Consider the following 57671-nt stretch of genomic DNA (forward strand, 5'->3'; position numbering starts at 1 on the left):
AATTATTAACCAGCTGCCGACACTCGATTTGCCACAGTTTCTGGCGCAGGGCGCGATTCTGAGCATCTTTATTGGCGCACTGATGTGGCTGGTGGGCGCGCGTATCAGTGGCCGTGAAAAAGTTGAGGATCGTTATTACTGGCTGCGTCACTATGACAAGCGCTGCCGCCGGTCACACAACTCTCACCACTAACTGAAAGCTGCCGGGACCGGATGCTGCGCAGTGCAGTTCCGGCCACTGGCTTTCGCGTGATAGAGCGCCGCATCTGCCATCGCCAGTAAACTCACAAAATCCTGCTGGCTGTGCGTGACCGTGGCAAAGCCAATACTGACCGAATAAGCTATTTCATTGGGTTGCGATGCACAGACCGCCAGCCGGATCGCCTCACACCACGCCTCTGCATCCCGTGCTCCTGCCGGAATGATGGCCGCAAACTCTTCTCCGCCCAGTCGTGCAAAACGCCCCTCAGCCGGTATCAATCCTCTGACTATTTCGCAAAAGTGAATCAAAATCTGGTCGCCCTGATGATGACCATATCGATCGTTGATGCTTTTAAAATGATCGAGGTCGAACAGTATTGCGCTGAACGGCCGGTTCTGACGGCGGCAGCGCGCCACAATTTTCTCTGCTTCAGCAAATAGGGCGCGGCGATTCCAGACGCTGGTCAGCGGATCGTGCAGGGAAGAGTATTTTAACGCTATCTGCATCCGCTCATTTACCATGGCCAGAATGGTAAACGTCAGGCCGATGACAAACAGAATGGATTCCAGAATCACGTAAACCGAGAAGTCCGATCCGCCAATGGCGCCAGGCAGCGTGCTGGGAATAGCGCTGTCCAGAAACAGGCGCACCAGATGAAACAGCAGGTGGATCCACAACAGCAGCTGGGCAGGCCAGAAAGTGGCTTTCAGCGTGTCACGCGCCTGCCAGACCAGCTGGATCAGTGCGGCGGTATAGGCGACGCAGGCGATGCACAATACCAGTATCCGTTTGGGTAAGCTGTAATAAAACGCCGGAAAGCAGCAGAGGAGTGCCCAGAGCAGGGCACCCAGTAACCAGTGTGTGCCGATGGGTTTACCGCAGAAGCGCCGGAACGCATTTAATAATCCGCCATAAGCGAGCATCACTAACACATTGCCCACCGCAACCGGCAGGAAATGCAGGCCGCTGCTGCGCAGGCTGCTTAAGAATACGGCAATCAGGGTGAAAACCAGTGACAGACAGGTGAAGCCAAGAACGCGGTCATAGTGCGACCCCACCCAGGCAAACACCATAATGATGCTCAGAAACCCCAGCACGTAGAGCTCGCAGACAAATAATGTGTAGATATCAAGGCTCATGATGGCTGAATTCAGATGAGAAATGCGCAGCAAATTACCATTTAATACTGGAGGGCAGAAGCGGGGGAACACCGCGTTTTAGTAAAAAAGTGGGTGGCGTTGAAAACAGGAGATTAAAAGGAAATTTATCGGGGAAAAGGCAGAAAAAGAAGCGGGTTAATCGGGAAGGCAGAGATAAAAAAACCGGGCACAGCGCCCGGTTCCGCGAAGATTAATGCTCGAACATCGCCGAGATAGATTCTTCGTTACTGATGCGGCGAATCGCTTCGGCCAGCATGCCAGATAAGGTCAGCGTGCGCACATTCGGCAGTGACTTAATCTCGTCTGAAAGCGGGATGGTATCGCAGACGATGACCTGGTCGAGTACAGATTTACGCAGGTTTTCAACCGCATTGCCGGAGAAGATCGGGTGCGTCGCGTAAGCAAACACGCGTTTGGCACCACGCTCTTTCAGCGCTTCAGCCGCTTTGCACAGCGTGCCGCCGGTGTCGATCATATCGTCGACCAGCACGCAGTCGCGGCCAGCAACGTCACCAATGATGTGCATCACCTGAGAAACGTTCGCGCGAGGGCGGCGTTTATCGATGATAGCCATATCGGTGTCGTTCAGCAGTTTAGCGATAGCACGGGCACGTACTACGCCACCAATATCGGGAGAAACCACAATTGGGTTTTCCAGACCGATCTGCATCATATCTTCCAGCAGGATCGGGCTGCCAAATACGTTATCAACCGGGACGTCGAAGAAGCCCTGGATCTGCTCGGCGTGCAGGTCAACCGTAAGAACACGGTCAACACCGACGCTGGAAAGGAAGTCTGCCACTACTTTAGCAGTAATAGGTACACGCGCGGAACGCACGCGGCGGTCCTGACGGGCATAACCAAAGTAGGGGATGACTGCGGTAATACGACCAGCAGAAGCACGACGCAGCGCGTCGACCATCACAACCAGTTCCATCAGATTATCGTTGGTGGGAGCACAGGTGGACTGGATGATGAAAATATCACCACCGCGTACATTTTCATTAATCTGTACGCTCACTTCACCATCACTGAAACGGCCTACAGCGGCGTCTCCCAGGCTGGTGTAAAGGCGATTGGCAATACGTTGTGCTAGTTCCGGGGTGGCGTTACCAGCAAATAGCTTCATATCAGGCACGAGAAGAACCTCAGGCTTTGCGTCCAGAGAATGAACGGCATGACTGTAACCGGCGCGTACGGTCATAGACGTTCACACGGGTGTGTTAATGCGAAACGCGCAGTGTCCGGAACGGGGTGACACTGTCACGCATTCGCTAATCGCCTCGCAGGGTACGCTGTAGCGGTGAGACGTTAACGCCCCGGGCTACAAATCCGCGTACCCCATTCGGGGCAAGCTCCAGCACCTGGCGGGCGGCGGACTCGGTGTCAAATTCAGCAAACACACAAGCGCCTGTGCCAGTCAGGCGTGACGGCGCGTATTCTAGCAGCCAGGAAACAAGCGCATCAACCTCACGAAAACGTTTTCTTACCACTGCTTCACAATCATTGGTGAAGGGTAAGGCTAAAAGCGTCGATAAACTGCGCGATGGCGTATCCCGCGTCAGCCCGGGGTCGTTGAATACCACGGGCGTGCTGATATTCACTCCGGGATGAGCGACAAGATACCACTTTTCTTCCGGCGCTGCGGGCTGAAGTTGTTCACCCACGCCCTCTGCAAAGGCCGCAAAGCCGTGCACAAAGACCGGTACATCCGCGCCCAGCTTCACGCCGATTGTCGCCAGCTCATCCGGTGTGAAGCCGGTTTGCCACAGATGATTCAGCGCCACCAGCACGGTCGCCGCATCAGAAGAGCCGCCACCGATGCCGCCGCCCATGGGCAGCCTTTTCTCGATAGCAATCTGCGCACCCGCGCGTGCGGGCAGGCGATGGTTATCCTGTGCCGCCTGTTTCAGCATGTTCGCGGCCCGCACAATCAGGTTGTCCGCATCCGCGACGCCCGGCACCGGCGTTAACAGCTGAATAGAATCGCTGTGATCGACGCTAATCTGCAATTCATCACCGTAATCGAGAAACTGAAACAGCGTCTGCAGGTTGTGATAGCCGTCGGGACGACGGCCAGTAATGTAGAGAAAAAGATTCAGTTTTGCCGGAGCAGGCCAGTGGGTGATCATTGAACGGTCCAGCCGTCCATACGCAGTTTAATCCGCTGGTCACCCTCTTTCAGCTCCAGGCTGGACGGCAGCGGCGGGGTAACCTTGCTGTCGTAGCCCGCAATCGAAACCTGCCAGTTCTGACCGTCGCGGCTGTAGTTGAGACTGCTCAGCTGATAGCTATCGTTAAGTTTATAATCCGTGGCATCGCCTGGCAGACCCATCATCCACTGACGCAGATTGGCCAGCGGAATGTTCATGCCGGTCAGCTGCGAGATCATTTTCTGCGCATCGTTACTGACGTAGCGCTTGCCTTTGTTATCGACGATCTGCACCACCGAGCCTTGCGCATCAAGCTGCAGTTCAGTGCTGCCGAGCGGATTGGTCAGCAGCAGGCGATAGCGATCGGGTGCGGTCTGCTGCCAGTTGAAGCGGGCGTAGACTTTCTGCTTGTCAGAGAGGTAGGCAAAGGCGCCGCGGGTCTGGTAGTGCGTGACCTTTGAGACCGCCTGCTGATGCTGTTGCCACTGCGGCGCGGTAACGCTGGGGCCGGGACCTTGCGGTTTGTTGACGCTACAGGCCGCCAGCAGCACGCTGGCAAGGGGCAAAAGGCGCAACAGATTGCGTGGTGAATTAAGCATCAAGTGGTCATCTCCTCGGACACATTTATTATTCGTAACGGATAACGCTAACCGTCCCGGTTTTAACCGTCAATGCTGTTATGCAGCAAATTGAGCACGAACAGGTTAATCTTATTACAGTCATAGCCTTTGTATGGCTTTTCTTGATCTGTCGCATCTTGTAGAATGCGCCTCACAAAACCCTGACATTATTGGGACATCCCAACCAAAACCGCCATGACGCTGCTCGCTCTCGGAATCAACCACAAGACTGCCCCCATTGCTCTGCGCGAACGCGTTTCGTTCGGGCCGGAGACGCTTGAGCAGGCGCTGAACAGCCTGTTATCACAGCCAATGGTGCAGAGCGGCGTGGTGTTGTCCACCTGTAACCGGACGGAACTCTACCTCAGTGTAGAGCAGCAGGCCGATTTACAGGCGCGTCTGGTGAGCTGGTTATGCAATTATCATCAGCTGGATGAAGAGGATGTGCGCAACAGCCTCTACTGGCATCAGGATAACGAGGCGGTCAGTCACCTCATGCGCGTCGCCAGCGGACTCGATTCACTGGTGCTGGGCGAACCGCAAATACTCGGTCAGGTAAAAAAAGCGTTTGCCGACTCCTCACGCGGTCATGCGCTGAGCAGTGAACTGGAACGCATGTTCCAGAAAACCTTCTCTGTCGCCAAACGCGTACGCACGGAAACCGATATCGGTGCCAATGCGGTGTCAGTGGCGTTTGCCGCCTGTACGCTGGCCCGTCAAATCTTCGAATCTCTCTCTTCCGTCAATGTGTTGCTGGTTGGCGCGGGTGAAACCATTGAGCTGGTGGCACGTCATCTGCGTGAACATCAGGTCAAAAATCTGATCATCGCGAACCGTACCCGCGAGCGTGCCGAAGCGCTGGCGTCGGAAGTCGGCGCGGAAGTGATCACGCTGGCGGAGATCGATGCCCGTCTGGCCGAAGCCGACATCATAATTTCCTCAACCTCCAGTCCGCTGCCGATTATTGGCAAAGGGATGATGGAGCGCGCCCTGAAAGCGCGCCGCAACAAACCCATGCTTCTGGTGGATATTGCCGTACCGCGTGACGTAGAGCCGGAAGTCGGCGATCTGCCTAACGCCTATCTCTACAGCGTGGATGACCTGCAGGCGATCATCGAGCAGAACCTGGCGCAGCGCAAAGCGGCCGCGGTTCAGGCCGAAAGCATCGTCGTTCAGGAAAGCAGCGAATTCATGGCGTGGCTGCGTTCACAGGGTGCGGTGAATACCATCCGTGAATATCGTTCTCAGGCGGAGGATATCCGTGCTGAGCTGGAAGGCCGTGCGCTGCAGGCGCTGCAGCAGGGTGCCGATCCGCAGAAAGTCATGCAGGAACTGGCGCACAAGCTGACCAACCGTTTAATACATGCGCCAACCAAATCACTTCAGCAGGCCGCCCGCGATGGCGATAATGAACGCCTGCAGATTTTACGCGACAGCCTGGGTCTCGATTAGGCACACCGCTGTCGCCACCTGTTTACGGGAATCCCACATTTAAATGAAAACCTCTATAGTTGCCAAACTGGAAGCCCTGCAGGAGCGCCACGAAGAAGTGGAAGCCATGCTGGGTGATGCTGGCGTGATCGCCGATCAGGAGCGTTTCCGTGCGCTGTCACGTGAATATGCTCAACTGACCGATGTGACCCGTTGCTTCCGCGACTGGCAGCAGGTTCAGGACGATATCGAAACGGCGCAGCAGATGCTCGACGATCCTGAAATGCGCGATATGGCGCAGGAAGAGTTTCAGGAAGCGCGTGAGAAGAGTGACGTGCTGGAGCAGCAGTTGCAGGTGTTGTTACTGCCGAAAGATCCCGACGATGAGCGCGCCTGTTTTATCGAGGTGCGCGCCGGAACGGGCGGCGATGAAGCCGCGATCTTCGCCGGCGATCTCTTCCGCATGTACAGCCGCTATGCCGAAGCGCGTCGCTGGCGTGTGGAAATCATCAGCGCCAACGAAGGCGAGCATGGCGGTTACAAAGAAGTGATTGCCCGCGTCACCGGCGACGGTGCCTATGGCCGCCTGAAATTTGAGTCAGGCGGACATCGTGTGCAGCGTGTGCCGGAGACCGAATCCCAGGGCCGTATTCATACCTCAGCCTGTACCGTAGCCGTGATGCCGGAAATTCCGGAAGCGGAACTGCCGGAAATCAACGCTGGTGACCTGAAGATCGATACCTTCCGCTCATCCGGCGCAGGCGGTCAGCACGTTAACACCACCGACTCCGCGATCCGTATTACCCACCTGCCAACCGGCATCGTAGTGGAGTGTCAGGACGAACGTTCTCAGCATAAAAACAAAGCCAAAGCGCTGGCGGTGCTGGGTTCCCGTATTCACGCGGCAGAGATGGCCCGCCGTCACGCTGCCGAAGCCAGTACCCGCCGCAACCTGCTGGGCAGCGGCGATCGTTCTGACCGTAACCGTACCTATAACTTCCCGCAGGGCCGCGTGACTGACCACCGCATCAACCTGACAATCTACCGTCTGGACGAAGTAATGGAAGGCAAACTCGACAGCCTGATTGAGCCAATTGTGCAGGAGTACCAGGCGGATCAGCTGGCAGCGCTGGCTGGTCAGGATTAATGGATATTCGTCACTGGCTGAAACAGGCTGTCGCCACGCTGTGCGGGGGTGACAGTCCGAAGCGTGACGCAGAGATCCTGTTAGGTTTCGTGACCGGCAAATCGCGCAGCTGGTTAATTGCCTTCGATGAAACGGTGCTCAGCGATGCCCAACTCGCACAGCTGGACAGCCTGCTGGCACGGCGTGCACGGGGTGAACCGGTGGCGCATCTGGTGGGCGAACGCGAGTTCTGGTCGCTGCCGTTACGTGTCAGTGACGCCACGCTGATCCCGCGCCCGGATACCGAACTGCTGGTTGAGCAGGCGCTGGCGCATCTGCCCGCGACGCCCTCGACCATTCTGGATATGGGCACCGGCACCGGGGCGATTGCGCTGGCGCTGGCCAGCGAGCGGCCCGACTGTCAGGTGACCGGCGTGGATCGCATTGAAGCCGCTGTTGAGCTGGCGAGCAGCAATGCAGCACAGCTCAACCTCCCTAATACCACCTTTCTGCTCAGTCACTGGTTCCAGGCGCTGACGCCGCAGCGCTTTACGCTCATCGTCAGCAATCCACCCTATATTGATGCCAGCGACAGTCACCTGGAGCAGGGCGACGTGCGTTTTGAACCGCGCAGCGCGCTGGTGGCGGATGAAGCGGGACTGGCCGATCTGCGCACGCTCATCGGGCAGGCGCCCGCGTGGCTGCTGCCGGGTGGCTGGCTGCTGCTGGAACATGGCTGGCAGCAGGGTGAGGCGGTGGCCACGCTGATGCGGAATAATGGCTATCACGCCGTTGAAACCGTCGCCGATTACGGCGGTAATCCGCGTGTGACGCTGGGTCAGTTCCCTTCATAAAAGCGCTTTGAAAAGGATTCATGATGTTTGCTTTTTATCCCCTGATTAAAAATCTGCATATCTTAACGGTCGTGCTGACCGTGACGCTGTTTCTGCTGCGGTTTTACTGGCTGCGCCGTGGTTCGGCGATGATGACAAAACGCTGGGTCCGCATTCTGCCGCACGTTAACGATACCCTGTTACTGCTGACTGGGGTCTTGCTGGTGGTGATTACCCACTTCTATCCCTTCACGCCACAAGGAAGCTGGCTGACGGAGAAGCTTTTAGCGGTTATCATCTACATCGCCTTAGGATTTGTGGCATTGAGTCGCCGTCCACGCACTGATCGCACCCGCTGGATCGCTTTTCTGGTGGCGTTAATCGCCCTGGTGACCATCATTACGCTGGCGCTGACCAAAATGCCGTTATGGGGATAGCATGACCTCGACCGAACAATTAGATTTCAGCCAGACACCGCTGTGTGAAGCGGTGATTGGTGCCACGCTTGCCATCCGCGCCGATTTCCCGGCGGTGTCGGTGGAAGCGCAGCTTGCGGCGTTAGTCGCCGAAGCGCGCGACTATGTCAGCGACATCGAAGATGCTGACATGCAGCTGGAAAAGCTGCTGGAACTGTTTTATCGCCAGTGGGGATTTGGCGGTGCCAGCGGCGTCTACAATCTTTCTGATGCGCTCTGGATCGACAATGTATTAAAGACCCGTCAGGGCACCGCCGTGTCACTGGGCGTGATTCTGCTGCATATCGCCGCCGAGCTGGAACTGCCGCTGATGCCGGTGATCTTTCCGACGCAGCTGATTCTGCGCGCCGACTGGATTGATGGCGATAAGTGGATGATCAACCCATTCAATGGTGAAACCCTTGACCGGCATACGCTGGAAGTGTGGCTGAAAGGCAATATCAGCCCTACCGCGCGTCTGTATGACGATGATCTTGATGAAGCCAAAACCGTCACCGTGATGCGCAAGATGCTCGACACGCTGAAAGCAGCGTTGATGGAAGAGAAGAAGATGGAGCTGGCGCTGAATGTCAGTCAGGTGCTGTTGCGTATCGATCCGGATGATCCTTATGAAATCCGCGATCGCGGTTTAATCTACGCGCAGCTGGAGTGCGAACATATCGCCCTGAGTGATTTAAACTATTTCGTTGAGCAGTGTCCTGAAGATCCGGTCAGCGAAATGATCAAAGTTCAGATTCACGCAATCGAACAAAAACAGGTCACGCTGCACTAAGCGGACCCACTGAAAAGGAAAGGGCATGACACAGAAAGTCGTGAGTATTGGCGATATCAACGTTGCAAACGATCTGCCATTTGTACTGTTTGGCGGGATGAACGTGCTGGAGTCGCGCGACCTGGCGATGCGCATCTGCGAGCACTATGTCACCGTAACAAATAAACTCGGTATTCCTTACGTGTTTAAGGCGTCGTTTGATAAAGCGAACCGCTCCTCCATTCACTCTTACCGTGGCCCTGGCCTGGAAGAGGGGATGAAGATTTTCCAGGAGCTGAAGCAGACGTTCGGCGTGAAGATTATCACTGATGTCCATGAAGCGGCACAGGCGCAGCCGGTCTCCGAAGTGGTGGATGTGATTCAGCTGCCGGCCTTCCTGGCGCGTCAGACTGACCTGGTGGAAGCGATGGCGAAAACCGGTGCGGTTATCAACGTCAAGAAGCCGCAGTTCGTCAGCCCAGGTCAGATGGGCAACATCGTGGATAAGTTCGCTGAAGGTGGCAACGAGCAGGTTATCCTGTGCGATCGCGGCAGCAACTTTGGCTATGATAATCTGGTTGTCGATATGCTGGGCTTTAACGTGATGAAGAAAGTCACCAAAAACAGCCCGGTGATTTTCGATGTGACCCATGCGCTGCAGACGCGCGATCCGTTTGGCGCAGCATCCGGCGGGCGTCGTGCGCAGGTGGCAGAGCTGGCGCGTGCCGGTATGGCTGTCGGCATTGCCGGTCTGTTCATCGAAGCGCACCCGGATCCGGAACATGCCCTGTGTGATGGCCCATCTGCATTGCCGCTGGATAAGCTGGAGCCGTTCCTGGTGCAGATGAAAGCGATTGACGATCTGGTGAAAAGCTTCCCGGAACTCGATACCAGCAAGTAAGTTTGCTGCAAAAAAAGAGCGATTAATCGCTCTTTTTTTTCGCCTGAACTCCGGTGACGTTACAGCATGATGGTCATCAGATAGCCAATAAACAGCGCCAGATGCGCAGCACCGTTCAGCACATTGGTGCGGCCGGTTGAGAAGGAGATCTGACAGAGGATCAGCGATGCCATCATAATCACCATCTGCGGCGGCTCCAGCCCGAATATCAGCTCCTGTCCGGTCAGCGTGGCGATAATGGTTACCGCCGGTACCGTGAGTGAGATGGTCGCCAGCACCGATCCGAAGAAGAGGTTCATGGCGCGCTGCACCTGATTCATCAGCACCGCCTTAATCGCGCCCAGACCTTCAGGGGAGAGGATCAGCAGAGCCACCAGGAAACCGGTGAACTGTGCCGGTGCATTCATCTCCGTCAGCAGGCTTTCCAGCGTGTTGGCGTTCATTTTGGTTACGGCAATAACGGCAATCAGATGCACGATCAGCCAGATGGTGTGCCAGACGCTGCTGTGAGCCGAGGGTTTACCATGATGCGGATCACCATCATCGCTATCATCTTCATGCTCATAGACAAACAGGCTCTGATGCGTTTTGGTCTGAATCAGCAGGAAAACACCATACATCGCCGCGGAAATTGCCGCAATCAGCAGCGCCTGCGTCACAGAGAAATTGCCGCCCGGCAGCGCGTTGGGAAACACCAGCACCAGAATCGCCAGCGGGAAGATAGCGATGAGATATTGCTTTACGCCCGCCAGATTAACGTACTGCGTCGCAAATTTGTTACCGCCCAGCAGCAGCGCAAAACCCACCAGCCCGCCGGTCACAATCATCACTATCGAATAAAGCGTATCGCGCATCAGCCCGGGTGCGGCATCGCCGGTCGCCATCAGCGCTGAGATCAGGCTCACTTCGAGAATCACCACCGACAGGCTCAGGATCAGCGAGCCATAAGGCTCACCCAGGCGGTGGGCCAGCACGTCAGCGTGACGCACAACGCTGAAGGCGCTGCTCAGAATGGCAACCAGCGCCACTAAGTTAATACCGACAATTATCGGAAACGAGGTGTTTGCACCAAAAAAATAGAGTATACCCAGCGTGATAAGCGGAAGTATCAGTGAGAATTCCTTGTGACGTGTTTTTTCATGTGAAGGCATTCACCATCCTCTCTGGTTAATGATTATCCGGACGCAGCGGATGCTGCTGTTAGAAATATAATCAGTTTTAGGGCAGGGCGCAGTTTATCTTTTCACCGGCCCGGATGGGAAAAATTTACTGCTTTTTACTTAAATGCAATAAATTTCCGAAGGGGTCTTAACCTGAAGTTATCTCAAATATTGCAATAGTAATCAGTCCACAACAATTATGACTTATGCACCTATCCGGTCTCATTCTGCCGCAAATCCGGCTTATGATTGTGATTTGCAGGGCGAGATTCTCCTTTTTAATCTGAAGTGCTAATAAGTCACTGTTTGTATTTTTGCTGTCCTGCGCCAGGCTTAGTGTGAATCCATAAACTGAGGAGCCGTTATGCCTTACGCTAACCGAGCCGACTTACCGGACAATGTAAAACATGTACTTCCTGCACATGCGCAGGAGATCTATCAGCAGGCCTTTAACAGTGCCTGGGATCAGTATAAAGAGGCTGAAGATCGCCGCGGTGATGACTCACGGGAAGAAGTGGCGCATAAAGTCGCCTGGGCCGCCGTGAAGAAAGAGTACGAAAAAGGTGATGATGATAAGTGGCATCCTAAACGTTAACCTGGCGGCTAGCCGGTTTGCGGTAAAGGGCCAGGATTATCTGGTCCTTTTTTTTGTCTGCGCTATCAGGTTTATCTGGTTTTTTTTAACCTGCGACGGGAATCACGCTTGAAACGCCGCGCGTAAATAGATTAATGTCAGTTTGATGATCGAAACGCCGTGCCGTTTTGGCGATCATGTTAAAGGAGCCATTCTGCAGGACGCTGTTGAAGTCGAGGAGGTCGCATTGCTTACCCGGGAATTTCTATTAAGAGCGGATTGTAAAACGTCATTCGGGGATATCGATGAGACGCTGCTCTGGAGTTGCGAGCAGCGCGCGGCTTCGCTGGCAGCCACGCTGGCCTGCCGTCCCGATCACAGCCCGGTCTGGATCTTCGGATACGGCTCGCTAATGTGGAACCCGATTTTTGAGGCGGATGAAGTCGCATCCGGTTCGCTGGAGGGCTGGCATCGTGCTTTCTGCCTGCGGCTGATTGCCGGACGCGGCACCGCCACGCATCCCGGCCGCATGCTGGCACTGAAGCAGGGTGGCCGCACCACGGGACTGGCATTTCGTCTGCCGGAAGCGCGGTTACATGAAGAACTGACGCTGCTGTGGAAGCGTGAGATGATTACTGGCTGTTATTTACCAACATGGTGTGAGTTACAGCTGGAGGATGGCCGCAGCGTCACTGCGCTGACCTTCATTATGGACCCGCGCCATCCGCTTTATGAATCGGACTCCTGCCCGGAGGCAATTGCGCCTTTAATTGCCGCAGCCAGCGGCCCACTGGGATCGAATGCACAGTATCTGTTTGCGCTGGAAGAAGAACTGACCCGGCGCGGTATGGAAGAAGAGAGTCTGAGCCGACTGGCGCATCAGGTGCGGACGCTGCAGCAATCCTGCCTCAGGCAGGCCTGAATCCCGACCGGCATAGCAAAAGGGCGCGTTTTTATGACGCGCCCTTTATTATCTGCGCCGCTGACAGCTGCAACGAACCTGCTAATCCGGTCAGCTAGTTGCCAGGATTAATCAGCCAGGTGCCCGGCTTATCAATCGTCAGAGATTGCGTGTGCAGCTCACTGCCATTTTTAACGTCAATTTTATACTGTCCCGCCGCCAGATTCAGCGCGGCAAATCCGCTGCTGCCAGGTTTGACCTCAACCGGCTGTCCATTCAGCACCACGCTTTCACCGCTCTCCAGCTTAAGATAAACCGTCGCCAGCGCGGCAGGCACGGCGGCGGCTGGCGGGGTTGATGCGGGTGCCTGCGTTGCGGCTGCCGGGTTATTAACGACATCCGGTGTGGCACTGTGGCGATTAGCCAGCCAGACGGTGACGACCACGGCCAGAAGCGCCACGGCAGCCAGCCCCAGCAAGCCTGGCGACAGCCGCCGCACCGTGCGCGGCGTTACCGGCTCCGCTGACGCCGCAGCATGATTCATCGCCATCACCACCGGCGGAGCCGCTTCAACCGGCTCCTCGACGGGCAGCGCGGGCGGCTCGCCCGGCACCGGGAAGCTGTTTACCACGGCTTCCACATCACTGACCGGCAGATCAATCAGTGCCGCAAAGGCGTCAATCGTTTGCGGACGATCGCCGGGTTTCATGGCCAGCGCGCAGTCAATGGCATGCAGCAGCGGCAGCGAGTAGCCTTCTGGCTGACGTTCCACCAGCGGCTGATAATTATCTTCAATACAGCGCACCACACTCACTGGCGGTGGATTGCCGGTAATCAGGCTATGCAGCACCGCGCCCAGCGCGTAAATATCGGTCCACGGTCCCTGTTCGACTTCACCTTCTTCGCTGTACTGCTCAATCGGCGCAAAGCCAGGTTTAAGCATGATTTCGGTTTCATCAGAGAGGTTGCCAATCTCTTTACGCGCCGAGCCGAAATCCAGCAGTACCGGCAGCTGGTTCTCCTGAATCTGGATATTGTCGAGCGAGATGTCACGATGCAGATAGCCGGCCTGATGAATAGTGCTGATGGCCCCAAGGAGCGGCGGCAGCAGGCGACGGATCCAGGCTTCAGAGATCGAGGCCGGGCTGGTCAGCTGCCACTCTTTCAGCGTCATCCCGCTGTAGTAAAGCGTGCCCATATAGGCCGTGCCGTTCTGTTCCCAGAAGCGCAGCACGTGCAGCAGGCCGGGATGATTAAAGCGGGCCAGCAGACGCGCTTCCTGAATAAAACTGGTCAGCCCGGCATTAAATAGCTTCTGGAAACGTTCACCGCGCAGCTCCAGCGTTAAGTCGGCGGCACGGACAGCCAGCGACACAGGCATATACTCTTTAATGGCAATAGTACGTTCAAGCTGGTGATCCCACGCGCGATAGACGATGCCGAAGCCGCCGCCTCCGATCACTTCCTTGATCTCAAATTCATTGAAACGGTATCCGTCAGGCAGGGCATTCGGAACGGTTTTCGGATTATCATTAGCCGACATAGTGAACTCTCTGTACACGGCCTGGTCGTCAGGCTGCGCGGTAATTAATTGATGTTACGCCAGGCACCAATGGCAGGATCAACCAGATCCGCGTGCAGGGTGTCGATGAGTAACACATTCACTTTTTGCTGTGGCATGAAATAGGGCGCCCACTGGCTGCGCAATGTATCGACTCGCGATTTCACAGCGTCAGCATCCTGCTGCGCAGCATTCTTATCCATCTTTATTAACAGCGCACCATTGAAGCGCCAGACATGCTGCCGGGGATCAAAAGGCAGCACCAGCCAGCTATCCGGCGTATCCTGGCGTGTCACAATCATGCGCTGATTATTGGCAGCAATGACTTCCAGCTTGCTGTCCGGAATCGTCAGGTTGGCGATGGGGTAACCCTGATAAAAGGTGACCGCAACCGGCGTCGGATGATCCGCTGTCGCCAGCGTCAGTTCACTTTTGCCTTCTGCCCAGCCGTCCGGCGAGCACTGCTGCTTGCTGACATCCGGAATAAACAGGGTCTGTGCATTGTCATCCCAGGCGGTGCGGAAATGGCAGCCGCTGGGGAGATCAAAATGTTGCAGCGGTGTGCTGTTGGCGGGCCGTGACAGGTCGAGTGGGGCAGCATTGCTGTCACTGGCGCTGGCTGTCGCATCCGCCATCACAATCGGCCGCCAGTTCTGCAACTTGCTGGCGCTGCCGCTGGCCAGTACGCCACCCTCTTTATTGGTCATCTGCCAGGGCAGTTCGTCCAGTAAGCCGCACTGATTCGCGAGCAGGGTGCCCACGCGCGGTAAAAAGGTGGTCAGTACGGCCGAATCCTTACTTTTGCCGGAGACGATACGCAGCGGTAGCGTCTCTTTACACCAGTCGTCAGGCGCTTTACTCACCACATTATCGATATAAACCTCCAGCGCCAGGCTGGGGGAGTAGACCACACGATAATTTTCAGCCTGGGCATTAAAGGCAATCAGCAGAGTGATGATGCCGGGCAACCACAGTTTCATAAGGATCCTTGGAATCAAAAACGAGGCGGCAGAAAGCGCGCCGAATCAGCCAGTGAATAGAGCAGTGTTGCCTCTTCCGGCTCACCAATCCAGACCGCCAGTGCGCTGAGATTATCTTTTTTAACGTTGCGGCTCACCGCCTGTTCCATCAGAGCCAGCCACTCTTCGCAGGCATTTACCATGCGCAGCGCCTGTTCCATTTCACTACTGGTCAGATTCAGCCAGAAGCCATCGGTGCAGACCAGAAAAGCGTCCCCATCCTCCAGCGCAATCTCCTGCGAAAAGCTGACTAAGCGAGGCGGCTCAGCGCCGAGCGCATTATAGAGTAAATTACTGTTAATGCCGGTATTTTCATAGCCCGCTTCTTTCAGCTGCTGGGCCAGACTGTGGTCCCGGGTCACCTCGTGAAGCACGCCCCGTCGGAAGTGGTAAACCCGGCTGTCACCGGCATGCGCCCACCATGCACGCTGTTTCTGACGGTCAATAAACAGGGCTGCCAGCGTGGTGCTCATGCGGGAATATTTCGGATTTTTACCCTGTGCCTCATGCAGCGCTAAGCGGCACTGCTCGATCGCCTGATGGGTGATTTCCGGCGTAAAGTCGGTGTGCGCCTGTATCTGGCTCAGCAGGGTGTCGCGCACCAGCTGTGCCGCCATCTCGCCACCGGGTAGACCGGCCACGCCATCGCAGACCACAAAACAGGCTTTTCGCTCATCCAGCTCGGCACCCGTGCGATCCTGATTCTCATCGCGTAGCCCCTGCTGGCAGCGGCTGGCAAAAACGATTTTCATGCGTCGTCCACCCGCGTCTGAGAATCTTTATACTGATTCACTTCCATGTCATAGGCATGAAGGAAAGCTTCGCCAAACAGCGTATGGAAATCATCTTCGATCTCACCGGCAGTACGCTGGTAATTACGCATGAAGTAGTCCCATAGCGCCGCTTTCTTCGCGGTGGAAAACGGCAGTTTTGACACCAGACCATCGGCGCGCGCCTGCTCCTCCAGCCGCTGCGGATTAAAGGATTGCAGCATCGCCGCGATAATGGCGCGAATGCCGGCAATCATGCCCAGCTGGTGGGCCTGCAGATCGACCAGCGCATCGCGCACTGCCTGTTCCGGCGGCATAAATCCGGGCATCTGACTCTGATACATCTGCATCAGCACGGTTTTGCCGGAGGGCAGGATTTTGAACGGGTTGTTGGCCTCATTCAGAATCATGGTCATGTCCGCTTTCACGCCCCGTTTGAGAATGGAACGTGATGAGAGCAGGGCCACGGTGCCCTGAGAAAAGAGGCTCAGCATCCGGCCGGTAATGCGCATCTGCTCTTCGTCAACCGGTGTGGCGTGGCCGTTGCTCAGCCCCATGCCGTCCAGCAGGGCGGCGATTAGCCGATCCTGATCCACCGGCTGTGCCGCCAGCGCCCGGCGTGGCTCACTGGCCTGCGGCTCGATCGCCAGCCGCGCATCACTGTGACGCTCGTGACGTGAAGGCGGCACGTCGTTGACCAGCAGCCGATCCTCAACCTCATGATGTTCGTGAATGCCCAAAGGATTCGCGGGCTGGGCGCTGTCACCCGCAAACAGCGCCAGCGGATCGCTCTGCGCGTTCTGGCAGGCGGGATCGCGCACTTCGAGCGCATACTCACCGATACGCAATGCGTCGCCGTGCTTAAGCAGCACCTGCATGCCGCGACCCAGCGTAATGCCGTTATGCTCGACCGGCGTTACGCTGCCCTGGTTGGTCAGCCGGCACTCCCCGTCATGCGACAGGTGAACCAGCGCCTGCAGGCGCGAAATAGCCCGCGTCTCATCCGGCAGCACCAGATCGTTGTCCTGACTGCGGCCGATGGTGCCGCCAGGCGGTTGAAACACGACGCTTCTGACCGGAACATCCGTAGTGCATTGCACGATGGTAAATTGCATGAGTTATCCCAGATTGAACGGCAAACGCATCCGGCCTCACTCGAACATCGGAGGATAGAGGCCATTACGTCCCGGCTGTGCACCTGCCGCCGGGTTAAACAGTAACGAAAACAGTTGCGCCGTGAGGTTGCCGCTGTGCTTGTGGGTCGCATGGGCAAAACCATCACTGCGATTACTCCACCAGTAGCTCATATGCTGCTGAGGGTCGAAACGTTCGGCCACTTCACGCCAGCTCAGCGTGCAGGGCAGATCCTGAAAACCGATCACATCCATAATCTCAGAGGGCTTCCTGGCGGGCACCAGCAGCGGCGGCAGCGCCTGGATCTGCTGCTCTAACTGCTCGCCGTCCAGCGGCGTCTGAACCGCCCGTAACAGGGTCACGCCCAGATCCTGAAACCAGTCACCGGAGATGGTCAGCTGAGCCGGATGCCACTGTGCCAGCGGAAAGCTGTGCAGTGCCAGCAGCGGCCAGGCGCGCCCGACGCGGTCACAGGAGGGCAACAGACAGCCCATCTGTACGTGTGGCCGGGTCGCGGTCACCGGCAGGACAAAGTTCCATACCGGCGCGTGAAGAAAGTTCGCGCTGTATGACCAGGCCTGCTGATGCCAGTGCATTAATCCCTGCTGGAACCAGTGATTCCACGGGCTAATCTGTTGCTCACTCAGACGACGGTGCAGAAAGTCACCGGTCGACGGCAGCTTGCCATACCAGCCGGGGGCGGTGTAAGCAGCCATGTTCACCTCACCATTACTCGCTTTGCGAGTGTGATCGCGCGGCCGGGTGCAGCGGTGCTGCCGCCAGCACGCTGCCCGCCTGGCCCGCGATTTTAAGATTGTCTGCCAGCTTGCGCATCATCAGTGCATTGTCACGCGCATAAGGCGATGACTGAATCTGCTGATCCAGCAGCTGGCTCAGGTGCCAGTCGAGCTGCTGCAGATCGCGGGCGCTTACCGTATCGGGCAGCGAGCGCTGTAAGTTTTGCAGCAGCCATGCCCGTAAAAATTCGCCATCGTAATTGCGCGGTTGATAGAGCATCTGATAGGCGCGCAGCGCATTGCGGCTGTAGGCGTTATCATCACCCGGATCGTTGCGCAGAATGTTGGTGATCTGCTGCGCCACGCGCGGCAGCAGCAAAGACTTAAGCGCATTTTGATAAAGCACCCAGGCGGCATCGCTGACCTGACTGCCGCGATATAAGCCAGCCCGCATAGTAAGCGGCGGATTATCGAGAGAAAAACGTTCCGACAGCGGCAGCTTCACCAGGTTGTTAAGAAAGGGTAGCAGATCAAAAATATTATCAGCAGGCTGATGAATCACCTGCTGACTCTGCTCACGAATGGCGGGTACGCGCGCGGCCACCTGCTGCAGATAGTGCTGATTCTGGTAGTAGCTGATGCCCCACAGGCTGGAGGCGATTAACAGCGCGCCTGCCAGCACGCCGTAGCCAATCCAGTGGAACAGCTGATTGCGATACTCCCAGCGGCGATTACTGCCCGCCAGCCCGCTCTCTTTAAAGACCAGATCGCTCAACAGGTCACGAATAAAGAAGCTCTGGCCTTTGTTGCCGGGAATCGGACTGTTGCGATTAACGCTGTCCCAGGCGGCAATCGAGTGTTCGCCCGCCTGACGTAATTGCAGTTTACGGCTCAGTTCACCCATCACCCGATCAAACGGCAGGCCTTCCTGCGTGCCGCTGGTAAAGAAGAGGCCGCGCGGGCTCCAGGCGACGGCATCCTGATGATCAGAAAAGACGATATCGAGATACTCGTTCAGCAGCGGGCGCAGTGAGGCGAACTCCTGCGGGAAGAGGAAGCATTCAGCGCGCTCATTCAGGTCGCGCTCCTGAGTCATCTGCTCCGCCAGCTGCTGCTGTAGCTGCTCTTCCAGCCGCTGGAACTGCTGGCCAAAATGACGATGCCAGTCATCTCTGTGCGGCCTGGTCGTCTCCCGGTTAAACGTAAAGCCCCAGATAGCGTCACGCCGCGCTTTATCAATGTTGCCGAAGTAGCTCATAAAGCCTTTCAGCAAATCAGTTTTGGTGACCATCACATAGACCGGGAAGTGAATGCCTGTCTGCTGATGCAGTTCCGCCATGCGCTCACGCAGCGCACTGGCCTGGGCAAAACGCGCTTCGGCAGAATCGCTCAGCAGATCGGCCACACTGATGGTCATGATGACACCGTTAATCGGCTGGCGGGTACGATAGCGTTTCAGCAGATTGATAAAACTGTGCCACTCCGCGGCATCGCGCACGCGCTGGCTCTCCTGCAGCGCATACCGCCCTGCAGTATCAATCAGCACCGCGCTGTCGGTAAACCACCAGTCGCAGTTGCGGGTGCCGCCGACGCCACGAATCGCCTGCTTACCCAGCGTATCGGTCAGCGGGAAATCGAGGCCCGCATTAAACAGCGCGGTGGTTTTACCGGCACCGGGCGCACCCATCACCAGATACCAGGGCAGCTGATAGAGGTAATTGGCATTAAAGCGCGAGAGCAGATTGCCGTTGTGACGACGGCCAAACTGGGTGCGTTTCAGCTGCATCGCCGCTTCGCTGAAGCGCTGATTAAGCCGCTCCTCCGTCATCTGACGTTCCGCCGGATCGTCGTTGCCCGCCAGTTGAAGCTGGGTCAGTAAGCGGCTGTTAAACCAGGCACGATAAAGCGACGGGATTAGCTGGAACAGGATCCAGAGAAAATAGAGCGCGCTCACGGTGAGCTGGCGAGGGAGCACCGGTTCCAGGGGACGCGACTCGCCCCATGTCCAGAACGGCCCCAGCATCCAGACCAGACAGCTCAGCGCCGTGACGCCAATAAAGCTCCACAGCAGGCGATGCGTTAACAGCAGGCGAAGGGAAGCGCGCATTATTGTGCTCCTTGATGATTACTGAGCGTTTCAGGCGCGGCAAACAGGGTGATCTCAACGCGGCGGTTGCGGGTCCGGTTTTCGCTGCTGTCGTTGGGCAGCAGCGGGTCGCTGTCGCCGCGGCCTTCAGAGCGTACCGTATGACCGTCCTCCAGCTGCAGCTGCAGCAGCTGGGTGATGGCACGGGCGCGGGCGAATGAGAACTCATAGCTGGAGGCAAAACGGCTGTTATCCACCGGATGATCGTCGGTAAACACGGACACCAGAATGGTGCCTTTGACATCTTTCATCGCAGTTGAGACGCGGGCCAGCAGCGCGCGGCCCACCGGGTTAATCACCGTGCCTTGCTCGGCAAACAATTTGTCTGCGGGAATAATCACTTTACTGCCAAAGGCACCATCGCTGACTTCGAGCTGTCCGGCAGCGATCACATCGTTCAGTCGCTGACGCAGATCGAGCAGCGCCTGCGGAGAAGAGGGACGGCGGCCCGCAGTAATCTGCGGCAGCGGGGTCTGATAGATGGTGCGCAGCAGCGGTTCGGCAGCGTTGCCGAGCCGCCAGTTCAGGCCGCTGTAGATCAGGCAGCCGATGAGCGCGACCAGCATGGCGCAGGCCCAGAGCGGCACCATCGGGCGGGCGAGGGTACTGACCAGCGGATGCACCTCGACCAGCGGGGGTTGCGGGGTCTGGCGCTGGGCGCGCGTCTCGTCAATCAGGCTTTTCAGGCGCTTACGGATACCGTCGCACTGGGCGCGGCCATTTTCACTGCCGCGATAGCGGCCTTCATAGCCCAGCAGCAGGCAATATTGCACCACTTCCAGCAGCCAGAGGTGTTGTTGCGGACTTTGTGAAATGCGCGACAGCAGCTGAAAGAATTTCTCGCCGCCCCAGCTTTCATTGTGAAAGGTCACCAGCATGCCGTTGCCCGACCAGACGCCACGCGTGCCCCAGGGGGTTTGCGCCGCGGCTTCGTCCAGCGCGCTGCAGATGCAGTAACGCGCGCCGATAATCATCTCAAACGGCAGCCCTGCCTGTTTACAGCGTTGTTCAAACTGGCGAATTTCATCGATCAGAGACTGGCGCAGACCCGCAGGGTCATCATGGGTGGCTGCCTGACGAATTTGCACCACCGCATTCAGCAGTGGCGCCGCAGCCTGAAGTAATAGATTCTCATTGCCCGAGGGGGTCGCCTCACGCGCAGGGGATTCCACAGTCATTAATTCGTGATCTTCCAGCCAATGGCAAATCCCTTTACCCGCAGCACAGGACGGTGCTGCGGGCAATATGCGCCGGATTTCATATTCAGTCTAAGATCCAGGTCGCGGTATCATTAGTCCGACAGGCTTTACTCGCGCCCCCGACGGCCACGCAGACCTGTTTCGCTTTCCGCGGACGGGGACGATCGCTCTGCAGCGTGGCATCGTAACGACTGCTCTCTACACCCGCTTTTAACGGTACATAACCAATCAATGGGCCATCGGCCTGGTCAGCAATCGCCAGCCAGCTGTGCTCCACATTACCTAATACTTCAAACGGTTTACCCGTTTCGAGATAGCGAACGACTTTGCCGCCGTAATCCGGCGAGGTCATAACCGAGGCACCATAGAGCGCCCGCCAGGTCTGATTGACCGGCTCAAATTCAGTCGGTGCTGCGACAGCGTGTCGATGGACCAGTTTAACGCCGTTAATTTCGCTGGTGACCAGCGTATCGTCAGTGACGGGCGGCGGCGGGGCCTTACAGCCTGCCAGGGTAAGCACCGCCAGCAGCGTTAACGCAAGACTCTTTTTCACCATGTTCCTCGTGATCTCATCAAAGTATCTGCATATTGCCAGGCCCGATGCAGGAGGCGCTGTTTTTCGCGCCGCATCGTGCCGAAAGTCTGTTTTTCAAAAAAAGTTCAGATTACATCAGGATAGTTACGCGTTTAGTCTACCTAAGACTTTTGAGAATTCAAACCATTGCACACGCTGCCGATGCGTGATAGCAGACGCTTTCTGGGCGGGCTGCGATATAAGAAAAGCGCCAGGCAATGCGATAGTTAAAGCGAACTGAATTATCGCGGGGACAAACTGGTTGAGAACAGTGCCGCGCATTCTGGCATGCAATGGATTCGATTGGAAACTATTAAGTCTTTCTAATATTTTGCTGCCGAAAAAATTTATCTCTTCAGCTAAACAATCTTATCAAAATCAGAATTTACGCGCCGGATACGCCTGCCTGTTTTCCGGAAAGCGGCACGCCTTTTGCTTCAGAAAGGTTTTAACGGCGGAGAGGTGAAACATGGATGCCCTGACCTGGCTGCAGGCCTCGCGTGACAGCGATATTGCCAGCCTGCAACGGCTGCTTGAAACCGGCGAGCTGATGGCCGCCGTCAGTGAGCTGGTTCATCGGCTGCAGCGGGAACGCGGCGCAAACAATCTCTGGATCTGCTCCGGTGGCACGCTCTTCAGCGCCGAGCGCCACGCCCGTCAGCAGGAGGTCAGCGCCGGCCTGCACCATTTTTACCAGGCGCTGCCGCACGCCATAGCACAGCCCGGTTTCAGTCGTTTCTGCAACCTGATTGCCGCCGCCCTGCAGGCACTGGAGGGACTGCCCGCGCTGCGTCAGCAAATCAGCCAGCATGAGCGGGATCAGGCTGCGGCGATGGCGGCGTTTAATCAGGTGATCCGCACCTTACTCAATCTGGTGTTTGAGGCAGCCGACACCGCCAGCGATCCCGGTATCTCGCGTGCACTTATCGCGCTGTTCAGTTTTATGCAGGGCAAAGAGCTGGCAGGACAGGAGCGGGCCATCGGCTCCGCGGGCTTTGCGGCGGGGCACTTCACGCCTGAGCAGCGCAGCCAGATGGTGGCGCTGATTGCGGCTCAGGAGCAAAGCTTTACCACCTTCCGGGAGTTTGCCGACGGCGTCGCCTGTGCAAGCTGGCAGCCGCTGTCTCAGGCCAGCCGGGATATCGAACGGCTGCGGCGCATCGCCTGCACCGGTAGCCAGTATGATGAAACCGGCGCACTGGAGTGGTTTTCTCTGCTCTCCGATCGGCTGGACCAGATGAAAACCCTGGAGGATGCCCTGACGGCCACGCTGATGCAGCGTTGTCGTGAGGCGATTGAGCAGGCGCAGCAGCAGGCGGCATCGCCGGTCGTTCGGGGCGACAGCAACTTCTCGCTCTACGTCTCGGGAGCTGACTGGCTGCCCGGCGCGGCTGCGCTCAACAGTGACGGTCTGGCCCCGCAACTTGGACGGTCGGTGCTGTCGCTGATTGGTGAGCAGTCACAGCGCCTGCAGCAGCAGGCGGATGAGCTGGCATCAATGCGCGCTTCACTTGACGAGCGACGGGTGATCGATCAGGCCAAGCACTGGCTGATGAAGCAGCAGGGTTTCAGCGAAGAGGCCGCCTGGCAGGCGCTGCGCAAAAGTGCGATGAACCAGAACAAACGGGTACTGGAGATCGCGCAGGCGGTGCTGGCGGTGGCGAAAACCCTGAGCAACTAACCCGGACGAGGTAGCTGCACAGCCTTTGTGCGTGATCTGCGTCAGAAACGTGCAAAAAAGGTTAATTTCTCACCAGGCTGCCCCCCGCAGATTGGCATTAACACGGCTTGAGCGATCTGGCACACCCTTTGCTTTAACCCTACAGAGAGTACGCATTGCTCCCGCCAATGGCGGTGGGGTCGGTGCTTTGGATAAAGGCGTCCATCCGCAGGCTTCGGCTTGTCGGAGGATGCCTTTTTTTATTTCTGTTCAGGGGCAACATGATGAGCAAAACGCCATTTTCACTGACACGACGTCAGGCGCTGATCTCCGGTGCGGCGCTGGGTGCGGCCTGGATCGTGCCGGGATTACGAAATGCAGTCTGGGCAGCCGGCTCCGATGCGCCAGAAAAGGCGCAGGTGCGGGTCGGCTTTATTCCACTCACCGACTGCGCGCCGGTCGTCATGGCGTCAGTAAAAGGCTTCGACAAAAAGTATGGCCTGACATTGCAGGTCAGCAAAGAGGCGAGCTGGGCAGCGGTGCGCGACAAACTGACCTCCGGCGAACTGGATGCGGCGCATGTGCTTTACGGCATGATCTACGCGCTGCAGCTGGGTGTGGCGGGGCCGCAGCACGATATGGCAAACCTGATGACGCTTAACCACAACGGCCAGGCGATCACCCTGTCGAACCAGCTCAAGGCAGGCGGCGTCACCGATGCGGCCAGCCTGAAAAAAGCCGTTGATGGCAGTCCGAAAGGCCGCCTGACCTTCGCCCATACCTTTCCTACCAGTACGCACGCCATGTGGCTCTACTACTGGCTCGCCAATGCCGGCATTCATCCGTTTGACGATGTGCGCACCGTGGTCGTGCCGCCGCCCCAGATGGTGATGAACATGAAGATTGGCAACATGAGCGGTTTCTGCGTCGGTGAGCCGTGGAACCAGCGTGCCATCAGCGACAACATCGGTTTTACCGCTGCGACCAGCCAGCAGATCTGGCCGGAGCATCCGGAAAAAGTGCTAGGCACCCGCGCGCAGTGGGTGAAAGAGAACCCCAATACGGCCCGCGCGCTGACTGCCGCGGTGCTGGAGGCGGCGCGCTGGATCGATGCCTCAGACGATAACCGCCGTGAAACCGCGCAGGTGTTAGCCGGTCGTGCCTGGATCAACACCAAAGTGGAGACGCTGCAGGGGCGGATGCTCGGCCAGTACGAGAACGGGCTGGGACAGTCGTGGCAGGACGCGCATCCGATGCGCTTCTTCGACAACGGCAACGTCAGTTTTCCGTGGCTCTCCGACGGGATGTGGTTCCTGACCCAGATGAAACGCTGGGGACTGCTGGCCAGCGATCCCGATTACCTCGCCGTGGCCCGCCAGATCAACCGCATCGACATCTACAAACAGGCCGCCAGCGCCGTCGGGCAGATGGCACTGCCCGCCAGTGAGATGCGCAGCAGCACCCTGATCGACGGCAAAGTCTGGGATGGCAGCAATCCTGCCGCCTATGCCGCCAGTTTCGCCATCAAACGTTAAGAGAGGTTGTTATGAAAACTGATGCGCGCGCCCTGGCGCAGCCGGAGCAAACCCCCGGCAGTGCCACCGTTATTCCGTTACAGGTCACCCCCAAAGCCGCCGTTCGGCCGGCACGGCTGCGTCCGTTTTTGCAGCACTGCATTCCGGCTGCGGGCGGCCTGCTGCTGATGCTGCTGGTGTGGCAGATCGCCGCCCTGTCCGAACCCTCGTTTCCCTCGCCTTACGCGACCTGGCAGGCCGCGCAGGTACTGTTCGCTGACCCGTTCTACAGCAATGGTCCCAACGATCAGGGCATTGGCTGGAATGTGCTGGCCTCGCTGCAGCGCGTCGCCATCGGATTCGGCCTCGCCGCGCTGGTGGGCATTCCTGCCGGATTTCTGCTGGGGCGCTTCACCTTTATGGCGCGCATGTTCAATCCGATTATTGCCTTACTGCGCCCGGTCAGCCCGCTGGCCTGGCTGCCGATTGGGCTGCTGCTGTTTCAGCGCGCCGAGCCGGCCGCCAGCTGGACCATTTTCATCTGTTCGATCTGGCCGATGATCATCAACACCGCCGAAGGGGTGCAGCGCATTCCGCAGGATTACCTCAACGTGGCGCGGGTGTTACAGCTCTCTGAATGGACGGTGATGCGCCGGATCCTGCTGCCCGCCGTGCTGCCTGCGGTGCTCACCGGGGTGCGTCTCTCTATCGGCATCGCCTGGCTGGTGATTGTGGCCGCCGAAATGCTGACCGGCGGGCTGGGGATCGGTTTCTGGATCTGGAACGAGTGGAACAACCTCAACGTGGCAAACATTCTGATCGCCATTCTGATTATCGGCGTCGTCGGGCTGCTGCTGGAGCAGGGTCTGATGCTGCTGGCGCGTCGTTTCAGCTGGGAAAAATAAGGAGAACATCATGCAGCAACACATTATTCGCGTTCAGCAGGTGAGTCAGCGTTTCAACACCGCCAGCGGCGAGTTTCTGGCGCTGGACAACGTCAGTTTTGATATCCACGAAGGGGAAACCCTGAGCCTGATCGGCCACTCCGGCTGCGGCAAATCGACGCTGCTGAACCTGATTGCCGGATTAACCCGTCCCAGCAGCGGCGTGCTGCTATGTGATAACCGCGAAATCACCGGACCCGGCCCGGCGCGTGCGGTGGTATTTCAGAACCATTCGCTGCTGCCGTGGCTGACGGCGTTTCAGAACGTCGAACTGGCGGTGCAGCAGGTGTTTAAAGGACGCTTCAGCAAAGCGGAGATGCGCGACTGGATCGAACACAACCTCAATCGGGTGCAGATGAGCCACGCCATGCACAAGCGGCCTGGCGAAATCTCCGGCGGCATGAAGCAGCGTGTCGGCATTGCCCGGGCGCTGGCAATGAAGCCGCGCGTGCTGCTGCTCGATGAGCCATTTGGCGCGCTGGATGCCTTAACCCGCGCCCACCTGCAGGACAGCGTGATGCGCATTCAGCAGGAGCTGAACACCACCATTGTCCTGATCACCCATGACGTGGATGAAGCGGTGCTGCTCTCCGATCGGGTGCTGATGATGACCAACGGCCCGGCAGCGCAGGTCGGGGAAATCCTCACCGTCGATCTGCCGCGTCCGCGCTCGCGGGTCGCGCTGGCGGATGAGCCGCGCTACCACCAGCTGCGCCAGAAAGTGCTGCATTTCCTCTATGAAAAACAGACCACGGCCGCATAAGGAGCAGACCATGAGGCAACGGTTGCTGGTGATAGGTAATGGCATGGCGGGGATGCAGATGGTGGAGAGCCTGCTGCAGCGTGCGCCGCTGCGCTACGCCATTACGGTCATTGGCCGCGAGCCGCACGGCAACTACAACCGCGTGCTGCTGTCGCCGGTGCTGGCCGGTGAAAAGTCCTTTGGTGAAACCCTGATCCACGATCGCGACTGGTATCAGCGGCATGGCGTCACGCTGCTGACCGGGGAAACCGTGCAGCAGGTCGATCTGGCCGCGCGTACGGTGCAGACCGATCAGCGCCAGCTCGGCTGGGATCGGCTGGTGTTTGCCACCGGTTCACAGCCTCGTCTGCCCGCGATTCCCGGTATTGATGCCCGCCACGTACTCGGTTTTCGCAGCATCGCCGACGTCCGGCAACTGCTGACGGGCCAGGGGCCGGTGGTGATTCTGGGCGGCGGTTTTCTCGGCATTGAAGCGGCGGCGGCACTCCGCGCCCGTGGCCGTGAGGTCACGCTGGTGCACCACAAACCCTGGCTGCTGGACCGCCAGCTGGATGCCAAAGCGGGCGAGCTGTTGCTGACGGCATTAGCGCAGCGCGGCATTCGCTGCGAACTCAGCAGTGGACTCACGGCGATTGACGAGGCGGGCGTAACGCTGACCTGCGGGCGTCACTGCGCCGCCACGCAGGTCGTGATTGCCATCGGTGTTCAGCCTGCGGTGACGCTGGCGCTGGCGGCGGGTCTGCCGTGTCAGCGCGGGATTATGGTTGATGGTCAGCTGCGCAGCGCCATTCCCGATGTTTACGCCGTGGGCGAGTGCTGTGAAATCGCGGGCGAAACCTTTGGCCTGGTCGCGCCCTGCATGGCGCAGGCAGAGATTCTGGCGGCGCAGCTGGCGGGATCGCCGCTGGCGGATTTCGTCAGTGAGCCGCTGGCGACGCGGCTTAAGGTCAGTGGCATTTCGCTGTTCAGCGCCGGTGATGTCAGTGAGGCGCCATCCATCAGCAGTTTTGATCCGATCTCCGGCGACTATCGCCGCCTTTTTCTCCGTCAGGGCCGCCTCTGTGGCGTGCTGCTCTCTGGCGATACCCGGCAGGGTGCGGCGTGGCTTGAACGTCTGCAGCGTGCCGAACCTGTCACGCTCGATACCCTGTTCGATCACCATCAACCTGAACCGCAGCCGCAGGCTGCTGAGAGTCCTGAGATGAGTAAACCGGTTTTAGCCGTGATTGGTCACGGCATGGTCAGTCACCACTTTCTTGAGCAGCTGGTTGCCCGCGAACTGCATCAGCACTATCACGTCGTGGTTTACGGCGAGGAGCGTCAGCAGGCCTACGATCGCGTGCATCTGTCGGACTATTTCAACGGCAAAACGGCCGGCGATCTGTCGCTGGTCGGCGCGGACTTCTTTGTCCGGCACGGTATCGAACTGCGCAGTGGCTGCACGGTTGTGGCCATCGATCGCCAGCAGCGCAGCCTGCGTGACAGCGCGGGCAGTGAACTGGCGTGGGATAAGCTGGTGCTGGCGACCGGCTCACGCGCATTCGTCCCGCCGGTGCCGGGCCACGATGGCGACCGCTGCTTTGTCTACCGCACGCTGGACGATCTTGATGCCATTGCCGCCTGCGCCCGCCATAGCCAGCGCGGTATCGTCATTGGCGGCGGCCTGCTGGGTCTGGAGGCGGCGAATGCGCTGCGGCAGCTCGGGCTTGAAACGCACGTGGTGGAGTTTGCGCCGCGCCTGATGGCGGTGCAGCTTGATGAGGGCGGGGCGCTGATGCTGCGCCAGAAGATCGACGCGCTGGGCGTCACCGTCCACACCTCAAAACAGACCGAGCTGATCGAGCAGCAGCCCGATGGCAGCGTGGTACTGCGCTTTGCCGACGGCAGCAGTTTACCCGGCGATCTGGTGCTGTTCTCCGCCGGTATCCGTCCGCGCGATGAGCTGGCGCGTGAAGCGGGCCTGACGCTGGGACCGCGCGGCGGCATTGAGATTAACGATCGCTGCCAGACCAGCGATGACGATGTGTTTGCCATTGGGGAATGCGCGATGTGGAACGGCCAGATTTTTGGCCTTGTCGCGCCAGGATATCAGATGGCACGGGTGCTGGCCGGACATCTGGCGGCTGAACCTGCCGCCTTCAGCGGCGCGGACATGAGCACTAAGCTGAAACTGCTGGGCGTGGAGGTGGCGTCGTTCGGTGATGCCCATGGCCGCATCCAGGGCAGTCAGCACTATCACTGGACCGACGGGCCAAAAGGCGTTTACAAAAAAATCGTGGTCAGTGCTGATTGCACACGACTGCTGGGCGGCGTACTGGTCGGCGACAGCAGCGATTACGCCACGCTGCTGCAGATGATGCTCAACGACCTGCCGCTGCCTGCCGCGCCGGAGAGCCTGATCCTGCCTGCGCTGGCCGGTGCGCCAAAAGCGCCGGGCGTCGCGGCATTGCCCGACAGCGCACAGGTCTGCTCCTGTCACAACGTCAGCAAAGGCGACATCTGCGCAGCGGTGAAAGGCGGATGCGGTGAGATGAGTAGCATCAAGAGCTGCACCAAAGCAGCCACTGGTTGCGGCGGTTGTGTGGCACTGGTGAAACAGGTGATGGAGTTTCAGCTGGAAACGCTCGGCGTCGAGGTGAAAAAAGATGTCTGCGACCACTTCAGTTATTCACGGCAGGAGCTTTATCACCTGGTGCGGGCGGGTGAGTTCAGAACATTTGATGCGCTGCTAGCCTCACACGGTAAGGGTCAGGGCTGTGAAGTGTGCAAGCCGCTGGTGGGGTCGATTCTTGCCTCCTGCTGGAATGACTATCTGCTGAAACCGGCGCACCTGCCGTTACAGGATACGAATGACCGCTACTTCGCCAACATCCAGAAAGATGGCACCTATTCGGTAGTGCCGCGTGTCCCGGCGGGTGAAATTACGCCACAGGGGCTGATCGCCATTGGTGAAGTGGCAGCGCGTTATGACCTTTACACCAAAATCACCGGCGGGCAGCGTATCGACCTGTTTGGCGCGCGGCTCGATCAGCTGCCCGCTATCTGGCAGACGCTGCTTGAGGCCGGTTTTGAAACCGGTCACGCCTACGGCAAGTCGCTGCGCACCGTGAAATCCTGTGTCGGATCCACCTGGTGCCGCTACGGCGTGCAGGACTCGACCGCCTTCGCCATCACGCTGGAGAACCGCTACAAGGGACTTCGCGCCCCACATAAAATCAAGATGGCGGTCTCGGGCTGTACTCGCGAGTGTGCGGAAGCGCAGAGTAAAGATATCGGCGTGATCGCCACTGAAAAGGGCTGGAACCTCTATGTCTGCGGCAACGGCGGCATGAAGCCGCGGCACGCCGATCTGTTTGCCAGCGACCTCGACGATGCCACGCTGCTGCGCTATGTCGATCGTCTGCTGATGTTCTATATCCGTACTGCGGATCGTCTGCAACGCACCAGCGTCTGGCTGGACAATCTGGAAGGCGGTCTCGATTACCTGCGTCAGGTGGTGATTGAGGACAGCCTTGGGCTGGGTGCAACGCTGGAGCAGGAGATGCAGCGGGTGGTTGACGCCTGGCAGTGCGAGTGGCAGACCACGCTGGCGGACCCATCGCGACGTGCGTTGTTTACGCCGACGATCAACAGCGAGCAGCCCGATGAAACCCTGCACTACAGCCGGGTACGCGGTCAGCGTCAGCCTGAATCCGTGGCTGCGCGTCCGCTGCTACAGCTGCCCGCCGAGCCGTGGAGCGCAGTCTGCGCACTGGAGGCGATTCCGCCCGAAGCCGGGATCGGGGCGCGACTCGGCAGCGAGCGTGTTGCCCTGTTCCGCTTTGGCGATGCGCTCTATGCGCTGGAAGATCGTGAACCCGGCAGCGACGCCAGCGTGCTGTCGCGCGGGATTCTGGGCGATGTCGGCGGCGAGCCGGTGGTGATCTCTCCGCTCTACAAGCAGCGGGTACGGCTACGTGACGGGCAGAGTCTGGATAATCCGCAGCATCAGCTGCGCTGCTGGCCGGTGAAGCTGGAAGCGGGGCAGATCTGGCTGGCAAACCGTCCGCAAAATCGGCTGGCGCAGGCATCATGAACAGCACCTGTCCCTATTGCGGCGTCGGCTGTGGCGTCTGCGTCACGCCGCAGGGTAATCATCAGGCAACGGTGATCGGCGATGCGCATCATCCCGCTAACGCAGGCCGGTTGTGCGTTAAGGGCGCGGCGCTGGGCGAGACGCTGACGCCACAGGGGCGTCTTCTTACCGCTCAGGTTAACGGCCAGCCGGTCAGCCTTGATGCGGCGCTGGATGCGGCGGCGGCAGGATTGCGCGCGGTAATCGATCAATATGGTCCGCAGGCAGTGGCGTTTTATGGCTCCGGGCAGCTGCTCACCGAGGATTACTACGTCGCCAACAAGCTGATGAAGGGCTATATCGGTGCCGCCAACATCGATACGAATTCCCGGCTCTGCATGGCGTCGGCGGTGGTCGGCTATAAGCGGGCGCTGGGGGCGGATGCGGTGCCCTGCTGTTACGACGATCTGGAACAGGCGGATCTGGTACTGCTGGTAGGGTCCAATGCCGCCTGGGCGCATCCGGTGGTCTGGCAGCGGCTGATGCAGGCGAAGCAGCAGCGACCGGCGATGCGCATTGTGGTGATTGATCCGCGCCGCACGGCCAGTTGTGACCAGGCCGATCTGCATCTGCCGCTGCGCCCTGGCAGTGATGCGGCGCTGCTTTCCGGTCTGCTGCACTGGCTGGCGCAGCACGATGGCCTGGATGCCAGCATGTTGCCGCATCTGAATGGCGTGGGTGAAACCCTGGTGGCCGCCGCGCAGTGGGATGTCGCGCGGGTTGCAGAGACCTGTGATTTAACGGAACAGCAGGTGACGCACTTTTTCCGGCTGGTCAGCCAGCACGATCGGATGCTGACGCTGTGGTGCATGGGGATTAATCAGTCCGCCACCGGCAGCGACAATAACCAGGCGATGCTTAACCTGCATCTGCTGACGGGCAAAATAGGTCGTGCGGGCTGCGGGCCTTTTTCGCTGACCGGACAGCCAAATGCGATGGGCGGACGCGAAGTGGGTGGCCTGGCGAATCAGCTGGCGGCGCACATGAGTTTTACGGAAGCGGACTGCGATCGGGTGCAGCGTTTCTGGCGCAGCCCGTCGATGGCCCGCCAGCCGGGACTGACCGCGCTGGATCTCTTCAGGGCAATTGCGGAAGGTGAGGTGAAAGCAGTGTGGATTATGGGCACCAATCCGGCGGTGTCAATGCCGGAAGGCAACCGCGTGGCGCAGGCGCTAGCGGCGTGTCCGCTGGTCATTGTCTCGGATGTGATGGCGCAGACCGACACCAGCGCCTTTGCCGATATTCTGCTGCCCGCCCAGGGCTGGGGCGAGAAGAACGGCACCGTGACGAACTCAGAGCGGCGTATTTCGCGTCAGCGCGCCTTTGCCGCCGCGCCGGGGGATGCCCGGCCTGACTGGTGGCTGCTGGCGCAGGTGGCGCAGCGACTAGGGTTCCGAGAGGGCTTTAACTGGCAGCATCCGTCGGAGATTTTCTGCGAACATGCGGCGCTGTCGGGGTTTGAGAACGACGGTCAGCGGGCGTTTGATATCAGCGGGCTGGCGCCGTTGAGCCAGGCTGCATGGGATGCGCTGCGTCCGGTTCAGTGGCCGGTTAATGCTGCTCATCCGCAGGGCTGCGCGCGGTTGTTTGGCGATCGCCGCTTTTTCCACGAGGACGGGAAAGCCCGGCTGCGTGTCCCGGCTACGCCTGCCTTAACCCCGCGTGATGCGGCTTATCCGCTATTGATGAACAGCGGTCGGGTGCGCGATCAATGGCATACCATGACGCGCACCGGGCTGGTGCCGCGTCTGATGCAGCATTGTGATGAGCCGTTTGTGGCGCTGCATCCCGCTGATGCCGTGCAGTATGGCGTGACGGCGGGTGGTCTGGCGCGGGTGCAGTCAGTACAGGGCTGGATCAGTGTACGGGTACGGGGTGATAGCGGGATGCGGCGCGGCGAGCTGTTTGTGCCGATGCACTGGAACCGGCAGTTCAGCCAGCAGAGTCACGTCGATATGCTGGTCGCCGCCCGCGCCTGTCCGTTTTCAGGGCAACCCGCACTGAAGCAGACGCCGGTGCGGATTCTGCCGCTGACGGTGAGCTGGCAGGGCTGGCTGTGGCAGCGTGGAATGACGCAGCCCGCAGGCTTGCGCTACTGGTCGCGTACGCCCTATCCGGCGGCGCAGCGCTATGCGGTCGCGGGCGAGGGAGTGCCGCAGGCGTGGCTGGCCGGACAGGTTGATTTGTCAGGTTATGACCTGCAGGTCGCCTCCGGCAGCGGTTGTGATTACCGGTTGCTGGCATGGCGCGACGGTGAGTTGCAGCTGGCGTTTTATGCCGGTAGCGCGTTGCCATCGCTGGATAGCGCATTTGTCGCGGCGGCCTTTGCGGATGCGCCGCAGGATGCTGCCGGGCGGCACAGCGTGCTGGCGGGTCAGGCGATGCAGGGCAGCGCGGCAGGCCGGATTATCTGTAGCTGTATGGGGGTAGGCGAACAGACGATTTTGCAGGCGGTGGCGGAGGGATGTCGTACCACTCAGGCGCTTGGCCGGAAGCTGAAGTGCGGCACGCAGTGTGGCTCCTGTATTCCGGAGCTGAAGCAGCTTTTGCTGTCCGATGTGGTTGTGGAGGAATGATGACGCGAGCAATTAATTCTCTGGATAAGTTACTGGCCCCGGTCGGTGTGGCAAAGCAGCAGGGTGCGGTGTGGCTGGTGGGCGCAGGTCCTGGCGATGTGGAGTTGCTGACGGTAAAGGCGTTGCGGTTGCTGCAGCGGGCTGAAGTAGTGGTGTATGACCGGCTGGTGAGTGAAGCGGTGATGGCGGAGGTGCCGGAGAGTGCGTTAAGCATTGACGTGGGTAAGCAGCCGGGTCAGCACGGGCTGAAGCAGGCGCAGATTAATCAGTTGCTGGGGGATCTGGCGCGCAGCGGGCGCAATGTGATCCGGCTGAAAGGGGGCGATCCCTTTATTTTTGGGCGCGGTGGCGAGGAGATGGTGAGTCTGCAACAGGCCGGGATCCGCTGTGAGGTAGTGCCGGGAATTACGGCGGCGGTGGGCTGTGCGGCCGCCAGCGGGATTCCGTTGACGCATCGGGATTGTGCGCAGTCGCTGCGGTTGATTACCGGGCATGGCCGGCGTGGCGAGCCGCAGCTGGATGCAGCCGCACTGGCGGCGGTGAATCAGACGCTGGTGTTCTATATGGGGCTAAGCTGGAGTGCGTCGATCAGTGCGCAGCTGCAGGCACAGGGACGGGATACGGCGACGCCGGTGGCGATTATAGAGAACGGCACCCGGCCGGATCAGCGGGTGTTGATTACCACGCTGGGAGGGCTGGCGGAGACGGTGGCGCAGGAAAAGCCGGTTTCGCCATCGCTGCTGGTGGTGGGTGAGGTCGTGCGGTTCTATCGGGCGGATTTGCAGGTGCGGGATGATGTGACGGTGAGCCGGAGCGATGTGCAGGAAGTAGGGTGCGTCGTGCAGGGAAAACCTGCCTGATCGCAAAGGAATCCCGCATCCCTGCGGACTGGGCTCGCCATCCCTGGCTCGCACACTTTGCTTTTCAGGCAGGCCATTCCTGCACGGCTGGCATGGGTGAGGGATTTTGTAGATTTGTTGCAATGGAGTGCAAACACGGTGCGTCGTGCAGGAAAAACCTGCCTGATCGCAAAGGAATCCCGCATCCCTGCGGACTGGGCTCGCCATCCCTGGCTCGCATACTTTGCTTTTCAGGCAGGCCATTCCTGCACGGCTGGCATGGGTGAGGGGTTTTGCAGATTTGTTGCAATGGAGTGGAAGTACGGTGCGTCGTGCAGGAAAGGCCTGCCTGCTCGCAAAGGAATTTCGCATCCCTGCGGACTGGGCTCGCCATCCCTGGCTCGCATACTTTGCTTTTCAGGCAGGCCATTCCTGCACGGCTGGCATGGGTGAGGGGTTTTGCAGATTTGTTGCAATGGAGTGGAAGTACGGTGCGTCGTGCAGGAAAGGCCTGCCTGATCGCAAAGGAATCCCGCATCCCTGCGGACTGGGCTCGCCATCCCTGGCTCGCATACTTTGCTTTTCAGGCAGGCCATTCCTGCACGGTTGGCATGAGTGTGGAGGTTTTGATGGTTTGCAGGCATGCCCGCGCTTTCCTGCGCCTGAAATTCTCGTTTCTCCGTGCTCTGGAATCACTCACGGCACTTCGGTACGGAAGTTCAATTACATCGCCCGCTTCAGCGGCAGCGGAGCCACCAGCACTTTCACGCCCAGGGCCTCAAACGCTTTGACCTGCGCGGCGCTGATGCCGCTGTCGGTAATCAGGTAGTGGATGTTGCTCCAGTCACAGGGCAGCGCGAACATGGACACCTTGTCGATTTTGCTGGAGTCTGCCACCACGTAAACCGTGCTGGCAGATTTGATCATCGCCAGTTTTACCTTGATGTCCGTTTCGCTGGGGAAGCTCAGGCCCAGACGCGGTGAGATGCAGGCGGTGGCCAGAAAGAGTTTTTCGGCCAGCACATTTTCGAAAAAGCTGGCCGCTTTCTCGCCCGAGGTGGAGAGCGTCGGAAACTTAAAGGTGCCGCCGGTCAGCAGGATATTGATCCCCGGCTCGCCGCCCAGTTTCAGGGCGATATTGACTGCCGTGGTCACCACGGACAAACGGCGGATGTGGCTGATGGCGTCGGTAATCGCCGTGGTGGTGGTGCCGGAATCGAAAATCACCGTGTCGCCATTTTCGATATGCTGCGCCGCCAGTCGGCCAATCGCCTCTTTCTCTTCCAGATGGGTCTGCCGCTCCAGCAGCATCGCGCCGGTATTCTGCTTGCCCGTCATCAGCGTTGCGCCACCGTGGTAGCGCTGCACAAACCCCTGTTTTTGCAGCATGCGCAGGTCGCTGCGTAATGTGGCTTCAGTCAGTCCAAAGGTCTCGGTCAGCGCTTTGACCGTGACCGTACCATCCTCACGGATCATCTCCAGAATTTTCTCGCGGCGTTGCTGCATGTCAGCGAACTGCTCACTTTTGCTTTTCAATCGAAATGCTCCCTTTTTCAGTAACCTGATGGCTTGGGCGAACAAGGTCTCTGTGGCTGAGTTTAACGCGCCATTTTTATGAATGCGAGATGACCTGACAGGTCTGTGATTTTCGAACGAAAATAAATAATCAGCAGGTTATTGAATCTCCCAGGCTTTCCCGATTGCCGCAGAGCAGCTTTATTTCGGGACTGGAACCCAGATCACGTCTTTTCAATCAGATAAGCCGCTTTGTACAGCAGATGGTCGAAATTTGATCTGCTCCACATATCATTTCTTTTCGATAGCTTATATTTTTGTTCGAAAATGATTGAGTCAACGGCATCAGCAAAAATCAGGGGAAGAGTGGGATGAGTGGTGAATATGACGTAAACCTGCGCTACGGCGTGGATACTGCAATGAATCTGGCCGGTAAGGTGGCGGTGGTGACCGGCGGGCTGGGCGGCATCGCCATGGCAACCAATGGCATGCTGCTGGAGAAGGGCGCGCATCTGGCACTGCTCTATCCGCCGTTTGAAGCGGAGAAAGTTGCCAGTCTGCAGGCGGACTTCGCGGCCGATCGGGTACAGTTTGTCTGCTGTGACGTCACCGATCCCGCGTCGGTGGAAAAGGCGTTTGACGCGGTGGTTTCCCACTATGGCCGCATCGATATTCTGGTCAACTGCGCAGGCTACGTGATGCTGCAGCCGGTGATTGAGACTGATTTTGCTGAGTGGCAGAAGCAGATCGCGGTGAATCTTACCGGCCCTTTCCTCTGCTCGCAGGCGGCCGCACGGCTGATGATTCGTGCCGGTGCGGGCGGCAAGATTATTAACATCGCCTCCCAGGCGGCGTCCATCGCGATCGACAATCATGTCGCCTACACCTCCGCCAAAGCGGGTCTGCTGGGCATGACTAAAGTGATGGCCAAAGAGTTTGCTCCGCATCGCATCAACGTGAATACCCTGTCGCCCACCGTGGTGCTCACGCCGATGGGCGAGAAAGCCTGGCGCGGCGAGAAAGGCGAGCAGATGAAAAAGCTGATTCCGCTGGGTCGCTTTGCCTATACCGATGAGATCGCCGCCGCCGTGCTGTTCTTTGCCAGCAACGGCAGCGACATGATTACCGGCGCAGATTTGATGATCGATGGTGGCTTCACCATCTGGTAAGGCCAACCCAACACCCGGGACTTCATACCCTGCCATAACGATAAGAGAGAACATCATGAAAAACCGTACCCTGCTGTGTACTGCCGTGGCTGCCTGTCTGGTTTCTCAGGCGGCGTTTGCCGCCGAAAAAGGCACCATTATGATTCTGGTTAACTCACTCGATAATCCTTACTACGCCTCCGAAGCCAAAGGGGCCAACCTCAAAGCGCAGTCGCTGGGCTACAAAACCACGGTGCTGTCGCACGGCGAAGATGTGAAGAAGCAGAGCGAACTGATCGATGCCGCTATCGGTAAGAAAGTGCAGGGTATCGTGCTGGATAACGCCGACTCCACCGCCAGCGTAGCGGCGATCAAAAAAGCCAAAGATGCCGGCATTCCGGTGGTGCTGATCAACCGTGAAATCCCGGTAGATGACGTGGCGCTGGCGCAGATTACCCACAACAACTTCCAGGCGGGTTCAGATGTGGCCAACGTCTTTGTCGAAAAGATGGGGGAAAAGGGCAAATACGCCGAGCTGGCCTGTAACCTGGCCGACAACAACTGCGTGACCCGTTCTAAATCGTTCCATCAGGTGCTGGATCAGTATCCCGATATGCAGAGCGTGGCGCGTCAGGATGCCAAAGGCACCCTGATCGATGGCAAGCGCATTATGGACAGCATCCTGCAGGCGCACCCGGATGTGAAAGGCGTGATCTGTGGTAACGGTCCGGTCGCGCTGGGTGCCATTGCGGCGCTCAAGGCAGCCGGTCGCAACGATGTCATCGTGGTGGGGATTGATGGCAGCAACGACGAACGCGATGCGGTCAAAGCGGGTACGCTGAAAGCCACGGTGATGCTGCAGGCGCAGGCGATTGCCGCTGAAGGCGTGACCGATCTCGATAACTTCATTCAGAAAGGCGTGAAGCCGGAGAAACAGCGTGTCATGTTCCGCGGCATTCTGATTACTCCGGAAAACGCCAAAGGCGTCCAGGACTTTAACTACAAGTCGTAATTAACCGCTGCCGCGCCTGCGCGAGCGGGCGCCAGGGAGAAGAAGATGTCCCGAAGAGTCTGGCTGACGCTGGTGGTCATGCTGCTAAGCGGCTGCAAAATTGTGTCGCAGCAGGAGCTGGCTGACCTGAAGAATCCCCCCAATCCGAAGATGGCCAACATCGACCAGCTCTGGCAACAGAAGCTGGTGCCGCAGGTCCAGGCGGAGGCGAAACCGCTGGCAGCGCTGATGACGTCGCTCCAGTCTGCCAAAGACTTTGACAGCGCCTGTCAGACCTACGGCTATCGCAGTCAGGCTGAGAACCCCTGTATTTTCAGCGTCTCCGTTCGCGGTCAGGTAACGGCTGTCAATACCACTTCCCGCAGCGGAAAGATGACCGTAAAGGATGAATCAGGTGACAGTGTCACTATTCAGGTGGGACCGATCATCCGGGGCACGGCGCTGCGCGATGTCTATAAAGGCGCGAGTTATCAGGACTTTAACGATCAGGTGCTTTTTGGTGATTACGGTAAGGCGATTAACCAGCACGCCTCAGCCCTGATGCAACAGTTCGCGCCAAAAGTGGGCGACAAAGTGATGGTCAGCGGCGTGTTCAGCAGCTGGGACATTCCGCAACAGCTGCCGGATATCACCCCGGCTGCCATCACCCGGCAATAAGGAGCGGCAGATGCAAAATCCGCAACCGCAAACGTCCGGCGACGTGATTATCGAAACGCGCAACGTGTCGCGTCTCTATCCCGGCGTGACCGCGCTCGATCAGGTCAGCTATCGGGTCTACCGCAACAAAGTGAATGTCCTGATTGGGGAGAACGGGGCCGGCAAGTCCACCATGATGAAGATGCTGGCCGGGGTTGAAACGCCGTCGTCGGGCGAGATTCTGCTGGATGGCAAGGTGGTGTCGCTGAACTCCACCCATCAGGCGGAGAAGCAGGGGATCAGCATCATTTTTCAGGAGCTGAATCTGTTTCCCAACATGAACGTGATGGACAACATTTTTATCGCCAACGAGTTTTTCCAGCGCGGCGTCATCAATGAGAAGTATCAGTACGCGCTGGCGAAGTCGCTGCTGCAAAGGCTGCAGCTCGATGTCGATCCCTATGCACCGCTGGGCGAGTTGGGCATCGGGCATCAGCAACTGGTGGAGATTGCCAGAGCGCTGTCGAAGGATACCAGGGTGTTGATCATGGATGAACCCACCAGTGCCCTGAGTCAGTCGGAAGTCAAAGTGCTGTTCAATGTCATCGACCAGCTGAAGCGACGCGGCGTCACCATTATCTACATCTCACACCGGCTGGAAGAGTTGATGGAGATAGGCGATCACATCACCATTTTTCGCGATGGCCGTTTTATCAGTGAGCGCGAGGTGCGCGACGCCAGCGTGCCGTGGATTATCGCCCAGATGGTGGGCGATAAGAAAAAACAGTTCGACTATCAGCCTGCGCCACAAGGAGAAACGGTGCTGGAGGTCGAGGGGCTGACCGCGCTGCATCAGAACGGTGGCTACAAGCTTAATGAGGTCAGTTTTACCCTGCGCAAGGGCGAGGTAATCGGCATTTATGGTCTGCTGGGTGCCGGGCGCACCGAGCTGTTTAAGGGGCTGATTGGCCTGATGCCCTGTCAGTCGGGCCGGGTACGGCTGTCCGGTAAGGATCTGGCAAAGCGCAGCTTCCAGCAGCGGCTGAAAAGTGGCATCGCGCTGGTGCCGGAAGATCGCAAAGGCGAAGGGGTGATTGAACTGATGTCGATCACCGCCAACATGACACTCTCTGATTTCAGCCTGCGCGGTTTTCGCCGGGCGCTGGGGCTGCTGAATCCCGGCCGGGAGCAGCAGCGGGTCAATGAGATGATCGGCCATCTGGCGATCAAAGTCAGCGATCCCGATCTGCCGGTCACGGCGCTAAGCGGGGGTAATCAGCAGAAGGTCGTGCTGGGTAAAGCGCTGATGACCGGGCCGCAGGTGGTGTTGCTGGATGAGCCGACGCGCGGCATCGATGTCGGTGCCAAAAACGACGTCTATCACCTGATTGGCAATCTGGCTCAGCAGGGGCTGGCCGTCATGTTCTCATCGTCTGAACTGGATGAGGTGATGGCGCTCGCGGACCGCATTTTAGTGATGGCCGATGGCCGGATAACTGCCGATCTGCCCCGCGCAGCGGCAACGAGAGAACATCTGATCGCGGCATCAACCCCGCAGGATTAAGCGCCTGACCCATTGGGCTAAGCTGGCCGGAGAATGTCATGAACCAAAAATACCTGCTCTATATGTACCTCCTCAAGGCGCGCACCTTTATTGCGCTGCTGATTGTAGTCGGCTTCTTCAGCGTGATGGTGCCGAACTTTCTGACGCCCTCTAACCTGCTGATTATGACGCAGCACGTCGCCATTACCGGACTGCTGGCGATTGGCATGACGCTGGTGATCCTCACCGGCGGTATCGATCTCTCGGTGGGCGCGGTCGCGGGGATCTGCGGCATGGTGGCGGGCGCGCTGCTGACCAATGGCATTCCGTTATGGGGCGGCAATACGCTGTTTCTCAACGTGCCTGAAGTGATTCTGGTGGTGGCGATCTTTGGCGTGCTGGTGGGGCTGATTAACGGCACGGTGATCACCCGACTGGGCGTGGCCCCCTTTATCTGCACCCTGGGCATGATGTATGTGGCGCGCGGGGCGGCACTGCTGTTCAACGACGGCGGCACCTACGCTAACCTGGTGGGAGTGCCCGCGCTGGGCAACACCGGCTTTTCGCTGCTCGGCTCCGGCACCGTAATGGGTGTTTATCTGCCAATCTGGCTGATGCTCGGCTTTTTACTGCTCGGCCTCTATCTGACGCGCAAAACCCCGCTGGGTCGTTACATCTACGCCATTGGCGGCAATGAGTCCGCCGCGCGGCTGGCGGGCGTGCCGATTATCAAGGTGAAAGTCTTTGTCTACGCCTTTTCCGGCCTCTGCGCGGGGCTTGTCGGACTGGTGGTGGCCTCTCAGTTGCAGACTGCGCATCCGATGACCGGCAACATGTTTGAGATGGATGCCATTGGTGCCACCGTGCTGGGCGGCACGGCGCTGGCGGGCGGGCGTGGGCGGGTGTCCGGCTCGATTATTGGCGCGTTCGTTATCGTCTTCCTGGCGGATGGCATGGTGATGATGGGCGTCAGCGATTTCTGGCAGATGGTAATTAAAGGTCTGGTGATTGTCACAGCCGTCGTGATCGACCAGTTCCAGCAGCGTCTGCAAAGCAAAGTGGTGCTGCTGCGTCGCCATGAAAAAAAGCAGCAGGCAGCGCCTCTCACTGATGTTCGTCACAGTTAACAGGAGCAATTATGAGCCGCGAACAACGTGCAAAAACAGTGGTGATTACCGGTGCCTGTCGCGGCATCGGTGCCGGGATCGCGGCGCGTTTCGCCCGCGACGGGGCCAGGCTGGTGATGGTGTCGAATGCCGATCGGGTCTTTGCCACAGCTGACCAGCTTCAAGAGCAGTACGGCAGTGAGATTCTGGCGCTGCGGGTCGACGTTACGGATGAAGCGGCGGTGCAGCAGCTCTATCAGCAGGCCTTTAAACGCTTTGGACAGATTGATGTCTCGATTCAGAATGCGGGCGTGATCACCATTGACCGTTTCGACACCATGCCGAAAAGCGACTTTGAGCGGATTCTGGCTGTGAACACCACCGCCGTCTGGCTCTGCTGTCGTGAAGCCGCGAAATATATGGTGAAGCAGGGCAGCGGCAGTCTGATTAACACCTCATCGGGGCAGGGACGGCAGGGCTTTATTTACACGCCGCACTATGCCGCCAGCAAAATGGGGGTCATCGGCATCACTCAGAGTCTGGCGCTGGAGCTGGCACCGTGGAACATTACGGTCAACGCCTTCTGTCCCGGCATCATTGAGAGTGAGATGTGGGATTACAACGATCGCGTCTGGGGCGAGATCCTCAGCAGCGAGGAGAAAACCTACGGCAAAGGTGAGTTGATGGCCGAGTGGGTGAAAAATATTCCGCTGAAGCGTGCCGGTCAGCCGGAGGATGTGGCCGGGCTGGTGGCGTTTCTGGCTTCAGAAGATGCGCGCTATATCACCGGACAGACTATTAATGTCGATGGCGGCTTAATCTTCTCCTGATGACGCCAGAGATGATCCAGGCCTGCTACATAGCAGGCCTTTTTTTCTGCCAGACTTTTCTGGTATATGCACAATTTGCCTCTGCTGTCCTGCATCGCCGTCACAATATGTTAAGGTAACTGTGAATGAATTTGACTTTTATCGCAGTGACAAATTAATCAATGTGCCAGGTGACATGATACGGAAAACAGGGGTTCTCTCTTTGATTGCGCTGTCGCTCTCTGCCTTGCAGAGCGCTCACGCGTTCCAGACTGAAACAACAGTGTCAGAAACGCCCTTCGACAATCCTGCGCGCTACAGTGATTCGCTCCCGACGCTCGGCAGCACCAGCGACGAGGATGAAGCATGGAGCAAAAAGCTGGCGGCTGTGGCGAAAAGCATCGGTGAAGCGAGTAACAACAGCGACAGCAATGTGACGTTTGGCCAGCAGGCGGGCGTCTGGGCGTTCAATCATCTGCGTGATGAAGTGGCCGGTCGGGTTGAGAGCGAAGGGCAGTCACTGCTGTCGCCTTATGGTAACGCGCAGCTGGACCTGAAAGTCGACATGAACGGAAACTTCACCGGCACTGGCGGCGATCTCTTCAGCGCACTGGCCGACGAGAATAGCCAGCTTACCTTCAGCCAGCTTGGCCTGCATGATACCGGTGAGGGTCTGGTCGGCAATGCGGGACTGGGACAGCGGTGGGACGCCGGTAACTGGCTGCTGGGCTACAACGGCTTTGTTGATCACGTCTTCAGCAGCGGCCTGCAGCGCGCCTCGGTGGGAACTGAAGCCTGGAGTGATTCGATGCGTTTCTCTGCCAACTACTATCAGCCACTTTCCGGCTGGAAAAATCTTGGCAGTTCGCAGCAGCAGCGCATGGCGCGCGGCTATGACATCACCAGCCAGAGCTATCTGCCCTTTTATCGTCAGCTGGGCGTCTCGGTAAGCTATCAGCAATATCTGGGTGAAAATGTCGATCTGTTTAACAGCGGCAACCGCTATCACAATCCCTCTGCAATGTCGTTTGGCCTCTCTTACACACCGGTGCCGCTGGTAACGCTGTCTGCTACTCACAAAACCAGCAGTGCCGGTGAAAGCCAGGATCAACTGGGGCTGAAACTGAACTATCGCTTCGGCGTGGCGCTGAGCCGTCAGCTTGACGCCGGTAACGTCGCGGAAGCGCGCTCTCTGCGTGGCAGCCGTTACGATACCGTGACCCGCAGCGATACGCCGGTGCTCTCATTCCGTCAGCGCAAAACCCTGTCGGTATTTCTGGCGACACCGCCCTGGCAGTTAAGCAGTGGCGAGAGTCTGCCGCTGAAGCTACAGGTGCGGGCAAGCAATGACATCAGGGCAGTGAGCTGGCAGGGTGACACGCAGGCGCTGAGCCTGACGCCACCGGCCAATAACGCCGATCCGCAGGGCTGGAGTGTGATTTTACCGCAATGGGATCCGTCGCCAGACGCCAGCAACGAATACCGGCTGTCGGTGACGCTGGAGGACAGCAAGCAGCAGCGTGTCACCTCTAACTGGATCACCCTGAAGGTTGAGCCACCGATGGCGATGGACGCGGCTCCGCAGACCGATCGTTACGATTTAATGGCGCCTACCGGTACGGCGCTGTAGCGGGAACCTGCCAGCAATGCGCTCTGGCGGGTAAATCTGACCAGCGTGATGCATGACCCGTCCGCCCGGATTCATCTGACCACTGTACCGATGCTGTGCGGCCGTCAGGCTTATGTGTCAGTAGTAACATCATGTTGCAATCATCAGTCGCAACTATCGCAGCGATGCGTAAGGGACGCTGGCAAAATGCCGATGATAAGAGCAATTCCATCGTTTACTGGTCTTGCTTATGCGCCTGAGTTTACTGAAATATCTTGTCCCTGCTTTTCTTCGTCAGCGTGATCTGCACGCCGCCGCGTCTTTCCGCTCGCTGGGGCGCGCTATGCCCGTGATTGAGTTCACGCCTGAGGGCATTATTCAGAAAGCCAGCCCGCTATTTCTGGCCGCCATGGGATACCGGGCGGACGACATTGTCGGCCAGCATCACAGCATGTTCTGCCCGCCCGCGCTGGTGAACTCGCCAGAGTACCAACGTTTCTGGCAGCGTCTGGCGGCAGGCGAAAGCTTCAGTGATAAATATCTGCGGCTGGCGAACGGCATGCGACCGGTCTGGCTGGAGGCGAGCTATATTCCGGTGACTGACCGGCGCGGACGGGTATTCAAAATCGTGAAAATAGCGGCTGATATTTCAGAAAGAATGCAGTCATCACTGGAGCAGGAGTCCATCATCAATGCGATCAGCCGCTCCATGGCCGTGATCGCATTCAGTCCTGACGGCCACGTGCTGGAGGCAAATGATAACTTCCTTAAGGCTACCGGCTATCAGGCTGCTGAAGTAACAGGAAAGCATCACCGGCTTTTCTGTTCGGATGCGCTCTCTCAGAGTGAGGAGTATCGGCAGTTCTGGGTGAGGCTGAATCAGGGCGAGTTTTTTTCGGGCCAGTTTCCCCGTCTTAACCGGCGTGGCGAACCGCTCTGGCTCAGGGCCACTTACAACCCGGTTTTTAACAGCGATGGGCAGCTCATTAAAATTGTTAAATTCGCCACCGATGTGACGGAACAGGTGCTACGTAATCAGCAGGAATATGATGCGGCATTAAATGCCTGGAACATGGCCGTACAGACGCGGGGAAGTGCACAGGCGGGTGCGGATGTTATCGACAACAGCATTCAGATGATCAGCCGGATTGCTGAAGAGATGAGCGTGGTCTCGGCAGATGTGACGCGCCTGAACAGCCAGTCTGACAGCATTAATGGCATGGTTGAAACCATCCGACGCTTTGCCATGCAGACCCGCCTTATTGCACTGAATGCCGCCATTGAAGCGGCGCGGGCGGGCACGTCAGGCCGCAGCTTTGCCGTTGTGGCGGCAGAGGTCCGCAGCCTGGCGGCCAGCGTCAGCAGTGCGACCGAGGAGATTGAGCGGGTAGCCACAGGGAATAATCAACTGGCCAGAGAGGTGCTGCGGGGAATTGAAACCTCGCTGGCGAACACCGGTCAGGGGGTACTGCTGATGCGTGAGGCAGGAGACGTGATTGCCAGTATTAAGAAGGATTCAGAGCGGGTTGAAAGCGCCGTCAGAGACGTTGCCCGCGCGGCACATAGCGAATAACGACGCCTTCATCGGCCGGGTAAACAGGGCCGGTGAAGGCGTGGCCCGGAAGAGCAGGGATGAATCGGGCCAGGTCCGGCGTGGGTACGAACAGGAGAATAAGGAACGGCGGTTGTGACGCTTATCTGAACAGCGCCGCTCAGCCCGGCATGGTCAGTTAACCAGTTTCGTCACGACACGAACGGCTCTGGCGTAGACTTCTCTCTGACCGTTGACAGACCGCGCTTCCTGTTGTTTCAGAAACGCAATGATTTCCTGGATTCCTGCTGTCTTACCTGACTTCAGCAGGCTGGAAACAGCCTGTCCTACCACGGCATGGACATCATCCATATCCGCCGGTTTATCGATGCTCAAAAGAAACTCCAGGGCAGCAATTCTGCTGAACAGCATCTGAATGGGCAACGCGTCGGTGATTCAGCCTGCCCGTCTGTTTATCGAAAGCGAGCATTATGGCAGAGCCTTAAGCAGTTTTTCCCGCAGTGTGGCAACCTGGGTCGTCAGTTCACCCAGCTCACTGCAGGCGGTATCCATTACTGAGATCATATCTGCCGGGACACCCGCCGCCGCGACTTTAAGCTGGTGGCCCTGTTCCGTCAGTGAGACCACAACCCGACGTTCATCCTTCCCGGTGTCACGCTGCCGACAGATAATGCCAGCGCTCTCCAGCCGCTTCAGAAGCTGACTGAGCGTGCCGGAATCCAGCCGGACGCGCGCGCCAATCTCAGAAACGGTCAGGCGATCTTTTTCCCACAGCACCAGCAGTACCAGATACTGCGGATAGGTCAGCCCAAGCGGTTTCAGCCGCGACTGATAGAGCTTTGTCATGGCGAGCGATGCGGAATAGAGCGCAAAGCAGAGAAACTGGTCGATGGTTTCTGGCGCGGCACTGGCGGGAGACGTATCAGCGATCCCCACGGTTTCATCATTCATATTTTTACTCATTCTGAGTCCGGGGCAGGAGAGCCAGACCACCGGCGGCTTATCAGCCCTGAAGTCTTGCTAAGTGTATATCGGGGAGATGCTGACTGCAGCAGCATCTCTTTTCGGGTGTCAGAAACCCAACTTTCAATCGCTTTCGCGGCGAGAGGAAAAGCCGTTGGCTACGCCTCCGGTTGAAAGGTGGCTCAGTATTGAGTCAAATTAAATTGAAGTCAATATAACCGGGCGCAGCCCCTGGCGCACAACGTGCGCCAGGGGCAAAACGGCGAAGATTTGCTGCAAAATTTCAGCATTTAACGCAGAAGTGAATGCCGTGCACTGTCAGCGCTCTGATCCGGTCATCGGGTAATGACCGCGCAGCGCAGAAAGTTATCCATGACCGCAATCATTCTTCCCACCGCCAGCAGGTCAGCGGCCAGCAACAGGTCGCTGCGCACCAGTTTGTCCATCAGGGCGCGATCACTCATGTGCGCCTGAATCCGGCTGTAAAGCTGGGTCAGATGTATCCAGTTATTGGCGAACGTATCCACACTCAGATACTCGCCTTCACTGAGTTGCTGAAGCAGAATATCCACATCCTGTTTCAGGCCACCGATCCGGCTGATAAGGTCAGCCGTGCCGACGGAGAGTTGTCCGCCGGAAGGGTTCATACGGTGAAGGTCCCCACCATGCCGCGCAGATCGCGCGCCTGCGCCAGCAGGGACTGTGACGCGGAAGAGGACTCTTCCACCAGCGCAGCGTTATTCTGCGTGACGCCGTCCATCTGACTGACTGCAATACTGACCTGGGAGATGCCCTGCATCTGTTCACCGGAGGAGAGTGAGAGGTTGTCCATGGCATCGGCCAGTTCGCCCACGCGGCTGACAATTTCCAGGATGCGCTCACCCGTTCCTGCCGCTACGGTGACGCCTTCTTCAACCTGCGTGACCGCCTGCTCAATCAGCTGCTTGATGTCGCGCGCTGCAGTGGCGCTGCGCTGGGCCAGCGAGCGGACTTCACCCGCGACCACAGCAAATCCGCGACCGTCTTCACCGGCACGTGCTGCTTCTACGGCAGCGTTAAGCGCCAGAATATTGGTCTGGAAAGCGATACCTTCTATCACAGAGGTAATGTCACGCACCCGCACGGCACTCAGCGAAATGTCATGCATGGTTTCTGACAGGCGCTGAACATCCACTTCGCCCGCATGAGCCAGCGTGGCAGCCTCGCGTGCTGAACCCGCCGTCTGATGCGCGCCCGCCGCATTGCTTTTTACGGTGGCAGTGAGCTGCTCCATGCTGGCTGCGGTTTCCTGCAGCGCAGCAGCCTGCTGCTCGGTACGGGATGACAGCTCACTGTTGCCCTGAGAAATCTCATCGGCCGCCAGCGCCACCGAAGCGGAAGCCTCTTTAATTTGCGACACCAGCCCGCGCAGATTGGTCTGCATACCGCTTAACGAGGCAAGCAGGCTGGTGCTGTCGCCACGGCGTAGCGTAACTGCGGAGGTGAGATCGCCAGCGGCAATTGCGGCAGCCAGCGTCTGTGCCTGAACAGGTTCGCCGCCCAGCTGACGCATCAGCATACGCACAATAAACACGCAGGTGGCGACCGCAGCCAGCACGGAGATTGCTGCCAGGATGATCAGTATCCAGGTGGTGCGGGCGATCGCGTTACCGTTTTCCACCACCGCATCCCGGCTGTTGCGCATCTCAAGCTCCGTCAGATCGTTGATCGCTTTAAGCAGAGTCTGCTGCGCAGGACGCGCTACGGTTAACAGATAGTCGGTAACCTCCTGCTGACGGTTTTCCAGCCCGAGTTTCCCGGCGTTCATCAGGGTGGATAGCGCGGCCCCTTCGGCAGATTCAATTCTGCCCATCGCCTCGCGTCCCGCGGGGCCGGCGTCAGTTTGCATCATGTGCGACAGCGCTTCACGATTGCTGATGTAAAGCGCCTGCTGTTTTTGCAGACGTTCCCATTCTGGCTTCATCGCAACAGGATCGGTCATCAGGGCCAGGTTACGCACTGCAATAGCCATATCCCGCACGCCGCCACGCATATCCAGTACGGTCTGGTACTTTTTCAGCCGGACATTGACCACTTCGTCCATGCTATTACGGGCGCTATTAAGCGCCTGAATCGCGGTACCGGCACAAATAATAAATAGCAAAATCAGCAGGCCAAAACCTGCGCTAAGGCGCGTTGAGATTTTCATCGATCTTCCAGAAGCGTTCGTTGGGTAATCCGGTATCGGCAGTCGGAGAGGGTTCTGTAGGGTTGGGTTCAACTAAATTGATCGCTATTTAGTTTTGTACAACAAAAGTCCGTTCTGCCGGAGTGTGCCCCGCGTGATTGGACCGACAGTAAAAAAATAAAAAAGTGTCATATTCTCAGGCTTTGTAACGCAAATTTGCGCAACGACCTGCGGCGATAATGACACATCAACTTATTGTTAATTAAAAATTTAATATGGCTGGCATGGTGCATTCTGACGCGCTGTGCGGTGGTGCACCATCCCGGATGCATAACCCGTCGGAACCCTTGTAATGCACAAATATAACCGGACCGGCCTGTTAATCTCGCCGCCGCTGCCGATAGAACACTCATCGATATTGATGACGTAACCGGCACGCGCCGCTCAGTGCAGCTCTTCTGTTGTGCTGGCGCGAGGCGGGTGAGAACGCGTGATTTCTATAAAAAGAAATAGCGGAGGGGTGATTATCGTCGGTAGTTAAGCTGACAGGCTATAAGAAATACACCCCGGTTTTTTACTGATAATTAAAACAACACTCTGACACTCTCCATCACCGGGAATGAACGCATGCGCCTGAAACTTTTCTGGCTCGCAGTGCTGAATATTGCGACCATCATTTTACTCTCAACACTGTGGGAATTCGGGCTTGAGGCACGGATTTCCAGCCTGCTGGGCCTGGGCTACGATCCCGATTTTGAAACCAGTGAGCGGGTGCGGTTTATCGTGACCTCAACCTCATTTGCCGGGCTGGCGATGATTATTCCGGCGCTGTTTATCGCGAATCTGATCCGCAAAGCACTCAGAGCGGAAAAAGATGCGCTCAGGCTGGCCGGAACCGATGCGCTGACCGGGGTCCTGAACCGCCGGTCCTTGAATGAGTATATTGCAGAACTTGATGCTGGTGAGGTGCCCTATACCCTGACACTGCTCGACATTAATGAGTTCAAAAGTATCAATGATCTGAACGGTCATCGTCAGGGTGATGCCACGCTGATCGCTTTGGCCAGTCTGCTGACTGCCTCGGCCGACAGCGGGAGCCAGGTATTCCGCGTAGGTGGGGATGAGTTTGCCATTGTTGCCGATGCTTCTCAGGCGGATCAGGCGCTTGATGCCGCGAGGCGTTTCTGTCAGCAGGCGACATCCATCCGCACCGGTCCCCACACCTTCCTGAGTCTCTCAGCCGGTATTGCCAGCTCAACCTGCACGGCGCAGGCTGATGTGATGCGGGCAGCCGATCTGGCGTTATACGAGGCGAAGCAGGATAAGGGCGCCTATCTGGCGCGCTTCTCGCCAGATATGGAACTGCGTTTTCGCCAGCGCGAAAGGCTGGAGCAGGAGGTGGTTGCCGCCGTCAGCGGCCACGCTATCGTTCCCTTTCTGCAGCCGCTGGTGTCGCTGCGAAGCGGAAATATTACCGGCTTTGAAATACTGGCACGCTGGATCACCGCGTCGGGGCAGACGGTTTCACCGGCCGAGTTTTTGCCGGTGGTGGAACGGCTGGGGTTGATGGACAGCATGACCGTGGCGCTGCTGCAGGATGCGGTCAGTGCAACACGGGCATGGCCTGCCGGGCTCTGCCTGTCGCTGAACATTACCCCGGAGCAGCTGCTGAGACCGTCGCTGACCACCTGTCTGTCCCGCATTATGCAGCAAGCCGGACCGGTTATGCTGGAACTGGAGATCACGGAACAGAACGTCATGACCATCTCTGATGATGCCCGTGAGGCGATACGTCAGCTGAAAGAGGACGGTATCGGCGTGGTACTGGACGATTTCGGTACCGGCTATTCCAATCTCTCCGTATTACTGGGGCTGGGTATTACCAAAATCAAAATTGATCAGACGTTTATTGCCGGAATTGTGACCGGGTCGGAGCAGCGGAAAGTCGTGGAAACGCTGCTGGCGCTCTGTCAGGGGCTGAATGTGGTGATTACGGCAGAGGGGATCGAGGACGTCACCACGCTGCGGTGGCTGAGAAAACGCGGCTGTGATTATGGTCAGGGGTATCTTTTCAGCCGTCCGGTACCTGCCGGGCAGGCAACCACGCTGCTGGCCTCGGCCAACGTGGAAGAGCTGATGGAGGAAGAGGCCGTGGCGGTTAACTTAGTCAGGGCGCTGGGCTGAAACCGGCGTGAGAACAGATTATGCCTGGCGTGAGTCAGTCAACAGGCCCGGCAGGAAGCGCCGGGCCTGCTGTCTCATCAGAACTGGTAAATCAGACCCAGCGCGGTGATGTCGTCGGTCGCCAGACCGAGCGGGTTGTTATCTTTCAACAGGTTGATGCGATATTCACCATAGACCGACATGTTCTTGTTGAAGTAGTATGTGGCACCCACGGCGGTGTACTTAATAATGTCGGCATCGCCGATATTTTCAATCTCTTTGCCCTTCGATGAGACGTAACCCACGGATGGACGCAAGCCGTTCAGGAACTGATACTGCGCCACGGCTTCAAAGTTTTGCGCTTTGTTGGCGAAGCCGCCGCTAATCGGCGTGGCGTTCAGGGTTTCGCCGTACATCGCGGCCAGATACACCTGGTTCGCATCATATTTGACTGAGGTCGCCCAGTGCTGGGCTTTATCGCCTTCACCGCGTGCGGCTGCGTTCTGCGCCGTGGTGCGATCCAGGCTGGCAAATGCGCCAGCGAAGCTCAGGCCGAAATCGAAGTCATAAGACGCGGAGAGGGCAAAACCATCGCCATTGGAACGACGCACGCCGTCGATGTTACTGCTGCGGTCGTTTTTGCCCTGATACTGTGCAGCAAGGTTTAACCCGTCTACCAGACCAAAGAAATCACTGTTACGCCAGGTCAGCACGCCGGTTGAGCGGCCAGAGAGGAAGGCGTCGGTATAACCGGAATCACCGCCGAAGAACGGCAGCATATCGGTGTAACTCAGCGCGTCATAGACCAGGCCATAGTTACGTCCGTAATCCAGCGCACCGGCCTTGCCAAATTTCAGGCCAGCATAACCCAGACGGGTGCGGTTGGTAGCCTGTGCGTCACTGCCTTCGGAGTTGTGAAGGCTGTACTGATACTGCCAGAAACCATAACCGGTGAGCTGATCGGTAATCTTCGTCTCGCCCTTGAAACCAAAACGGGCATACGAAGAAGTATCGCCGTTGTTGTTATCGTCATCAGAAAAGAGGTGTGACACGTTAATCTTGCCGACCAGGTCCAGCTTATTGCCATCCTTGTTATAAATTTCTGCGGCCTGTGCGGAGGAAAGACCGATCAGTAACGGCATAATAGCCGCCAGTAAAGTGCGCTTCATCATTTAATTATTACCCTGTATTCATTAATTATTATTCCCCTGATGCGGGGTGAAATGAAAATGACACAAAAAGTTAAAATTACAAAGTGCAATAAAAGTAACAAAATGTGATGTCTATATTCAGCTAATGGATATCATCGGACTACAGAAGATTAAATGACAAGGTAATAAGATTTTCTTCTAATAAAATGCCTGAACTTTCTGTATTGATATGGTTTTTAATCAATAAGTTAAATGCCTTTTTGCGCTAAAGTTCATAACTTTAAAGTATATAAATTAATCAGATAAAGCTCTGCATTAATTATAGTGAGTATTCTGATAGTGATAATTCCACAAGGATTCACTTCTAACCATTAGCCTGCATATTAATATCTGTGCATCTTTTAATAAATATTATTTCCCGCCCGATAATCACGTCAGAAATAATCCGCACGAGAGTGATTAAAGCGTCATCACATTGATCATTAATTGAACGATAACAGGCGGGGAAATTAATTCGCCTGGCGTGATAAATGAAAATAGTTTGTTAAGTTTTGCCATTAAACCCTCTTTTGCCAGACGAAATCCCGCAGCTACGGCTGCACCAGTGAGAGGCAAACTGCGCTAAAAAAGGGCAAAGAATGGGTTTTTATGGAGAGATAATTTATCAGCGATCACAAAAGCGATATTTCATCCCGCGAATGCATAATTCTGCTGTTTAAAACCCGGCTTTGCCGCTTCAGTCAGAAGATTATTCACTATATATGCAAATTAAGTGAATATTGTAACCACCTAACTCATTGATATTGCGTTGTGGTAACCATTTTATGCATTAATTCTCTGGCTGGCACGTTAACTGCACTCTACAGTAGGGCTGCATTACAACATCTTTTAACAATTTTAAAACATAAGCTTTACCCGGCCGGTAAAGTAAAGCAGGAGAGTGGGTTATGGCACTGCACGTTTCGCGTCACGATTTCGATCAATGGATGATGCCGGTTTATGCACCAGCGACCTTTATACCGGTTCGCGCAGAAGGCTCGACCGTTTGGGATCAAAACGGTAAAGACTATATCGACTTTGCCGGTGGCATCGCCGTCAATGCGTTAGGGCATGCGCATCCGGCGTTACAGCAGGCGTTGCAGGAACAGGCCGCACGGTTATGGCACACCGGTAATGGCTACACCAACGAACCGATTCTGCGACTGGCGAAGCAGTTAATCGACGCCACCTTTGCAGACCGGGTGTTCTTCTGTAACTCCGGCGCGGAGGCAAACGAAGCAGCACTGAAACTGGCGCGTAAAGTCGCGCATGACCGTGCTGGCCCGCATAAAAGTGGCATCGTGGCGTTTAAAAATGCGTTTCATGGTCGCACCCTGTTTACCGTCTCAGCCGGTGGTCAGCCCGCCTACTCAAAAGATTTTGCGCCGCTGCCGGCTGAGATTCAGCATGCACCGTTTAACGATCTGGCTGCAGCTGCCGAACTGATTAATGACCATACCTGCGCCGTAATTGTTGAACCGATCCAGGGTGAGGGCGGCGTGCTGCCTGCCGATCCAGCGTTCCTGCGCGGACTGCGTGAACTCTGTGATAAGCATCAGGCCGTGCTGATTTTTGATGAAGTGCAGAGCGGCGTGGGGCGTACCGGTTCGCTTTACGCCTATATGCACTATGGCGTCACGCCGGATGTCCTCACCAGCGCCAAAGCGCTGGGTGGCGGCTTCCCGATAGGTGCGATGCTGACCCGTGACGATCTGGCGCTGGTGATGGGCGTCGGTACCCATGGCACCACCTATGGCGGCAATCCGCTGGCGGGCGCGGTTGCCGGTAAAGTGATGGAGCTGATCAACCAGCCTGACATGATGACAGGTGTCACGCAGCGCCACGAGTGGATTGTCGCGGCCCTTGATGAGATCAATCAGCGCCTGCATCTGTTTAAAGAGGTGCGCGGTCTGGGTCTGCTGATTGGCGCGGTGCTCAGCGACGACTTTGCCGGTAAAGCCAAAGAAATCAACCTTGCCGCCGCTGAGATGGGCGTGATGGTGCTGATTGCCGGGGCCAACGTGGTACGTTTTGCCCCCGCGCTGAATATCAGTGAGCAGGAAGTGAAGCTCGGCATGGCACGCTTTGCTGAGGTGTGTGCACGCCTGGTTCGAGGGTCCGCATCATGATGGTAATCCGTCCGGTTGAACGCGATGATTTAAGCCAGCTGATGGCGCTGGCCGGTAAAACCGGCGGTGGGCTGACCTCGCTGCCCGTTGATAGCGCCACCTTACAGGCGCGTATCGATCGATCGCTGCAGACCTGGGAGGATACGCTGCCGCGCGCTGAACAGGGCTATGTTTTTGTACTGGCGGACAGTGAAGATAATCGCGCTGTCGGCATCTGCGCTATCGAGGTGGCGGTCGGCCTGCAGGATCCCTGGTACAACTTTCGCGTCGGCACGCAGGTGCACGCCTCGAAAGAGCTGAATGTCTACGCCGCGCTGCCAACGCTGTCGCTGAGTAACGATCACACCGGCAGCAGTGAATTGTGTACGCTGTTTCTCGATCCCGATTACCGTGACGGCAAAAATGGTTATCTGCTCTCGAAGTCCCGTTTCCTGTTTATGGCGAACTTCCGTGAACGCTTCACCGACCGCGTGGTGGCTGAGATGCGTGGTGTCAGCGATGAGCAGGGCCATTCGCCGTTCTGGGAGAGCGTGGGCAGCCGTTTTTTCTCAATGGAATTCAGTAAAGCCGATTTCCTCAGCGGCACCGGCCAGAAATCGTTTATCGCGGAGCTGATGCCGAAACACCCGCTCTATATCGACTACCTGACGCCAGAGGCGCAGGCGGTCATCGGGCAGGTGCATCCACAAACTGCCCCTGCCCGTGCCGTGCTGGAGGCGGAAGGTTTCCGCTACCTCAACTATGTTGACATCTTTGATGGCGGCCCGACGCTGGAGTGCGATATCGACCATATCCGTGCTGTGCGCAAAAGCCGTCTGCGCAGCGCAGATCGGGGTGAAAACCCGGCTGATGCGCCGCTCTGCCTGGTTGCCAATAACCATTACCGCCAGTTCCGTGTGGCGCTGATCCCGGCCCATGCCGACAGCGACAGCGTACAGCTTACGGATGAACAGATGCGGGCGCTCCATTGCCAGCCGGGCGACAGCCTGCGCGTGGTGACGCTCTGCAAAGAGGAGAAAACAGCATGACGCACCTGATAAAGGGAGAATGGGTAGACGGTGACGCGGAGGTCCTGACCAAAGCGGATCCGGTCAGCGGCGAGACGCTATGGCAGGGCCAGGCGGCATCGGCCGCGCAGGTCACGGTGGCCTGTGACGCGGCGCGCGGCACCTTTCCGGTCTGGGCCAGACGCCCGCTGGCGGAACGGCAGGCGATCATAGAGAAATTTGCGGCCGGGCTTGAAGCGCACAAAACAGAAATGGCAGAAACCATTGCCCGTGAAACCGGCAAGCCGCGCTGGGAAGCGCTGACCGAAGTCGGCGCGATGATCAATAAAATCGGCTTTTCAGTAAAGGCGTACCATAGCCGCACCGGTGAGCAGCATGAAGGCGAAAGCTCGCTGCGCCATCGTCCCCACGGCGTGCTGGCGGTGTTTGGTCCCTATAACTTCCCCGGTCATCTGCCAAACGGTCATATCGTCCCGGCGCTGCTGGCGGGCAACTGCGTGGTCTTTAAACCCAGCGAACTGACGCCGCTGACTGCCGAAAAAACGGTTGAGATCTGGCTGGCCGCGGGCTTGCCAGCTGGCGTACTGGCGCTGTTGCAGGGCGGACGTGAAACCGGGCAGGCGCTGGCCACCTGTAGCCAGATCGACGGCCTGCTGTTTACCGGCAGCGCCCATACCGGCTATCAGCTGCATCGTCAGTTTGCCGGTCAGCCTGAGAAGATGCTGGCGCTGGAGATGGGCGGCAATAACGCTCTGATTGTAGAAGATCCGGCTGACCTGGATGCGGCCGTCAACATCACGTTGCAGTCCGCCTTTATTACCGCCGGACAGCGCTGCACCTGCGCCCGGCGTCTGCTGGTTAAACGCGGCAAGGCGGGTGATGCGTTTCTGCAGCGGCTGGTGGAGGTGGCGGGGCGACTTCAACCGGCCGCGTGGAATGCGGAGCCACAACCCTTTATGGGCAGTGTGATCTCGACCGGCGCGGCAGAGAAGATTATGAGTGAGTGGCAACGTCGGGTTGAGGCGGGCGGTGAGGTGCGGCTGGCGATGCGCTGGCCGGATCGCCACAGCGCCATTCTGACGCCAGGCATTATCGATTTGACCGGCGTGCAGGGCATCCCGGATGAAGAGGTCTTTGGTCCGCTGCTGGGCGTCGTCCGCTATGACACCTTTGATGAGGCGATTGCGCTGGCGAACCAGACCCGTTACGGGCTGTCGTGCGGATTAATTTCGCCTTCGCGCCAGCAGTTTGATCAGCTGCTGCTGGAAGCACGCGCCGGCATCGTCAACTGGAACAAACCGCTGACTGGCGCAGCCAGTACCGCACCATTTGGCGGCATTGGGGCGTCGGGCAACCATCGCGCCAGTGCCTGGTATGCGGCGGATTACTGCGCCTGGCCGATGGCCTCACTGGAGACGCCAGACCTTACGTTACCCGCTACGCTGTCGCCGGGACTCGATTTCTCCGCACCGGAGACGAGATCATGAAGGCAACCGAAGCCAACTTTGATGGGCTGGTGGGATTAACACACCACTATGCCGGGCTGTCGTTTGGTAACGAAGCCTCAACCCGCAACCAGCTGCAGCCCTCGAATCCCCGTCTGGCGGCAAAGCAGGGATTGCTGAAGATGAAAGCGCTGGCCGATATGGGCTACGTGCAAGGGGTGATCCCGCCACATGAGCGGCCCAATATTGCGGCGCTGCGTCAGCTCGGATTCAGCGGCAGCGATGAGCAGGTGCTGGCGACGGCCGGGAAAACTACGCCGGGAATACTTTCCGCCTGCAGCTCCGCGTCGGCAATGTGGGTCGCCAATGCCGCTACGGTTTCGCCGTCAGCAGACAGCCTGGATGGCCGGGTTCACCTGACGGTGGCAAACCTTAACAACAAATTCCACCGGGCGATGGAAGCGCCGGAAACGGTCTGGTTGCTGCGTTCCATCTTCCGCGACGACCGCCATTTTGCCGTGCATGATGCGTTGCCGCAGGTGGCGATGTTTGGTGATGAAGGCGCGGCTAACCACAACCGGCTCGGCGGCGCCTATGGCGAGCGCGGCGTGCAGCTGTTTGTCTATGGCCGCGACAGCAGCCATGAGGGCAACGCTCCGCAACGTTACCCGGCGCGGCAGACACGTGAGGCCAGCGAGGCGGTGGCCCGTCTGCATCAGCTTTCACCCGAACGCGTGCTGTTCGCCCAGCAGAATCCTGTGGTGATCGATCAGGGTGTGTTTCATAACGATGTGATTGCGGTCAGCAACCAGCAGATGCTGTTCTGTCATCAGCACGCCTTTGTTGATCAGCCTGAACTGCTGGCGCAGCTTCGGGCGCGCGTCCCCGGTTTTGTGGCACTGGAAGTGCCGGCAGATCGGGTGTCAGTGAAAGAGGCGGTAGAGACTTATCTGTTTAACAGCCAGCTACTGAGCCGTCCCGACGGCACGATGATGCTGGTGCTGCCGGAAGAGTCACGTCAGCATGCGGGCGTATGGCGCTACCTGTGCGAACAGGTCGAAGGGGACTCGCCACTGAAAGCCCTGAAGGTATTTGATCTGCGCGAAAGCATGTATAACGGAGGGGGGCCAGCCTGCCTGCGTTTGCGGGTCGTGCTGACACCAGAGGAGCAGCAGGCAGTGAATCCGGCGGTGCTGATGAACGATCAACTCTTTAGCACACTGAATAGCTGGGTTGACCGCCATTACCGCGATCGCCTGACGCAGGCCGATCTGGTCGACCCGCAGTTGCTGCGTGAGGGACGGGACGCGCTGGATGAACTGACGAAGCTGCTAGACTTAGGAAATGTATACGCATTTCAGCAGTGAAGCAGGAGGTAGAAGAGTCTGCCATCTGCTCAGGCGCAAAGGAGGAATGATGCAGGACTTTTTACAGCAAACGCTTTCCGGCGAGGTGCCGCGTAAGCGCAGTGGTGAAACGGCGCATCTTCGCTGGCAGTGGTTGTATCACGGCATACTGTTAATGGAGCCAACGGTGCCGGTTAAACAGGCGCTGGTTCTTTCCGCCGGGATCCACGGTAATGAAACCGCCCCGGTTGAAATCGTGAACCAGCTGATTAATCCCCTGCTGCGCGGTGAAAAATCGCTGCAGCAGCGCATGCTGGTGATTCTGGGTAATCCCACAGCGCTGCGGGCGGGTAAGCGCTATGTGCGCTATGACATCAACCGGCTGTTTGGCGGACGCTGGCAGCAGATTGACGATGGCGATGAGGCCCGCCGCGTGCTGCGGCTGGAGCAGACGCTGGAAACGTTCTGGCAGCTGGGCGAGTGCGATGAGACG

Annotated in this window: 49 protein-coding genes (2 of these 49 running past the window's edge); 30 read left to right on the forward strand and 19 right to left on the reverse strand. The window is 57.9% G+C overall.

Annotated elements, in window-relative coordinates; all coding sequences use genetic code 11:
• Positions 1 to 193: the 3' portion of a stress-induced protein YchH gene (gene ychH / locus AC6I8J_RS07925; RefSeq protein ID WP_253421710.1), read on the forward strand. The gene continues 83 nt to the left of window position 1, outside the view; the window shows 193 of its 276 coding nt (coding positions 84-276); its start codon lies beyond the left edge, outside the window; its stop codon occupies positions 191 to 193.
• On the opposite strand, the gene AC6I8J_RS07930 is transcribed toward ychH, so the two are convergent.
• The 4 genes from AC6I8J_RS07930 to lolB form a co-directional block, all read right to left on the reverse strand.
• On the reverse strand, positions 190 to 1341 hold the full coding sequence (locus AC6I8J_RS07930) for a GGDEF domain-containing protein (RefSeq protein ID WP_285085825.1): 1152 nt from the start codon (positions 1339 to 1341) through the stop codon (positions 190 to 192). The genes ychH and AC6I8J_RS07930 overlap by 4 nt on opposite strands.
• A 211-nt stretch (positions 1342 to 1552) precedes the next feature.
• Entirely contained in the window at positions 1553 to 2500 is a 948-nt protein-coding gene (gene prs / locus AC6I8J_RS07935; protein WP_003850825.1) for a ribose-phosphate diphosphokinase, read from the reverse strand.
• Positions 2501 to 2636: 136 nt separating this feature from the next.
• Positions 2637 to 3494 (reverse strand): 4-(cytidine 5'-diphospho)-2-C-methyl-D-erythritol kinase, encoded by an 858-nt coding sequence (gene ispE, locus AC6I8J_RS07940; protein ID WP_222924135.1) that lies wholly within the window; start codon positions 3492 to 3494, stop codon positions 2637 to 2639.
• Positions 3491 to 4114 (reverse strand): lipoprotein insertase outer membrane protein LolB, encoded by a 624-nt coding sequence (gene lolB / locus AC6I8J_RS07945; RefSeq protein WP_033782873.1) that lies wholly within the window; start codon positions 4112 to 4114, stop codon positions 3491 to 3493. Before lolB ends, ispE begins: the two co-directional genes overlap by 4 nt.
• Before the next feature lie 216 nt (positions 4115 to 4330).
• Between lolB and hemA the strand changes: the two genes are divergently transcribed.
• From hemA to kdsA, 6 genes are read left to right on the forward strand one after another with little or no spacing between them, the layout of a single operon-like run.
• Positions 4331 to 5587, forward strand: a complete 1257-nt coding sequence (hemA, locus tag AC6I8J_RS07950) for a glutamyl-tRNA reductase (protein WP_013357619.1) — start codon at positions 4331 to 4333, stop codon at positions 5585 to 5587.
• A gap of 43 nt (positions 5588 to 5630) precedes the next feature.
• Positions 5631 to 6713, forward strand: a complete 1083-nt coding sequence (gene prfA, locus AC6I8J_RS07955; RefSeq protein WP_497825242.1) for a peptide chain release factor 1 — start codon at positions 5631 to 5633, stop codon at positions 6711 to 6713.
• A complete protein-coding gene (gene prmC / locus AC6I8J_RS07960; protein WP_161735584.1) occupies positions 6713 to 7546 on the forward strand; it encodes a peptide chain release factor N(5)-glutamine methyltransferase in 834 nt (277 codons plus the stop codon). Before prfA ends, prmC begins: the two co-directional genes overlap by 1 nt.
• A 23-nt stretch (positions 7547 to 7569) precedes the next feature.
• Positions 7570 to 7962, forward strand: coding sequence for a SirB2 family protein (locus AC6I8J_RS07965; protein ID WP_161735626.1), 393 nt, complete (start codon positions 7570 to 7572; stop codon positions 7960 to 7962).
• Position 7963: 1 nt separating this feature from the next.
• A complete protein-coding gene (gene sirB1 / locus AC6I8J_RS07970) occupies positions 7964 to 8773 on the forward strand; it encodes an invasion regulator SirB1 (protein ID WP_161735585.1) in 810 nt (269 codons plus the stop codon).
• A gap of 25 nt (positions 8774 to 8798) precedes the next feature.
• The gene (gene kdsA / locus AC6I8J_RS07975; RefSeq protein WP_033732390.1) at positions 8799 to 9653 is read left to right on the forward strand and encodes a 3-deoxy-8-phosphooctulonate synthase; all 855 of its coding nucleotides are present in this window, start codon (positions 8799 to 8801) and stop codon (positions 9651 to 9653) included.
• A 59-nt stretch (positions 9654 to 9712) separates the two neighbouring features.
• On the opposite strand, the gene chaA is transcribed toward kdsA, so the two are convergent.
• Positions 9713 to 10804 carry a sodium-potassium/proton antiporter ChaA gene (gene chaA, locus AC6I8J_RS07980; protein ID WP_260058037.1) on the reverse strand — a complete coding sequence of 364 codons (1092 nt, stop codon included), beginning with the start codon at positions 10802 to 10804 and terminating at the stop codon, positions 9713 to 9715.
• A 373-nt stretch (positions 10805 to 11177) separates the two neighbouring features.
• Here chaA and chaB point away from each other — a divergent pair, with 373 nt between their 5' ends.
• Together chaB and AC6I8J_RS07990 are read left to right on the forward strand one after the other, a co-directional pair.
• Positions 11178 to 11408, forward strand: coding sequence for a putative cation transport regulator ChaB (chaB, locus tag AC6I8J_RS07985; RefSeq protein WP_161735589.1), 231 nt, complete (start codon positions 11178 to 11180; stop codon positions 11406 to 11408).
• A 226-nt stretch (positions 11409 to 11634) separates the two neighbouring features.
• Entirely contained in the window at positions 11635 to 12309 is a 675-nt protein-coding gene (locus AC6I8J_RS07990) for a gamma-glutamylcyclotransferase (protein ID WP_202605020.1), read from the forward strand.
• A 94-nt stretch (positions 12310 to 12403) separates the two neighbouring features.
• On the opposite strand, the gene AC6I8J_RS07995 is transcribed toward AC6I8J_RS07990, so the two are convergent.
• From AC6I8J_RS07995 to AC6I8J_RS08030, 8 genes are all read right to left on the reverse strand, one after another.
• On the reverse strand, positions 12404 to 13831 hold the full coding sequence (locus tag AC6I8J_RS07995) for a serine/threonine protein kinase (protein ID WP_222924134.1): 1428 nt from the start codon (positions 13829 to 13831) through the stop codon (positions 12404 to 12406).
• Positions 13832 to 13875: 44 nt separating this feature from the next.
• Positions 13876 to 14829, reverse strand: coding sequence for a hypothetical protein (locus AC6I8J_RS08000; protein ID WP_161735595.1), 954 nt, complete (start codon positions 14827 to 14829; stop codon positions 13876 to 13878).
• Positions 14830 to 14843: 14 nt separating this feature from the next.
• Positions 14844 to 15620 carry a PP2C family protein-serine/threonine phosphatase gene (locus AC6I8J_RS08005; RefSeq protein WP_161735597.1) on the reverse strand — a complete coding sequence of 259 codons (777 nt, stop codon included), beginning with the start codon at positions 15618 to 15620 and terminating at the stop codon, positions 14844 to 14846.
• Positions 15617 to 16753, reverse strand: a complete 1137-nt coding sequence (tagH, locus tag AC6I8J_RS08010; RefSeq protein WP_497825243.1) for a type VI secretion system-associated FHA domain protein TagH — start codon at positions 16751 to 16753, stop codon at positions 15617 to 15619. The genes AC6I8J_RS08005 and tagH overlap by 4 nt, the downstream gene beginning before the upstream one ends.
• Before the next feature lie 36 nt (positions 16754 to 16789).
• Positions 16790 to 17488 carry a type VI secretion system-associated protein TagF gene (gene tagF / locus AC6I8J_RS08015; RefSeq protein WP_497825244.1) on the reverse strand — a complete coding sequence of 233 codons (699 nt, stop codon included), beginning with the start codon at positions 17486 to 17488 and terminating at the stop codon, positions 16790 to 16792.
• 13 nt (positions 17489 to 17501) lie between these two features.
• Entirely contained in the window at positions 17502 to 19616 is a 2115-nt protein-coding gene (gene tssM / locus AC6I8J_RS08020) for a type VI secretion system membrane subunit TssM (protein WP_222924133.1), read from the reverse strand.
• Positions 19616 to 20833: a type IVB secretion system protein IcmH/DotU gene (gene icmH, locus AC6I8J_RS08025; protein ID WP_161735605.1), complete on the reverse strand. Its 1218-nt coding sequence runs from the start codon at positions 20831 to 20833 to the stop codon at positions 19616 to 19618. The genes tssM and icmH overlap by 1 nt, the downstream gene beginning before the upstream one ends.
• Positions 20834 to 20918: 85 nt before the next feature.
• Positions 20919 to 21410 carry a hypothetical protein gene (locus AC6I8J_RS08030; protein ID WP_013357636.1) on the reverse strand — a complete coding sequence of 164 codons (492 nt, stop codon included), beginning with the start codon at positions 21408 to 21410 and terminating at the stop codon, positions 20919 to 20921.
• A gap of 487 nt (positions 21411 to 21897) precedes the next feature.
• Between AC6I8J_RS08030 and AC6I8J_RS08035 the strand changes: the two genes are divergently transcribed.
• The 7 genes from AC6I8J_RS08035 (at position 21898) to cobA (ending at position 33859) form a co-directional block, all read left to right on the forward strand.
• Positions 21898 to 23109: a nitrate regulatory protein gene (locus tag AC6I8J_RS08035; protein ID WP_222924132.1), complete on the forward strand. Its 1212-nt coding sequence runs from the start codon at positions 21898 to 21900 to the stop codon at positions 23107 to 23109.
• Between the two features lie 263 nt (positions 23110 to 23372).
• The gene (locus tag AC6I8J_RS08040) at positions 23373 to 24623 is read left to right on the forward strand and encodes a CmpA/NrtA family ABC transporter substrate-binding protein (RefSeq protein ID WP_497825635.1); all 1251 of its coding nucleotides are present in this window, start codon (positions 23373 to 23375) and stop codon (positions 24621 to 24623) included.
• 11 nt (positions 24624 to 24634) lie between these two features.
• Positions 24635 to 25507 (forward strand): nitrate ABC transporter permease, encoded by an 873-nt coding sequence (gene ntrB, locus AC6I8J_RS08045; protein WP_253421713.1) that lies wholly within the window; start codon positions 24635 to 24637, stop codon positions 25505 to 25507.
• A gap of 10 nt (positions 25508 to 25517) precedes the next feature.
• Positions 25518 to 26309, forward strand: coding sequence for an ABC transporter ATP-binding protein (locus AC6I8J_RS08050; protein ID WP_161735610.1), 792 nt, complete (start codon positions 25518 to 25520; stop codon positions 26307 to 26309).
• A 10-nt stretch (positions 26310 to 26319) separates the two neighbouring features.
• A complete protein-coding gene (nirB, locus tag AC6I8J_RS08055; protein WP_497825245.1) occupies positions 26320 to 30384 on the forward strand; it encodes a nitrite reductase large subunit NirB in 4065 nt (1354 codons plus the stop codon).
• Entirely contained in the window at positions 30381 to 32999 is a 2619-nt protein-coding gene (locus tag AC6I8J_RS08060) for a nitrate reductase (RefSeq protein WP_161735614.1), read from the forward strand. Before nirB ends, AC6I8J_RS08060 begins: the two co-directional genes overlap by 4 nt.
• The gene (cobA, locus tag AC6I8J_RS08065) at positions 32999 to 33859 is read left to right on the forward strand and encodes a uroporphyrinogen-III C-methyltransferase (RefSeq protein ID WP_161735630.1); all 861 of its coding nucleotides are present in this window, start codon (positions 32999 to 33001) and stop codon (positions 33857 to 33859) included. The genes AC6I8J_RS08060 and cobA overlap by 1 nt, the downstream gene beginning before the upstream one ends.
• 702 nt (positions 33860 to 34561) lie before the next feature.
• Here the strand turns inward: cobA and AC6I8J_RS08070 are convergent.
• Entirely contained in the window at positions 34562 to 35374 is an 813-nt protein-coding gene (locus tag AC6I8J_RS08070; RefSeq protein ID WP_095707297.1) for a DeoR/GlpR family DNA-binding transcription regulator, read from the reverse strand.
• 350 nt (positions 35375 to 35724) lie between these two features.
• Here AC6I8J_RS08070 and AC6I8J_RS08075 point away from each other — a divergent pair, with 350 nt between their 5' ends.
• From AC6I8J_RS08075 to AC6I8J_RS08110, 8 genes are all read left to right on the forward strand, one after another.
• Positions 35725 to 36522 carry a GolD/DthD family dehydrogenase gene (locus AC6I8J_RS08075; RefSeq protein ID WP_161735616.1) on the forward strand — a complete coding sequence of 266 codons (798 nt, stop codon included), beginning with the start codon at positions 35725 to 35727 and terminating at the stop codon, positions 36520 to 36522.
• Between the two features lie 55 nt (positions 36523 to 36577).
• Positions 36578 to 37513: a D-ribose ABC transporter substrate-binding protein gene (locus AC6I8J_RS08080; RefSeq protein ID WP_222924126.1), complete on the forward strand. Its 936-nt coding sequence runs from the start codon at positions 36578 to 36580 to the stop codon at positions 37511 to 37513.
• Positions 37514 to 37558: 45 nt separating this feature from the next.
• Positions 37559 to 38170, forward strand: a complete 612-nt coding sequence (locus AC6I8J_RS08085) for a DUF2291 family protein (RefSeq protein ID WP_161735620.1) — start codon at positions 37559 to 37561, stop codon at positions 38168 to 38170.
• 10 nt (positions 38171 to 38180) lie between these two features.
• A complete protein-coding gene (locus tag AC6I8J_RS08090; protein WP_222924124.1) occupies positions 38181 to 39713 on the forward strand; it encodes a sugar ABC transporter ATP-binding protein in 1533 nt (510 codons plus the stop codon).
• Between the two features lie 38 nt (positions 39714 to 39751).
• On the forward strand, positions 39752 to 40819 hold the full coding sequence (locus tag AC6I8J_RS08095) for an ABC transporter permease (RefSeq protein ID WP_222924123.1): 1068 nt from the start codon (positions 39752 to 39754) through the stop codon (positions 40817 to 40819).
• Between the two features lie 11 nt (positions 40820 to 40830).
• Positions 40831 to 41628: an SDR family oxidoreductase gene (locus AC6I8J_RS08100; protein WP_497825246.1), complete on the forward strand. Its 798-nt coding sequence runs from the start codon at positions 40831 to 40833 to the stop codon at positions 41626 to 41628.
• Positions 41629 to 41803: 175 nt separating this feature from the next.
• Positions 41804 to 43237, forward strand: coding sequence for a YchO/YchP family invasin (locus AC6I8J_RS08105; RefSeq protein WP_222924122.1), 1434 nt, complete (start codon positions 41804 to 41806; stop codon positions 43235 to 43237).
• A 229-nt stretch (positions 43238 to 43466) separates the two neighbouring features.
• A complete protein-coding gene (locus AC6I8J_RS08110; RefSeq protein WP_202605114.1) occupies positions 43467 to 44789 on the forward strand; it encodes a methyl-accepting chemotaxis protein in 1323 nt (440 codons plus the stop codon).
• A 153-nt stretch (positions 44790 to 44942) separates the two neighbouring features.
• Here AC6I8J_RS08110 and AC6I8J_RS08115 read toward each other — a convergent pair whose 3' ends face one another.
• The 4 genes from AC6I8J_RS08115 to AC6I8J_RS08130 form a co-directional block, all read right to left on the reverse strand.
• Complete coding sequence (locus AC6I8J_RS08115) at positions 44943 to 45143, reverse strand: hypothetical protein (RefSeq protein WP_237566777.1); 201 nt, start codon at positions 45141 to 45143, stop codon at positions 44943 to 44945.
• A 93-nt stretch (positions 45144 to 45236) separates the two neighbouring features.
• Complete coding sequence (locus AC6I8J_RS08120; protein WP_161736841.1) at positions 45237 to 45731, reverse strand: MarR family winged helix-turn-helix transcriptional regulator; 495 nt, start codon at positions 45729 to 45731, stop codon at positions 45237 to 45239.
• A 335-nt stretch (positions 45732 to 46066) separates the two neighbouring features.
• Complete coding sequence (locus AC6I8J_RS08125; protein ID WP_161736840.1) at positions 46067 to 46378, reverse strand: hypothetical protein; 312 nt, start codon at positions 46376 to 46378, stop codon at positions 46067 to 46069.
• Positions 46375 to 47919: a methyl-accepting chemotaxis protein gene (locus AC6I8J_RS08130; protein ID WP_161736839.1), complete on the reverse strand. Its 1545-nt coding sequence runs from the start codon at positions 47917 to 47919 to the stop codon at positions 46375 to 46377. The genes AC6I8J_RS08125 and AC6I8J_RS08130 overlap by 4 nt, the downstream gene beginning before the upstream one ends.
• A gap of 606 nt (positions 47920 to 48525) precedes the next feature.
• Between AC6I8J_RS08130 and AC6I8J_RS08135 the strand changes: the two genes are divergently transcribed.
• A complete protein-coding gene (locus AC6I8J_RS08135; RefSeq protein ID WP_260058060.1) occupies positions 48526 to 50082 on the forward strand; it encodes a putative bifunctional diguanylate cyclase/phosphodiesterase in 1557 nt (518 codons plus the stop codon).
• Positions 50083 to 50159: 77 nt separating this feature from the next.
• On the opposite strand, the gene AC6I8J_RS08140 is transcribed toward AC6I8J_RS08135, so the two are convergent.
• Positions 50160 to 51233, reverse strand: a complete 1074-nt coding sequence (locus AC6I8J_RS08140) for a porin (RefSeq protein WP_161736837.1) — start codon at positions 51231 to 51233, stop codon at positions 50160 to 50162.
• Positions 51234 to 52159: 926 nt separating this feature from the next.
• On the opposite strand from AC6I8J_RS08140, the gene AC6I8J_RS08145 reads away from it, so the two are divergent.
• The 5 genes in view from AC6I8J_RS08145 to astE are tightly spaced (at most 49 nt apart) and all read left to right on the forward strand, a layout consistent with a single transcriptional unit that may run on beyond the window.
• Positions 52160 to 53380, forward strand: coding sequence for an aspartate aminotransferase family protein (locus AC6I8J_RS08145; protein ID WP_497825247.1), 1221 nt, complete (start codon positions 52160 to 52162; stop codon positions 53378 to 53380).
• Complete coding sequence (gene astA, locus AC6I8J_RS08150) at positions 53377 to 54408, forward strand: arginine N-succinyltransferase (RefSeq protein WP_161735862.1); 1032 nt, start codon at positions 53377 to 53379, stop codon at positions 54406 to 54408. The genes AC6I8J_RS08145 and astA overlap by 4 nt, the downstream gene beginning before the upstream one ends.
• Positions 54405 to 55874 (forward strand): succinylglutamate-semialdehyde dehydrogenase, encoded by a 1470-nt coding sequence (gene astD, locus AC6I8J_RS08155; protein WP_285085817.1) that lies wholly within the window; start codon positions 54405 to 54407, stop codon positions 55872 to 55874. The genes astA and astD overlap by 4 nt, the downstream gene beginning before the upstream one ends.
• Positions 55871 to 57199: an N-succinylarginine dihydrolase gene (gene astB, locus AC6I8J_RS08160; protein WP_161735858.1), complete on the forward strand. Its 1329-nt coding sequence runs from the start codon at positions 55871 to 55873 to the stop codon at positions 57197 to 57199. Before astD ends, astB begins: the two co-directional genes overlap by 4 nt.
• A gap of 49 nt (positions 57200 to 57248) precedes the next feature.
• A protein-coding gene (astE, locus tag AC6I8J_RS08165; protein WP_161735866.1) for a succinylglutamate desuccinylase crosses the window boundary here: on the forward strand, positions 57249 to 57671 show its 5' portion. Its footprint extends 573 nt past the window's final position; 423 of the gene's 996 nt are visible here — the first part of the coding sequence; its start codon is at positions 57249 to 57251; the stop codon falls past the right edge of the window.

It is taken from the genome of Pantoea sp. X-Soil-ISGK-355 (assembly GCF_059730805.1).

What these genes read in the sequence shown, in the direction of transcription:
- AC6I8J_RS07930 (WP_285085825.1), bottom strand. Translation starts at nt 1,341, where the DNA reads ATGAGCCTTGATATCTACACATTATTTGTCTGCGAGCTCTACGTGCTG.
- ispE (WP_222924135.1), bottom strand. Translation starts at nt 3,494, where the DNA reads ATGATCACCCACTGGCCTGCTCCGGCAAAACTGAATCTTTTTCTCTAC.
- lolB (WP_033782873.1), bottom strand. Translation starts at nt 4,114, where the DNA reads ATGCTTAATTCACCACGCAATCTGTTGCGCCTTTTGCCCCTTGCCAGC.
- hemA (WP_013357619.1), top strand. Translation starts at nt 4,331, where the DNA reads ATGACGCTGCTCGCTCTCGGAATCAACCACAAGACTGCCCCCATTGCT.
- prfA (WP_497825242.1), top strand. Translation starts at nt 5,631, where the DNA reads ATGAAAACCTCTATAGTTGCCAAACTGGAAGCCCTGCAGGAGCGCCAC.
- prmC (WP_161735584.1), top strand. Translation starts at nt 6,713, where the DNA reads ATGGATATTCGTCACTGGCTGAAACAGGCTGTCGCCACGCTGTGCGGG.
- AC6I8J_RS07965 (WP_161735626.1), top strand. Translation starts at nt 7,570, where the DNA reads ATGTTTGCTTTTTATCCCCTGATTAAAAATCTGCATATCTTAACGGTC.
- sirB1 (WP_161735585.1), top strand. Translation starts at nt 7,964, where the DNA reads ATGACCTCGACCGAACAATTAGATTTCAGCCAGACACCGCTGTGTGAA.
- kdsA (WP_033732390.1), top strand. Translation starts at nt 8,799, where the DNA reads ATGACACAGAAAGTCGTGAGTATTGGCGATATCAACGTTGCAAACGAT.
- chaA (WP_260058037.1), bottom strand. Translation starts at nt 10,804, where the DNA reads ATGCCTTCACATGAAAAAACACGTCACAAGGAATTCTCACTGATACTT.
- chaB (WP_161735589.1), top strand. Translation starts at nt 11,178, where the DNA reads ATGCCTTACGCTAACCGAGCCGACTTACCGGACAATGTAAAACATGTA.
- AC6I8J_RS07995 (WP_222924134.1), bottom strand. Translation starts at nt 13,831, where the DNA reads ATGTCGGCTAATGATAATCCGAAAACCGTTCCGAATGCCCTGCCTGAC.
- AC6I8J_RS08000 (WP_161735595.1), bottom strand. Translation starts at nt 14,829, where the DNA reads ATGAAACTGTGGTTGCCCGGCATCATCACTCTGCTGATTGCCTTTAAT.
- AC6I8J_RS08005 (WP_161735597.1), bottom strand. Translation starts at nt 15,620, where the DNA reads ATGAAAATCGTTTTTGCCAGCCGCTGCCAGCAGGGGCTACGCGATGAG.
- tagH (WP_497825243.1), bottom strand. Translation starts at nt 16,753, where the DNA reads ATGCAATTTACCATCGTGCAATGCACTACGGATGTTCCGGTCAGAAGC.
- tagF (WP_497825244.1), bottom strand. Translation starts at nt 17,488, where the DNA reads ATGGCTGCTTACACCGCCCCCGGCTGGTATGGCAAGCTGCCGTCGACC.
- tssM (WP_222924133.1), bottom strand. Translation starts at nt 19,616, where the DNA reads ATGCGCGCTTCCCTTCGCCTGCTGTTAACGCATCGCCTGCTGTGGAGC.
- icmH (WP_161735605.1), bottom strand. Translation starts at nt 20,833, where the DNA reads ATGACTGTGGAATCCCCTGCGCGTGAGGCGACCCCCTCGGGCAATGAG.
- AC6I8J_RS08030 (WP_013357636.1), bottom strand. Translation starts at nt 21,410, where the DNA reads ATGGTGAAAAAGAGTCTTGCGTTAACGCTGCTGGCGGTGCTTACCCTG.
- AC6I8J_RS08035 (WP_222924132.1), top strand. Translation starts at nt 21,898, where the DNA reads ATGGATGCCCTGACCTGGCTGCAGGCCTCGCGTGACAGCGATATTGCC.
- AC6I8J_RS08040 (WP_497825635.1), top strand. Translation starts at nt 23,373, where the DNA reads ATGAGCAAAACGCCATTTTCACTGACACGACGTCAGGCGCTGATCTCC.
- ntrB (WP_253421713.1), top strand. Translation starts at nt 24,635, where the DNA reads ATGAAAACTGATGCGCGCGCCCTGGCGCAGCCGGAGCAAACCCCCGGC.
- AC6I8J_RS08050 (WP_161735610.1), top strand. Translation starts at nt 25,518, where the DNA reads ATGCAGCAACACATTATTCGCGTTCAGCAGGTGAGTCAGCGTTTCAAC.
- nirB (WP_497825245.1), top strand. Translation starts at nt 26,320, where the DNA reads ATGAGGCAACGGTTGCTGGTGATAGGTAATGGCATGGCGGGGATGCAG.
- AC6I8J_RS08060 (WP_161735614.1), top strand. Translation starts at nt 30,381, where the DNA reads ATGAACAGCACCTGTCCCTATTGCGGCGTCGGCTGTGGCGTCTGCGTC.
- cobA (WP_161735630.1), top strand. Translation starts at nt 32,999, where the DNA reads ATGACGCGAGCAATTAATTCTCTGGATAAGTTACTGGCCCCGGTCGGT.
- AC6I8J_RS08075 (WP_161735616.1), top strand. Translation starts at nt 35,725, where the DNA reads ATGAGTGGTGAATATGACGTAAACCTGCGCTACGGCGTGGATACTGCA.
- AC6I8J_RS08080 (WP_222924126.1), top strand. Translation starts at nt 36,578, where the DNA reads ATGAAAAACCGTACCCTGCTGTGTACTGCCGTGGCTGCCTGTCTGGTT.
- AC6I8J_RS08085 (WP_161735620.1), top strand. Translation starts at nt 37,559, where the DNA reads ATGTCCCGAAGAGTCTGGCTGACGCTGGTGGTCATGCTGCTAAGCGGC.
- AC6I8J_RS08090 (WP_222924124.1), top strand. Translation starts at nt 38,181, where the DNA reads ATGCAAAATCCGCAACCGCAAACGTCCGGCGACGTGATTATCGAAACG.
- AC6I8J_RS08095 (WP_222924123.1), top strand. Translation starts at nt 39,752, where the DNA reads ATGAACCAAAAATACCTGCTCTATATGTACCTCCTCAAGGCGCGCACC.
- AC6I8J_RS08100 (WP_497825246.1), top strand. Translation starts at nt 40,831, where the DNA reads ATGAGCCGCGAACAACGTGCAAAAACAGTGGTGATTACCGGTGCCTGT.
- AC6I8J_RS08105 (WP_222924122.1), top strand. Translation starts at nt 41,804, where the DNA reads ATGATACGGAAAACAGGGGTTCTCTCTTTGATTGCGCTGTCGCTCTCT.
- AC6I8J_RS08110 (WP_202605114.1), top strand. Translation starts at nt 43,467, where the DNA reads ATGCGCCTGAGTTTACTGAAATATCTTGTCCCTGCTTTTCTTCGTCAG.
- AC6I8J_RS08120 (WP_161736841.1), bottom strand. Translation starts at nt 45,731, where the DNA reads ATGAGTAAAAATATGAATGATGAAACCGTGGGGATCGCTGATACGTCT.
- AC6I8J_RS08125 (WP_161736840.1), bottom strand. Translation starts at nt 46,378, where the DNA reads ATGAACCCTTCCGGCGGACAACTCTCCGTCGGCACGGCTGACCTTATC.
- AC6I8J_RS08130 (WP_161736839.1), bottom strand. Translation starts at nt 47,919, where the DNA reads ATGAAAATCTCAACGCGCCTTAGCGCAGGTTTTGGCCTGCTGATTTTG.
- AC6I8J_RS08135 (WP_260058060.1), top strand. Translation starts at nt 48,526, where the DNA reads ATGCGCCTGAAACTTTTCTGGCTCGCAGTGCTGAATATTGCGACCATC.
- AC6I8J_RS08140 (WP_161736837.1), bottom strand. Translation starts at nt 51,233, where the DNA reads ATGATGAAGCGCACTTTACTGGCGGCTATTATGCCGTTACTGATCGGT.
- AC6I8J_RS08145 (WP_497825247.1), top strand. Translation starts at nt 52,160, where the DNA reads ATGGCACTGCACGTTTCGCGTCACGATTTCGATCAATGGATGATGCCG.
- astA (WP_161735862.1), top strand. Translation starts at nt 53,377, where the DNA reads ATGATGGTAATCCGTCCGGTTGAACGCGATGATTTAAGCCAGCTGATG.
- astD (WP_285085817.1), top strand. Translation starts at nt 54,405, where the DNA reads ATGACGCACCTGATAAAGGGAGAATGGGTAGACGGTGACGCGGAGGTC.
- astB (WP_161735858.1), top strand. Translation starts at nt 55,871, where the DNA reads ATGAAGGCAACCGAAGCCAACTTTGATGGGCTGGTGGGATTAACACAC.